Annotated in this window: 65 protein-coding genes and 1 riboswitch (2 of these 66 cut by a window edge); of the genes, 17 read left to right on the forward strand and 48 right to left on the reverse strand. The window is 48.6% G+C overall.

All coding sequences use genetic code 11. From position 1 onward, the window contains the following. On the forward strand, positions 1–340 hold the 3' portion of the coding sequence (gene uptA / locus KNP96_RS06310) for an undecaprenyl phosphate transporter UptA (protein WP_088836862.1). 254 nt of this gene lie to the left of the window's left edge; the window shows 340 of its 594 coding nt (coding positions 255–594); its start codon lies off the left edge, out of view; its stop codon occupies positions 338–340. Between the two features lie 55 nt (positions 341–395). Continuing rightward, positions 396–1,271: a hypothetical protein gene (locus tag KNP96_RS06315; protein ID WP_214769603.1), complete on the forward strand. Its 876-nt coding sequence runs from the start codon at positions 396–398 to the stop codon at positions 1,269–1,271. A gap of 51 nt (positions 1,272–1,322) precedes the next feature. Here the strand turns inward: KNP96_RS06315 and KNP96_RS06320 are convergent, their stop codons facing one another. From KNP96_RS06320 to KNP96_RS06330, 3 genes are all read right to left on the reverse strand, one after another. Then, entirely contained in the window at positions 1,323–2,090 is a 768-nt protein-coding gene (locus tag KNP96_RS06320; protein WP_214769606.1) for an ABC transporter permease, read from the reverse strand. A gap of 1 nt (position 2,091) precedes the next feature. Then, positions 2,092–3,039 carry an ATP-binding cassette domain-containing protein gene (locus KNP96_RS06325; protein ID WP_251135739.1) on the reverse strand — a complete coding sequence of 316 codons (948 nt, stop codon included), beginning with the start codon at positions 3,037–3,039 and terminating at the stop codon, positions 2,092–2,094. Positions 3,040–3,129: 90 nt separating this feature from the next. Next, on the reverse strand, positions 3,130–3,951 hold the full coding sequence (locus KNP96_RS06330) for a transporter substrate-binding domain-containing protein (RefSeq protein WP_214769609.1): 822 nt from the start codon (positions 3,949–3,951) through the stop codon (positions 3,130–3,132). A 207-nt stretch (positions 3,952–4,158) separates the two neighbouring features. Here KNP96_RS06330 and KNP96_RS06335 point away from each other — a divergent pair, with 207 nt between their 5' ends. Next, positions 4,159–4,800, forward strand: coding sequence for an SDR family oxidoreductase (locus KNP96_RS06335; protein ID WP_214769612.1), 642 nt, complete (start codon positions 4,159–4,161; stop codon positions 4,798–4,800). Positions 4,801–4,843: 43 nt separating this feature from the next. Here KNP96_RS06335 and KNP96_RS06340 read toward each other — a convergent pair whose 3' ends face one another. The 4 genes from KNP96_RS06340 to KNP96_RS06355 form a co-directional block, all read right to left on the reverse strand. Then, positions 4,844–5,872: an ABC transporter permease gene (locus KNP96_RS06340; protein WP_214769615.1), complete on the reverse strand. Its 1,029-nt coding sequence runs from the start codon at positions 5,870–5,872 to the stop codon at positions 4,844–4,846. A gap of 72 nt (positions 5,873–5,944) precedes the next feature. Beyond that, entirely contained in the window at positions 5,945–6,367 is a 423-nt protein-coding gene (locus KNP96_RS06345) for a MarR family winged helix-turn-helix transcriptional regulator (RefSeq protein ID WP_088836853.1), read from the reverse strand. A gap of 104 nt (positions 6,368–6,471) precedes the next feature. Then, positions 6,472–6,780: a hypothetical protein gene (locus KNP96_RS06350; protein ID WP_214767559.1), complete on the reverse strand. Its 309-nt coding sequence runs from the start codon at positions 6,778–6,780 to the stop codon at positions 6,472–6,474. Positions 6,781–6,820: 40 nt separating this feature from the next. Then, positions 6,821–7,555, reverse strand: coding sequence for a nuclease-related domain-containing protein (locus KNP96_RS06355; protein ID WP_214767556.1), 735 nt, complete (start codon positions 7,553–7,555; stop codon positions 6,821–6,823). A 132-nt stretch (positions 7,556–7,687) separates the two neighbouring features. Between KNP96_RS06355 and KNP96_RS06360 the strand changes: the two genes are divergently transcribed. Continuing rightward, positions 7,688–7,993: a hypothetical protein gene (locus KNP96_RS06360; RefSeq protein ID WP_088836850.1), complete on the forward strand. Its 306-nt coding sequence runs from the start codon at positions 7,688–7,690 to the stop codon at positions 7,991–7,993. A 103-nt stretch (positions 7,994–8,096) separates the two neighbouring features. On the opposite strand, the gene KNP96_RS06365 is transcribed toward KNP96_RS06360, so the two are convergent. From KNP96_RS06365 to KNP96_RS06450, 18 genes are all read right to left on the reverse strand, one after another. Next, positions 8,097–8,312 (reverse strand): hypothetical protein, encoded by a 216-nt coding sequence (locus KNP96_RS06365; RefSeq protein WP_214769617.1) that lies wholly within the window; start codon positions 8,310–8,312, stop codon positions 8,097–8,099. A 97-nt stretch (positions 8,313–8,409) separates the two neighbouring features. Beyond that, entirely contained in the window at positions 8,410–9,045 is a 636-nt protein-coding gene (locus KNP96_RS06370; RefSeq protein ID WP_251135740.1) for an ABC transporter ATP-binding protein, read from the reverse strand. Between the two features lie 12 nt (positions 9,046–9,057). Continuing rightward, entirely contained in the window at positions 9,058–10,476 is a 1,419-nt protein-coding gene (locus KNP96_RS06375) for a hypothetical protein (RefSeq protein WP_214769621.1), read from the reverse strand. Next, positions 10,473–11,231, reverse strand: coding sequence for an ABC transporter permease (locus KNP96_RS06380; protein ID WP_214769622.1), 759 nt, complete (start codon positions 11,229–11,231; stop codon positions 10,473–10,475). The genes KNP96_RS06375 and KNP96_RS06380 overlap by 4 nt, the downstream gene beginning before the upstream one ends. Positions 11,232–11,249: 18 nt before the next feature. Then, a complete protein-coding gene (locus KNP96_RS06385) occupies positions 11,250–11,999 on the reverse strand; it encodes a permease prefix domain 1-containing protein (protein ID WP_214769625.1) in 750 nt (249 codons plus the stop codon). After that, on the reverse strand, positions 11,989–12,333 hold the full coding sequence (locus KNP96_RS06390) for a PadR family transcriptional regulator (protein WP_214769628.1): 345 nt from the start codon (positions 12,331–12,333) through the stop codon (positions 11,989–11,991). The genes KNP96_RS06385 and KNP96_RS06390 overlap by 11 nt, the downstream gene beginning before the upstream one ends. Before the next feature lie 293 nt (positions 12,334–12,626). Beyond that, positions 12,627–13,364 (reverse strand): Bax inhibitor-1/YccA family protein, encoded by a 738-nt coding sequence (locus tag KNP96_RS06395; RefSeq protein ID WP_214769629.1) that lies wholly within the window; start codon positions 13,362–13,364, stop codon positions 12,627–12,629. A gap of 59 nt (positions 13,365–13,423) precedes the next feature. After that, positions 13,424–14,215, reverse strand: a complete 792-nt coding sequence (locus KNP96_RS06400; protein WP_214769631.1) for an AAC(3) family N-acetyltransferase — start codon at positions 14,213–14,215, stop codon at positions 13,424–13,426. Positions 14,216–14,227: 12 nt separating this feature from the next. Further along, entirely contained in the window at positions 14,228–17,239 is a 3,012-nt protein-coding gene (locus KNP96_RS06405) for an AAA family ATPase (protein WP_214769633.1), read from the reverse strand. Then, positions 17,221–18,342 (reverse strand): exonuclease SbcCD subunit D, encoded by a 1,122-nt coding sequence (locus KNP96_RS06410; protein WP_214769635.1) that lies wholly within the window; start codon positions 18,340–18,342, stop codon positions 17,221–17,223. The genes KNP96_RS06405 and KNP96_RS06410 overlap by 19 nt, the downstream gene beginning before the upstream one ends. Before the next feature lie 179 nt (positions 18,343–18,521). Next, positions 18,522–18,884: a hypothetical protein gene (locus tag KNP96_RS06415; RefSeq protein WP_214769637.1), complete on the reverse strand. Its 363-nt coding sequence runs from the start codon at positions 18,882–18,884 to the stop codon at positions 18,522–18,524. Between the two features lie 126 nt (positions 18,885–19,010). Then, entirely contained in the window at positions 19,011–20,021 is a 1,011-nt protein-coding gene (locus KNP96_RS06420; RefSeq protein WP_214769639.1) for a ThiF family adenylyltransferase, read from the reverse strand. Beyond that, a complete protein-coding gene (locus KNP96_RS06425) occupies positions 20,018–20,782 on the reverse strand; it encodes a thiazole synthase (protein WP_088836837.1) in 765 nt (254 codons plus the stop codon). Before KNP96_RS06425 ends, KNP96_RS06420 begins: the two co-directional genes overlap by 4 nt. A 2-nt stretch (positions 20,783–20,784) precedes the next feature. Further along, the gene (thiS, locus tag KNP96_RS06430) at positions 20,785–20,988 is read right to left on the reverse strand and encodes a sulfur carrier protein ThiS (protein ID WP_159172662.1); all 204 of its coding nucleotides are present in this window, start codon (positions 20,986–20,988) and stop codon (positions 20,785–20,787) included. After that, a complete protein-coding gene (locus KNP96_RS06435) occupies positions 20,972–21,976 on the reverse strand; it encodes an NAD(P)/FAD-dependent oxidoreductase (protein WP_214769641.1) in 1,005 nt (334 codons plus the stop codon). The genes thiS and KNP96_RS06435 overlap by 17 nt, the downstream gene beginning before the upstream one ends. Further along, the gene (locus KNP96_RS06440; protein ID WP_214769643.1) at positions 21,973–22,563 is read right to left on the reverse strand and encodes a thiamine phosphate synthase; all 591 of its coding nucleotides are present in this window, start codon (positions 22,561–22,563) and stop codon (positions 21,973–21,975) included. The genes KNP96_RS06435 and KNP96_RS06440 overlap by 4 nt, the downstream gene beginning before the upstream one ends. Positions 22,564–22,652: 89 nt before the next feature. Further along, a riboswitch (TPP riboswitch) is annotated at positions 22,653–22,755 on the reverse strand. A 66-nt stretch (positions 22,756–22,821) separates the two neighbouring features. Continuing rightward, the gene (nagZ, locus tag KNP96_RS06445) at positions 22,822–24,054 is read right to left on the reverse strand and encodes a beta-N-acetylhexosaminidase (RefSeq protein WP_214769645.1); all 1,233 of its coding nucleotides are present in this window, start codon (positions 24,052–24,054) and stop codon (positions 22,822–22,824) included. Next, positions 24,051–24,476: an OsmC family protein gene (locus KNP96_RS06450; RefSeq protein WP_088836833.1), complete on the reverse strand. Its 426-nt coding sequence runs from the start codon at positions 24,474–24,476 to the stop codon at positions 24,051–24,053. Before KNP96_RS06450 ends, nagZ begins: the two co-directional genes overlap by 4 nt. 205 nt (positions 24,477–24,681) lie before the next feature. Between KNP96_RS06450 and KNP96_RS06455 the strand changes: the two genes are divergently transcribed. After that, the gene (locus KNP96_RS06455) at positions 24,682–25,866 is read left to right on the forward strand and encodes an MFS transporter (protein ID WP_214769647.1); all 1,185 of its coding nucleotides are present in this window, start codon (positions 24,682–24,684) and stop codon (positions 25,864–25,866) included. 152 nt (positions 25,867–26,018) lie between these two features. On the opposite strand, the gene KNP96_RS06460 is transcribed toward KNP96_RS06455, so the two are convergent. From KNP96_RS06460 to KNP96_RS06480, 5 genes are all read right to left on the reverse strand, one after another. Continuing rightward, on the reverse strand, positions 26,019–26,309 hold the full coding sequence (locus KNP96_RS06460; RefSeq protein ID WP_029333417.1) for a hypothetical protein: 291 nt from the start codon (positions 26,307–26,309) through the stop codon (positions 26,019–26,021). Positions 26,310–26,532: 223 nt separating this feature from the next. Then, a complete protein-coding gene (locus KNP96_RS06465; RefSeq protein WP_214769649.1) occupies positions 26,533–28,542 on the reverse strand; it encodes a catalase in 2,010 nt (669 codons plus the stop codon). A gap of 63 nt (positions 28,543–28,605) precedes the next feature. Beyond that, complete coding sequence (locus KNP96_RS06470; RefSeq protein WP_029333410.1) at positions 28,606–28,794, reverse strand: hypothetical protein; 189 nt, start codon at positions 28,792–28,794, stop codon at positions 28,606–28,608. A 13-nt stretch (positions 28,795–28,807) separates the two neighbouring features. Next, positions 28,808–29,683 (reverse strand): SDR family oxidoreductase, encoded by an 876-nt coding sequence (locus KNP96_RS06475; RefSeq protein WP_214769651.1) that lies wholly within the window; start codon positions 29,681–29,683, stop codon positions 28,808–28,810. A 391-nt stretch (positions 29,684–30,074) separates the two neighbouring features. Beyond that, positions 30,075–30,539, reverse strand: a complete 465-nt coding sequence (locus KNP96_RS06480; RefSeq protein ID WP_088836828.1) for an NUDIX hydrolase — start codon at positions 30,537–30,539, stop codon at positions 30,075–30,077. 333 nt (positions 30,540–30,872) lie between these two features. On the opposite strand from KNP96_RS06480, the gene KNP96_RS06485 reads away from it, so the two are divergent. Together KNP96_RS06485 and KNP96_RS06490 are read left to right on the forward strand one after the other, a co-directional pair. Continuing rightward, complete coding sequence (locus KNP96_RS06485; RefSeq protein WP_088836827.1) at positions 30,873–31,607, forward strand: peptidoglycan DD-metalloendopeptidase family protein; 735 nt, start codon at positions 30,873–30,875, stop codon at positions 31,605–31,607. Between the two features lie 409 nt (positions 31,608–32,016). After that, positions 32,017–32,946, forward strand: a complete 930-nt coding sequence (locus KNP96_RS06490) for a peptidoglycan DD-metalloendopeptidase family protein (protein WP_214769653.1) — start codon at positions 32,017–32,019, stop codon at positions 32,944–32,946. Positions 32,947–32,992: 46 nt separating this feature from the next. On the opposite strand, the gene KNP96_RS06495 is transcribed toward KNP96_RS06490, so the two are convergent. The 9 genes from KNP96_RS06495 to KNP96_RS06535 all read right to left on the reverse strand — a co-directional run bounded on the left by KNP96_RS06495 (position 32,993) and on the right by KNP96_RS06535 (position 43,330). Beyond that, positions 32,993–34,099, reverse strand: coding sequence for a glycerol dehydrogenase (locus KNP96_RS06495; RefSeq protein ID WP_088836825.1), 1,107 nt, complete (start codon positions 34,097–34,099; stop codon positions 32,993–32,995). Positions 34,100–34,193: 94 nt separating this feature from the next. Then, positions 34,194–35,021, reverse strand: coding sequence for a sugar phosphate isomerase/epimerase family protein (locus KNP96_RS06500; RefSeq protein WP_214769654.1), 828 nt, complete (start codon positions 35,019–35,021; stop codon positions 34,194–34,196). Continuing rightward, positions 34,969–35,967: a DUF6005 family protein gene (locus KNP96_RS06505; protein ID WP_214769656.1), complete on the reverse strand. Its 999-nt coding sequence runs from the start codon at positions 35,965–35,967 to the stop codon at positions 34,969–34,971. Before KNP96_RS06505 ends, KNP96_RS06500 begins: the two co-directional genes overlap by 53 nt. Then, positions 35,967–36,221, reverse strand: a complete 255-nt coding sequence (locus KNP96_RS06510) for a hypothetical protein (protein WP_214769660.1) — start codon at positions 36,219–36,221, stop codon at positions 35,967–35,969. Before KNP96_RS06510 ends, KNP96_RS06505 begins: the two co-directional genes overlap by 1 nt. Then, entirely contained in the window at positions 36,218–37,426 is a 1,209-nt protein-coding gene (locus KNP96_RS06515; protein ID WP_214769665.1) for an AMP-binding protein, read from the reverse strand. The genes KNP96_RS06510 and KNP96_RS06515 overlap by 4 nt, the downstream gene beginning before the upstream one ends. After that, on the reverse strand, positions 37,413–39,062 hold the full coding sequence (locus KNP96_RS06520) for an IucA/IucC family protein (RefSeq protein ID WP_162288269.1): 1,650 nt from the start codon (positions 39,060–39,062) through the stop codon (positions 37,413–37,415). The genes KNP96_RS06515 and KNP96_RS06520 overlap by 14 nt, the downstream gene beginning before the upstream one ends. Continuing rightward, a complete protein-coding gene (locus KNP96_RS06525; RefSeq protein WP_214769669.1) occupies positions 39,019–40,746 on the reverse strand; it encodes an IucA/IucC family protein in 1,728 nt (575 codons plus the stop codon). The genes KNP96_RS06520 and KNP96_RS06525 overlap by 44 nt, the downstream gene beginning before the upstream one ends. A gap of 94 nt (positions 40,747–40,840) precedes the next feature. Further along, positions 40,841–41,758: an ABC transporter substrate-binding protein gene (locus tag KNP96_RS06530; RefSeq protein WP_214769671.1), complete on the reverse strand. Its 918-nt coding sequence runs from the start codon at positions 41,756–41,758 to the stop codon at positions 40,841–40,843. Between the two features lie 87 nt (positions 41,759–41,845). After that, the gene (locus KNP96_RS06535) at positions 41,846–43,330 is read right to left on the reverse strand and encodes a helix-turn-helix domain-containing protein (RefSeq protein WP_214769674.1); all 1,485 of its coding nucleotides are present in this window, start codon (positions 43,328–43,330) and stop codon (positions 41,846–41,848) included. 104 nt (positions 43,331–43,434) lie between these two features. Between KNP96_RS06535 and KNP96_RS06540 the strand changes: the two genes are divergently transcribed. Further along, entirely contained in the window at positions 43,435–44,442 is a 1,008-nt protein-coding gene (locus KNP96_RS06540; protein WP_214769677.1) for a FecCD family ABC transporter permease, read from the forward strand. After that, on the forward strand, positions 44,442–45,440 hold the full coding sequence (locus KNP96_RS06545) for a FecCD family ABC transporter permease (RefSeq protein ID WP_214767485.1): 999 nt from the start codon (positions 44,442–44,444) through the stop codon (positions 45,438–45,440). The genes KNP96_RS06540 and KNP96_RS06545 overlap by 1 nt, the downstream gene beginning before the upstream one ends. 42 nt (positions 45,441–45,482) lie before the next feature. On the opposite strand, the gene KNP96_RS06550 is transcribed toward KNP96_RS06545, so the two are convergent. From KNP96_RS06550 to KNP96_RS06560, 3 genes are all read right to left on the reverse strand, one after another. Continuing rightward, entirely contained in the window at positions 45,483–45,803 is a 321-nt protein-coding gene (locus tag KNP96_RS06550; RefSeq protein WP_214767482.1) for an antibiotic biosynthesis monooxygenase, read from the reverse strand. A gap of 174 nt (positions 45,804–45,977) precedes the next feature. Then, positions 45,978–46,685 (reverse strand): AAA family ATPase, encoded by a 708-nt coding sequence (locus KNP96_RS06555; RefSeq protein ID WP_214769680.1) that lies wholly within the window; start codon positions 46,683–46,685, stop codon positions 45,978–45,980. 17 nt (positions 46,686–46,702) lie between these two features. Then, complete coding sequence (locus tag KNP96_RS06560) at positions 46,703–47,443, reverse strand: hypothetical protein (RefSeq protein ID WP_214769683.1); 741 nt, start codon at positions 47,441–47,443, stop codon at positions 46,703–46,705. A gap of 149 nt (positions 47,444–47,592) precedes the next feature. Here KNP96_RS06560 and KNP96_RS06565 point away from each other — a divergent pair, with 149 nt between their 5' ends. Both KNP96_RS06565 and KNP96_RS06570 read left to right on the forward strand, forming a co-directional pair. Beyond that, on the forward strand, positions 47,593–47,811 hold the full coding sequence (locus tag KNP96_RS06565; RefSeq protein WP_214769686.1) for a hypothetical protein: 219 nt from the start codon (positions 47,593–47,595) through the stop codon (positions 47,809–47,811). A gap of 72 nt (positions 47,812–47,883) precedes the next feature. Further along, complete coding sequence (locus tag KNP96_RS06570; RefSeq protein WP_214769689.1) at positions 47,884–48,537, forward strand: DUF2268 domain-containing putative Zn-dependent protease; 654 nt, start codon at positions 47,884–47,886, stop codon at positions 48,535–48,537. Positions 48,538–48,696: 159 nt separating this feature from the next. Here KNP96_RS06570 and KNP96_RS06575 read toward each other — a convergent pair whose 3' ends face one another. The 3 genes from KNP96_RS06575 to KNP96_RS06585 are packed head-to-tail and all read right to left on the reverse strand — an operon-like array spanning position 48,697 to position 50,932. Further along, positions 48,697–49,512 carry a MetQ/NlpA family ABC transporter substrate-binding protein gene (locus tag KNP96_RS06575; protein ID WP_214767473.1) on the reverse strand — a complete coding sequence of 272 codons (816 nt, stop codon included), beginning with the start codon at positions 49,510–49,512 and terminating at the stop codon, positions 48,697–48,699. Positions 49,513–49,530: 18 nt separating this feature from the next. Next, complete coding sequence (locus tag KNP96_RS06580; protein ID WP_214769692.1) at positions 49,531–50,193, reverse strand: methionine ABC transporter permease; 663 nt, start codon at positions 50,191–50,193, stop codon at positions 49,531–49,533. Next, positions 50,186–50,932 carry a methionine ABC transporter ATP-binding protein gene (locus KNP96_RS06585; protein ID WP_214769695.1) on the reverse strand — a complete coding sequence of 249 codons (747 nt, stop codon included), beginning with the start codon at positions 50,930–50,932 and terminating at the stop codon, positions 50,186–50,188. The genes KNP96_RS06580 and KNP96_RS06585 overlap by 8 nt, the downstream gene beginning before the upstream one ends. Positions 50,933–51,220: 288 nt before the next feature. Between KNP96_RS06585 and KNP96_RS06590 the strand changes: the two genes are divergently transcribed. The 3 genes from KNP96_RS06590 (at position 51,221) to KNP96_RS06600 (ending at position 52,991) form a co-directional block, all read left to right on the forward strand. Further along, positions 51,221–52,333: a GGDEF domain-containing protein gene (locus tag KNP96_RS06590; RefSeq protein WP_214767468.1), complete on the forward strand. Its 1,113-nt coding sequence runs from the start codon at positions 51,221–51,223 to the stop codon at positions 52,331–52,333. 64 nt (positions 52,334–52,397) lie between these two features. Beyond that, positions 52,398–52,574 (forward strand): hypothetical protein, encoded by a 177-nt coding sequence (locus tag KNP96_RS06595; protein WP_167331096.1) that lies wholly within the window; start codon positions 52,398–52,400, stop codon positions 52,572–52,574. Positions 52,575–52,586: 12 nt separating this feature from the next. Further along, positions 52,587–52,991, forward strand: coding sequence for a DUF350 domain-containing protein (locus KNP96_RS06600; RefSeq protein ID WP_214767465.1), 405 nt, complete (start codon positions 52,587–52,589; stop codon positions 52,989–52,991). Between the two features lie 44 nt (positions 52,992–53,035). Here KNP96_RS06600 and KNP96_RS06605 read toward each other — a convergent pair whose 3' ends face one another. The 3 genes from KNP96_RS06605 to trhA form a co-directional block, all read right to left on the reverse strand. Next, entirely contained in the window at positions 53,036–53,293 is a 258-nt protein-coding gene (locus KNP96_RS06605) for a hypothetical protein (protein WP_214767463.1), read from the reverse strand. 68 nt (positions 53,294–53,361) lie between these two features. After that, entirely contained in the window at positions 53,362–54,060 is a 699-nt protein-coding gene (gene rpiA / locus KNP96_RS06610; RefSeq protein WP_214769698.1) for a ribose-5-phosphate isomerase RpiA, read from the reverse strand. A 109-nt stretch (positions 54,061–54,169) separates the two neighbouring features. Continuing rightward, entirely contained in the window at positions 54,170–54,817 is a 648-nt protein-coding gene (trhA, locus tag KNP96_RS06615; RefSeq protein ID WP_088836805.1) for a PAQR family membrane homeostasis protein TrhA, read from the reverse strand. Positions 54,818–54,932: 115 nt separating this feature from the next. On the opposite strand from trhA, the gene KNP96_RS06620 reads away from it, so the two are divergent. The 3 genes in view from KNP96_RS06620 to KNP96_RS06630 are tightly spaced (at most 55 nt apart) and all read left to right on the forward strand, a layout consistent with a single transcriptional unit that may run on beyond the window. Beyond that, entirely contained in the window at positions 54,933–55,454 is a 522-nt protein-coding gene (locus tag KNP96_RS06620; protein WP_088836804.1) for a DUF1836 domain-containing protein, read from the forward strand. Between the two features lie 55 nt (positions 55,455–55,509). After that, entirely contained in the window at positions 55,510–56,484 is a 975-nt protein-coding gene (locus KNP96_RS06625) for a DUF4003 family protein (protein ID WP_214769702.1), read from the forward strand. A gap of 24 nt (positions 56,485–56,508) precedes the next feature. Continuing rightward, positions 56,509–56,593: the 5' portion of a class I SAM-dependent methyltransferase gene (locus KNP96_RS06630; RefSeq protein ID WP_214769705.1), read on the forward strand. The gene runs 485 nt beyond the window's last position; 85 of the gene's 570 nt are visible here — the first part of the coding sequence; the start codon lies at positions 56,509–56,511; its stop codon lies off the right edge, out of view.

The following is a 56,593-nucleotide window of genomic DNA, read 5'->3' on the forward strand; positions in this document are numbered from 1 at the left end:
ATATGTATTGATCACGGAACACCATCTTGATCTCGCGGAACGTTGGTTCGTCAAATACGGACAAGGTGTCATTTTCGGGGCACGATTCATCCCCGTCGTCCGCCATGCGATCTCCATTCCGGCAGGTCTCGCCAAAATGGATCAAACAAAGTTCTCAATCTACACGATTCTCGCGATCATCCCGTGGTCGATTTTATTTCTCTATCTCGGTGAGACACTCGGAACGAACTGGCGCTCGATTAAAGACGTCGCCGCTCCCTATACGAACGGCATCTTAATCGCAGCGGTCGTCATGATCGTCTTGTACGTCGCCCTCAAGAAACGCCAACGTACGACGTAATCCGTTTACAGCCTGTCCTACTGCGACAGGCTTTTTTTAAAAGGAGTGATTTCTATTGGAGACATCAAAAACCGTAACCATGCATCTGGATCGTGTCACTGCCTCACATATCCGTGGAACGCATATCGCGACGGGACTGACGATTGCCGGTCATATTCTACTCGTCGAACAAATCTACGATGAAAAACGGCACCGTCCTTTCTTGCATGTCCATCGGATTCATGACCAGTGGCGCAATACGATCATCATCGCCCAGGAAGACGTTGAATTCAGTTATGTCGAATCGTTTTCCGACGGACGGATCCTGCTCGTCGCCTCGCGTTGTGATGACGATGTCGACGGATCATGGTTACCGAATGCTTTTATTTACGATCAAGTCGGTCATCTGATTGACAGTTATTGTCTAGATGACGGAATTCAAAATGTCCAAGTCGATGAGCGTGACCACATTTGGGTCAGTTATTTCGATGAAGGCGTCTTTGCTGACGCCGCGACCAATTCAGTTGGGTCGTTCGGCCTCGTCGCTTTTAACGACCAGGGGAAAGTCGTCTTTAAAAATCGCGACTATCCCATCGATGACTGTTATGCAATGAACGTCTCGTCTGCGAATGATGTCTGGTTCTTTTATTACTCCGACTACCGGATCGTTCAACTGCAAGGAGGAACGAGTCAGGCGTTCCACGCACCGAAACGGCCGTTCACAGATTTTGCTATTTATAAGGACTATCTCGTCTCGACGGATAATACGCAGACCCACGTCTTACAGCAACAAGGAAAACGGTATGTCGAGCAAGGACGTATGTCCTTCATGTCGGAGCAGGATGAACGCTTGTCCGGAACCATCAAGATGCGAAAGAATCAAATTGTGTTGACGACAGATACACGTCTTTATACAGGAAAATTAAATGATTTAAGTTTCAGAACAGTATAAAACACCTCGAATTCGAACAGTTTTTTTTGTTCGAATTCGAGGTGTTTTTCATTATTTTTTGAGTGCTCCCCGCGCGTTGAGTGCCGCAAACACAACCATCGCAAGACTGAGAACAGCCGCGACAAGCACCCCTTGCGTATAGACACTCCAGTCAATCGTCTCACGTAGCAAAACGGCCCGCATCCCTTCCATGATGTAGGTCGTCGGGTTGACCGTCGCAGCAATCTTTAACCATTCCGCCTCAATCAATTCTTTCGGGACGAATGTCGTCGATAGGAAAATCAACGGGAAGAACAACAATGTTCCGGCTTGCGCCGCCTGTGCATTGCGTGTTTTCAAGGCGACTCCGACCGAATAGCCGGCAAAGGCGAGTCCGAAGCCGAGCGCAAGGATGATCGTCAAGAAAAATCCGGCGGCTCCGGCTGGAATCGATAATCCGAGTAAAAAGCCCATGCTGAAGATTAACAACGTCTGGACGAACAACTGTAACATCCCGGCAAGCATCGGTCCAAGGACGATGGCTGTCCGCGAAACCGGCGTCAACAGCAAACGTGCGAAGTAACCGCTCTCGATATCTTTGACGAGCGCCTGCCCGGCACCCCCTGCCCCGCCGACTGCACCAGAGACGATTGAGACCGGCAAGATGAAGTTCAAGTAATCAACGCCGCCGAACTGGGGCAGACTCGAGATGCCGGATAATCCGCTCGTATAGACGAGCAGGAAAAAGACGCTGATGATTAAATTCGGGATGAATGAGAACGGATTCCGTAACGTCACGAGTAAACTGCGTTTTGTCAAAATCAAGGTTTCCCGCCACATGTCACTTGTCCTCCTTATACGCTTGACCGGTCAACTGAATGAAAACATCATCGAGTGACGGCTGTTTGACGGCAAGCGATCGTGCTGTCAGCTGATGGTCATCCAAATAGCGGACGACTTGTTTGAGCGTCTCTGTTCCATCCGACGGCAGGAGAACGGTCTCTTTTTCAATCCGTCCCGAAAATGCCGCTCGAAACGCTTCACTGGCGGATTCGTCTTCAAGGACAACTTCAATTCGTTCAGCTCCGTTCATCGCTTTCAGTTCTGCCGCTGTTCCTTCGGCGATCAACTTACCGTCATTGATGATCGCGATCCGGTCCGCCAGCTGATCCGCTTCTTCCAAGTATTGTGTCGTCAAGAAAATCGTCGTCCCGTATTCTTCATTCAAGCGCCGGACTTCCGTCCAAATCTGTAACCGGCTTGCCGGATCAAGACCCGTCGTCGGTTCATCGAGAAACAGGACGGTCGGTTGGTGAACGAGCGTCAGTGCCAAGTCGAGCCGCCGCTTCATCCCGCCGGAATACGTACCGGACCGGCGTTTGCCATCTGCTGCTAAACCAACAAGCTCCAATAATTCATGGGCTCGTTCGACTGCTTTCTCTTCGGAAAAACCAAACAATTTACCTTGCAGTACGAGCAACTCCTGCCCCGTCAAATCATTATCGATACCAGTTTCCTGCAGAGCGACGCCGATCTGGAGCCGGACGTTTTTTTGATCGCGTTCGATGTCGTATTGATTAATCGTCGCGTGACCGGACGAGACGGCAATCAACGTCGTCAGCATTTGAACCGTCGTCGACTTGCCGGCACCGTTCGGTCCAAGAAAAGCAAAAATCTCTCCTTTTTTTACGTGAAACGATATCTGGTCGACTACTTTTTTCCCGTTGTACTCCTTCGTCAACTGCTCTACTTCAATCACGGTCATCCGTCCTTTCTGCACTAAGACCATCTTTACGTTGCTTCATTACCTTTACCCCCTTTTCCTTGTTTGCACAACAACGGGCAAACCCCAAATGGATTTGCCCGTTGCTTTGATTCGTTATACCACGTCGTGTGCGACCGAAGCGACACACCACTTGTCTTTTAATTGCGCAATCCGTTGTTTTCCTTCATAGGAATTCATCCAAAGATTCATGACATCCAGGACTTCCGTTTGCCGATCTTGAATGAGATAACTTTTTTCGGCCGGAATCCATTTTTCCTTAATTTTCGGGGCACCTAACCGGACATCAAGCGATGCGTAATAAATCGCTTCGACGGTATCCGTGATCATGACATCCACTTCTCCCGTCGCGACTGCCGCCGGAATCGCCAAATTATCCGCATACATAACGATATGCGCCTGATCGAACGTCTGCCGGACAAACTGTTCATTTGTGCCGCCCGGATTCAGGCCGATTGTCACATCGGGACGATTGATTGTTTCGATTGACGTCAATACATCGAGATCGGAAGCGCGGACAAGAGGTGTCTTTTGAAACGATAGATAGCTTTTCGTGAAGTCGCCGACGATCTCCCGTTCGATGTTCTTCGTGACGCCGCCAACGACCATATGGAATTTCCCGGCACGTAAGTCACGTGTCAGCGTCCCCCATGTCGTCGGGACGAATTCGACTTCCAGTCCGGCTTTCTCGGCAAACGAGCGGATGACGTCGATATCGAACCCTTCATATTGATTCGTCTGACGGTTCAAGTACGTAAACGGTTTATAATCTCCGGTCGTTCCGACGACGATCTTTTTCGTCGTGAAGACGTTTTGTTTCCCGACACTGAACGAACCGGTGACATCTTTTAATCGTGTTGCTGCCAATAGACCAGAAAGCAACAGACTTCCTCCAAGTGCTAATCCTCTTTTATTCACTCTGCTCGCTTCCTCTCTCTGTCTGACGCTTTTTTCTGTGTAATACTCAAAACAGTATCATATTGCGTTATGTTATCCAAGATTTTTTTGATTATTTCGTCAAATCGGTTCCATTCGATGCGTTGTGCCAAGCCCTCTCGATTGCATTCCGGCTTACCGTTCTTCCATAATAAAAAAGAATCAATTAGCGAAATGGAGGAATGTAAGATGAGTAAAGTATTCATTATCGGAGCGAACGGGAAAGTAGGACGGCACGTCGCCAAACAATTGAGTGACTCAACTCATGAAGTCCGCGTCGGTCTGCGGTCACCTGACCAGTTTTCAGACTTTGAAGCACTCGGACTGACTCCTGTCCTGCTTGATCTCGAGCAGAACATGGCATCGATCCAGGACGCACTCGGAGATAGCGACGTCGTCATCTTCACAGCGGGATCCGGCGGACACACCGGTGCCGATAAGACGATGTTGATTGACTTAGACGGTGCCGCTAAATCAATTGCGGCAGCCGAGCAACAAAACGCAAAACAATTCATCATGGTCAGTGCCTTGAACGCCGATTCGCCGGAGACTTGGTCTGACAGCATGAAACCGTATTATGTCGCAAAACACTATGCCGACCGGTTGTTACGTGACAGCAAACTCAACTATACGATTTTGCGTCCCGGCGGTTTATCGGACGATGCCGGAACAGGTGCCGTCACGACTGATCCGTCTGATGCGGATACAAAATCAATTGCCCGCGAAGATGTCGCAGCCGTCATCGTTGCTTCAATCGGACAAGAAACGGCATCCCGTCAAACGATCACACTCCTCGAAGGCGAAACACCAATCGCTGACGTATTTGCATAAAACGAAAAGCGAGCGACCCCGATTCCGGAGGTCGCTCGTTTTTTCATGACGCTTGTTTCACTTCAACGATGTGTGCTTGTTCGCGACGGATTGCCGTTACGATCAACGTAATGCCTAACGTCACAATTAAAATGATTACCAGGTTAAAGGCATACTTCGAGATATCTCCATCAAAGTAAATTAATCGTGTCAGTCCTGCGACTGCATTCGGGACGGGAAGAAACTGACCGAGCGACTGATAGAACGGTGCGAGCATCGATGGTGGCACGATATTTCCTGCCGTCATCAACTGGAACGGAATCAACGCGACGTTGACGAGCGGTGCGATTGGTCCGAATATCGCAAAGTTCATTTGCGTGACACTGATACAGGCTGCTGTTAATAAGACTTGGAATCCCCAGACTTTTAAAAAGGATGCTGCACTATCCGAGAACAAGAAGGCAATCGTCACCATGACGAGTGGAACGACGACAAGAACGATGCCATGCAACAATTGTTTACTCCAAAAGAGCGACCACTTTTGATGTTGCTTCTGAAGAATTTGTGTCACGAGATTAAACTGAATTCCCATCGTCATGACAGCGATGTAAATGACGAAGCCAAGGATGATCGGTAACATCGACGTCGAGAATTCTGACACGTGATGTTCGATGATGATATCGGATGTGAACGGGACGTCTCCATTCAGTTGATTGACGATTTGTCCCGCTCCCTGTTTCAAGATTCCATTAGCGAACTCTGCATTGGCCTGATTGACATGGAACGTCAAGCGCTGTTCATTCGTCAAATCCGCGACGAGGACCATTTCGACATCACCCTGGTCGAGTTGCTTCAGTCCGGTTTCTGTTGAATTGACTTGCGAGACGGTAAATGGACTTTCAGCTTTGAACTGTTGATAGAAATCTGCCGAGCCTTGATCCGCCACGACCGCGACGCGTAATTGATCCAGTCGTTCCGTCGCACCCTGGTACCCTGTCATCCAGACGACGAGGAAGAGAACCGGTACGACGAGGGCGAACATCAGCCCGACTTTTGTTTGTGTGATTGCAAATACGTCTTTCATTGTCTTCATTTTTTGTATCCCCTTTTTATATGCATCGCTTATAATAGCATGTGCAACTATTTAATCAAAAAAGAAAACCACTCACGTCACATTTTTGTGAATGGTTTCAAGCGTCCGAATGAACTGTTCAATCTCCGCTTTCGTCAGCCCTTGAAACGCTTGCTCTTGCAACGCATCAAGCGTCGGTTCAAGCAATTCAAGCACGTGGACACCCTCTTTTGTTGTCAAAAGAATGAACGCACGGCGATCTCTCGGATCAGACGTTCGCATGACGAACCCTTTTTTGACAAGCTTATCAAGAATCTTCCCAACTGTCGTTTGATCCCGTTCCGTCACGAGCGCTAACTGTTTTTGGGAAACACCTTCTTGCTTATGCAATTCACTTAAGACAGAGAGTTGTTCCGGTGTCAGACCGTGCACGTCCATCCGCTTCGTCGCCGCCCGTTTAAATGAATGATAGCTGCGCGACAGCTGCATGCCAAGCGACCAATCGACTTCCTTCACATGCTTCCCCTTCTTCCCGATAAATAGTTGCACTACTTATTATTTCGACTTACTCACTATACCGGTCAGGAAGAGGAGTTGTCAATGAAATTAAAATTAAACAATCATTCCGGTTTGTCTGCAGTTTTTGCTTTATCATTGTATGTTGAATTTCGATTTTTCAACCGTTCCATTGCAGTTAACACTTTTTCTAAGTCCGAAAGATCGTGTGGTGTATTTGGCGTCGTCAAAATGTGAGCAACTCTCCGATAAGCTAATTTTTTACCATATCCCATCAAAACATAAATGGCCCGTTTAAAATCCCCGTTTTCTTCCCAGTCGACATCACCATAAATTATCCGATAGTACGCATCTCGACTATGTTGAGGTGCATCGATGTCAATATAATCGATAGGTTCTTGATGAATAGCCATGCTCTCACTTCCTTTTCATTAACGTGTCTCACTTGATTTTTTACGACGTAAACGATTTTATCGATTCGATATGCGCGTCTTTAATCATTTGATCGACTTGCGACCGTTGCTTGAGCTCCTCGTAAACGTTATCGACTTGTGCTCGTGTCAAACGATTAACCGTCGCCAGTTTATTGATGGTCCGGCGTAACTCATTCCGCTTGATGACATGGACATGGCTCGAATCGACCGTGATTTTCTTCAGTTCGCACCGTTCACTGAAGACGATCAGTGATTTAAAAACATCTGCCTCAACCATTTCAGACAAAAACTTTTGAAGACTCTTCAAGTGCTGTTCATTTTGTTTGATCGGGTTGTAGAATTTTTGCTTGAACCGATTCTTGAACATCTGTGTCCACTGGCGGTCCGCTTCTTTCCCGAAAATCCAGCCGCTGTAGTTTTTCGATTCGAGGACGTAAATCCCGCTCTCATGAATGAACGTGACGTCGATTTCCGTCAGGCCTTTCCCCCGTGCTTTTGGTACATATGTATTGATGACAAACTTTCCGTATCCGTCGATCTTTTCTAGTTGGCGTGTCGTCAAATACTCGCCCCACAGCCCTTTGTCACGGACCGCTTTGAGGAATCGTTCTTGTGTTACTTGCTTATATGTACTTCGTTCAAATGAGCGGCGCCGTAAGTAATACAGACTTGAGAGCGTCACGACGAAACCACCGAACATGACACCACCTATGAGGACTAACAACGGAATTAACGATACAATGATTTTTTCCACTTTTTTCATTCCTTTCACCTAAAAAACCTTTATTTACCACTTATTAAGAATAAACGTATTCTCATGACTTTTCCACTATTTGTTACATGGTACAATCTATGCTACGGTGAACAAAAGGAGGTGGATGCATTGATGGATGCTTTATTCACATGGTTGCCCGTCTTGTTTCTTGCCATCATCTGGCAATCGATTTCACAACAACTAGCCAAGCAGCGGATCCAGCAACAGCAATTAACGAAGGAAATTAAACGTATTCAAATTCACCTTGGAATGCCGGGAGTAGATGCGGATGAGGTTAAACTCCAACATCAAGTTAAACACCTTCTTCAAGAGGATCAGATGGTGGAAGCTGTTAAACTAGTCCGAAATCAACTTGGTTATTCATTACTCGAAGCTAAGCAGTATGTCGATTCTCTTCATTTTGATTCATCAAACTAAAAAGACAGGCAAACCTTCCCTAAGTGAGTGGAAAGTTTGCCTGTTTAATTCGGTGGATAAATTATTTGCTTTCCTTCAATTATTGTCATAATTTAAAACATCATTATGAATTATATCCAAATGATAACGTGCTGACGATGAAACCAATCGTCGCAAAGATGAAAAACGTACAACACATCGTCAACAAGACCAACAACGGTTTTGGCAGCTGAACTTTCACTTTCCAAATTGCCACGAGGAGCATGGCGTTCAGGAGTAGGAATCCGAATAAAAATGCAAACAGACCGAGCCGTTCCTTCATCATGAAGATTAAATCCATGTCATTCTTCCCTTCTTCGATCTGTCAGTCAAACACATCTGTGATTATTTTCTCGATTTATTAATCATTACAAAAATATCCAAAAAAGATAATCAGATTATTGATTCACTTTTTTTAACTGTGCATTTTGAATCTTATAGACTTCGTCACATAACAAATCGATGTCCTGTTGATGATGGCTCGTCAGGAAAATCGTCCGTCCTTCTTCTTTATACTGCACGAGCAGTGTTCGAATCCGCTCGACACTTTCTGCATCGAGTGCATTAAACGGCTCATCGAGTAACAAGACTTGTTGATTTTCCATGATGGCTTGCGCGATTCCAAGTTTTTGCTTCATTCCGAGCGAATAATGTTTGACCTTTTGGGTCAAATTCGGTGCCAGTCCGACTTGTTCCATCGCCCGGCGAATCGTCACATCATCGACTTTATTTTGAATCCGGGCGAGTTCCTTTAAATTCCTGAATCCATCCAGTTGACCGATATAGCCCGGTCGTTCAATTAAGATGCCGAAGTCTTTCGGAAAGCGGTGTTTCCCCGTCAAGATTTGTCCATCGACTTCAATCGTGCCCGCGTCCGGAAAGACAAACCCGCATAACATCTTAAATAACACGGACTTACCGGACCCGTTGACACCCGTTATCCCGTAAATCTTTCCTAGTTCGAACGAGGCGTTCAGGTCGTGAAATAATTCATGTCCTTTATATTGTTTGCTGACGTTTGTTAATGTAATCATCATATTTCCCCCTTAATGATTTGTCCGGACGTGTTTTTTGAACACGAACTGGATGACGATATAAACGAAGAGGCTTGCTCCAACTAGTTGGATGCTGATCGTGTAAGCGGAATTGTCGAGCAATTGAACTGTTCCGTTTCGTCCAATCGGAATCCAGTCGTTTTGAACGAGTGGTAACAGTGCGACCATCCCTCCTCCGATCCAGTAAATCCCTTGAACGGCTTCGCGCGTCCAGTACAAGACCAAAAACAGAATCAATCCGTACACGATGAGTTGGAGTGTCCCGTTGATGATCGTCTGGTAAAGAATCGTCGCGAGATCAACTGACAAACCGTTCACCTTTGTCGTCCACTCGACGCCCCGTAAAAATGCAAAAAGTGTCGCTAAACTGACGAGACCGATGACTGTCCCCGTTGCCGTCACAAGAAGCCAAGCCACTTGTTTGGAAAACCATCGATTCAATGACCGATGCCGGATGATATGATAGAGTCCTTGATCGATGACATCTCGCTCAAAACGCTGCGTCAATAGGTATGTGTAACCAAAAAATAAGACGGCATGGTTCAAATATGCCTGCAGTGAGAAACTGTCGGAACGGACACCGCTGAACACCGTCAGCAGGTAATCACCATACGTTTGTCCTGTTGGCTGAACGAGAAAAATCAACAGGCAACATGCGATGTACATACTACTTGCAGTAAACTGCCGCGGGAATTGTAACGGACGATCAAGCAGCAGCAAAACGACCGTCAGGAGAACAATCAATCCTAACCAATCTTGGAATGCCTGATGCGCAATCATTGCCGGTAGCGACAACAACAAAAACAAATTGGCAGAAATACCTGACTGAAACGCCATAGTGGTCCAGACAAAGCCAATCACACCCGCCAGATACAGGACTTGAGTTCGTTTCGACAGCACATAGACTAGACCGAGCAGCAAATGAATCAGCAGACCGCCGACAAATAAAAAGCCGAGTTGTAAAAAATGAGCGAGTAGTGGCGACATGTTAAGAAACACCGAGTCTTTCGGGATGTAAAACACTTGTCCTGCCCGTGCGGCAAGACTCCAATTCGTTTCAGACGGTGCCTGAAGTGCGAACAGATATCCGACAATTACATACAACAACAGTCCGGTCGCCCACGATTTGCCGAACCGTTTAGTGCTCTCGAATATGGCGGTCCGCGTATTTCGGAAGCGAATCAAACGGAAGTCCCTTAAATCCGTTCGTACCCGAACAACTGACAATACGATTACGAGCAATAAGATGTCGTACATCAATAAGTATGTATTCATCGTCACCGCCGTCAGCAAATCCCATTGATTAAACACGATCCCTTTATCAAGTGCCTCCCGTTGATCCTGATACATCCAGAAACAGGAGAAGAATGTTACTTGAAGCCAACAAACCGCGTAAGTAATCCGACTCACAGTTCCCACTCCGTTCGCTTCATCCCCGTGATCATCAGACCGAGCAACATCAACCCGAGAACACTAAACGGAACAAAAATTGTCCACAGCGGCATCGCGGTAATGTTAAATGGAAAAATCGTACTGATTGGTGAAAACCGGGCAACGCTGAGTAACCCTGTCGCAAAGTTCAACAGATGATAAAACAAAAACGGAATGCCGATCGCCATAAACAAATTTCCGAACAGAATCAATACCAAATAAGCAATCGTCGCATATACTACTGCGTTCAGTCCGACCCATCCCGCGTATGCAAGCATATAGATGCCATCGGTCGTGAAGACTTGCGTGAACGTCGTCAACGATTCGATATCCTGCTCATACGTCATCCAATGTAACAGAGGCTCGACGTAACGTAGAAACACCATCCAGCCGAGAATCGTCACAAAAAAGACGGTAAACGTGATTAAGGCGTTGACGACTCCTTTGGCAATGAGATAGTCCCTTAGCGAAACACGGGTCCGAGCGTACCGGATGAACTGATGGTCGATTTCACGGGCGACCGTCGGCAAGTACAGCACACAACAGAGTAACGGAAACGTAATTGCGACTATCGTTCCGGCTGATTCTTCAAACACGCCGTGCCACGACTCGAACATGTATCCGGCCCGGACTTGGTTAAACTGCAATAGGATTATCAGCGGAAGCAGCAATGCCATAAACAGCGTCCGCCGCGTCCCACTTCGTTTTAGTTCTGTCCAAATGATGTGTTGCAACTGCGTCCCCTCCTTCGATTATAGTCGTTTTTTCGTTACGTAATACAACAAGATGCTGAGCGCTGGAATCACGACCGACAAGACGGTCGTCATTCGTGACAACCGGTCCGTCCGGTGCCGCTGAATGATAATCCAGATTGCAAACAAGACATGTGCCGCTGATAACCCAATTAATGCAAGCGCCAGTCCGATGACGACCGTGTCAATTACATCAAGTTCCACCTGCCAGCCCTCGTCCGGTGCTGCTGTCATTTTTGTCGTGAGAAACGGTGCCAACAAGGGTGGGAAGTATTGTTGATAACTTTGTTCTAGCGTAATACGCGTTTCAGACAGACTGGAGATACGAGCGCTTGTCACCATCTTGTTTTGTTGCACGATGTTCTTGAGTGTTGCTGTATCCGCGGTTCGCCATTCGTCCTCTAATTGATACAGAATGTTTTGCTGATTCATATCCGTCATGCTTCGCACGACAAACCCACTAATCCCGCACATCAGACTCAACACCAACATGATCATCCCGGCACGCAAAATCCGTTTTGCGAATAGCTTTTGCACCAGTTGCAATTCTTGAATCAACGCCTGCGACTGTTCTTCGCCACCAAAGCGCTCGATCGCTATCTTCATCGCTAATTGTTGCGCATACCCATCTGATATCAACTCAGAAACGGTTTCTTCCAGATGTTGCCGCGTTTCGTCTTTTAGCTCCTTCGTTTCCGGCAACTCCGGATCAGCTGTACGATAAAGCCGATCGACATACTCATTTATCATCGTTGTCCCCCCCTAAAAATTGATCCATCAATCGTTTGACGACTTGCCATTCCTGCCGTTTCGTCCGTAGTAACGCTTGCCCTTCGTCCGTCAGGTGGTAATACTTACGGCGTGCCCCACCGGCCGCTTCGTCACTCCAGTACGAGATGACGGCTGTTTTCTTTTCCAGTCGCTTCAGTGAAAGATAAAGTGTTCCTTCTTTTAATTCGAATGCATCGGCGCTTTTTTCACGAACTTCTTTTGCAATTTCATAGCCGTAACGGTCCTTGTCGACTAATAACGCTAAAATCAAGGTGTCGATATGCCCTTTTAACAGCTCTTTATCAATTTCCATCTTCTCCCACCACCTCTTATATACAATGTAAAACAATGTACTCTATAATGCAAGGTACTATTTAAAAACGAAGCATGATACCCTAAATGCTTTGCTTCTCGTGACTCCTACGGGAAGTTTCTTGCGCTATCAGAGGCTGGCGAGACCCTGCTCATTGTCCATTAGGATCAAGGAGCAACGGCTTGCGCCTCGCCCGAGGAAAGCACGGGAAGAAAAAAGCATTTGCCCAGCAACGCTTTATCAAAAAAAAAACACCGTCTCCGCCAAAACGGAAACGATGTGTTAAACAGGTTTTAGTCACGCGCGGCTAAACGATACAATAAATCGAGTAACTCGATGTACAGCCAGATGATCGTCACGATCAAACCGAACGCGGCGACCCATTCCATCGACTTCGGTGCCCGTGCCTCGACTTGACGCGAGATGAAGTCGAAGTCCATCACGAGTGACAGCGAGGCGACGATGACGATGACAAACTGAATCCCGATCGCGAGCGGCGAGCTGCCTGTCATAAACGGGAGGTCGACACCGAACAAGGCGAGCAGGAAATTGACACCGTACAAGACGAGAATCGAGAGGATCGCTGCCGTGACAGCGGAACGGAACCGTTGTGTCACTTTAATCATCCCGGTCGTATAGACGAACCACATCGCGAACGAGACGACGAACGTCGCGACGACGGCTTTTCCGACGATGCCTGGGTACATGCTTTCGAACATTAAGGAAATCGCACCGACTGCGACCCCTTCGACCAGCGCATAGACCGGTGAAAGAACAGGTGCCGTAGCCGGTTTAAAGGTGATGACGAGAGCAAGGATCAGTCCGAGGACGATCCCGCCAATCAAGGCCGGGAATAAAAATTGCGGATTCGCGGCTAAAAAGAACCATGTTCCTCCGGCTGCTGCCGTGACGAGGGCGAGCATTAAGAAAATCTTACTCATCGTCCCTGTTTTCGTCATCGGTCGTTCCCCAGCCCGTGCCGTCTCAAAACCGCGGCGCAGCGCTGGGTTAACTTTAAATCGTGATGCCATCTTGCGTTCACTCCTTTTAATTTCTCTGTGTCTTATTACGAATCGTTCCCGAAAAAGTTTCAGCTTAACCAGCTATTTAAAGCACTCAGCTGGAACATGACGACGGGAATCGATTCTTTGGCAGAGACGAGGTGCGACGTCGCACGACCGATTTTTCCGCTCGTCACGAACGGTTCGTCCGTGAACCCTTCACCAATTGGACCGAATGGGTCGCTATCAATCAAGCGGTGCCAGTAGTGAACGAACTCTTCGTCATCGCCTCGCTTGATTTTACACCCGCTCTCGATGTCCGGACGCTCAATCCCATACTCGGCATAATGCCAGACCGTCGTCGCATCCCACGGTGAGCCGATATGCAGAATGTGACCGTCCGCCTCGATGAACCGTTCAATCGGTGATCCGGGACCGAATCCGTTCTCGAGCGTATGGTCAGCAACGAACTCTGCTGCTCCTTTGCCCCAGGCTGCGACCGACCACATCGGGTGGTCGCTGCGCTCGACATCCGGAAATGTCCGGAACAATTCCGGCACTTTGCCGACGCTCCGCGTCGGCGTCTTCCGTTTATCATACGCCGGCATTTCTTGACGGACCGTCTCCCACCATTCCTCCGGTACGGCAGGACGACTCCAGTTTTTCGGGTCCGAGTTATCGGTACTTTGTGTCGCCATCATGATCAAGCCCGTCTCGGTGACGACTTCCTGGACAGCTTCGATGACCGCTTGCGCCCCGCCCGGAACCCAGCCGATCTGTTTCATCGCACTGTGCACGAACACTTTCATCCCTGGTTCGACCCCGAGCTGTTTCAGGTCGCGGATTAAATCCGACTTCGTTACCATTTGATTGACTTCCATCCGTCTCACTCCTTATTCAACGACAAGCTGTATCGTCGAGCCTGTTTTTCCTTGCGTGACTTCAATTTTAGCATCGACCCGTGACTTCAGCTCCTGGACGTGGCTGATGATCCCGACCATCCGTCCGCTCGCTTGAATCGACAGTAACGTCTCGATCGCTTGTTCGAGCGACTCAGGGTCGAGTGTTCCGAATCCTTCATCGATGAACATCGTCTCAAGGGAAACGCCGCCACTCGCTTCTTGGACGACTTCCGAGAGACCAAGCGCCAGCGCCAGCGACGCTTTAAAGCTTTCGCCCCCGGACAATGTTTTGACATGCCGTGTCTGTGACGTATAAGCATCAAAAACATTCAGGTCGAGGCCATACTTCTTCAAGCCTTTACCGGCTTCCGTCTTCCGCTCAAGCTGGAAGCGACCTGACGTCATCTCCGTCAAGTGGCGGTTCGCCGCCTGGAGAATCTCATCGAAGTACGCCGTCTGGACGTAGGTTTCGAACGTCATCCGTTGCGCATTTTCACCGACTCCAACCCGTGCCAGCTCCCCGATGATCCCGTACCGGGCGTCCTCGGCTTCAATCGTTTGTTGGAGCGTCGCCCAGGCATCGATCAGCTGTTTGACATGGATGTGTTCCTTCTCGGCACCGACACGTTGGTCTGTCGCTTCCGCCAAGCGTCCTTCCGCTGTTTCGACAAGCGTCCGTAAATGCGCGAGATCCGGACGTGCCGCGGCATTGATTTGTTGTTTCAAGCGTTCGAGTCCTGTCGCGACTTCCTGGCGCTTGACACGATCCGCTTCAAGCATCGCTGCGAGTTGTTGCATCTCCTGCCGGGACAATCGCGCCTGTTCGAATTGTTCTAACGTCTCAAAATGCTCTTCCGACAGGGCCTGTTCCAAGTCAGCCTTCGCTTGCGTCCGCGCTGCAACATGTGTCGTCGCCTCTTCGGTAATGTGTTGAAGGCGTCCCTGTCGTTCTGCGACTTCCCGATTGAGTTGATTTTTTTGTTGATCGACCATCGCCCGGTCGGTTTCATATTGTGTCTGTTTCGCCTGCAATGTCTGTTGTTCCTGTTCGAGAACCCCTTTCGACGCTGACGGCTCGCCTGCTTTCGTCAGCAATGCATCAAGTCGGGCAAGCTCAAGTTCGAGTTTCCCTTGTGCCGCGAGCTGCTGATCGATTTGACTCGTCAGTGTCTCAAGTTCTGTTTCGAGCGTCCGCAAGCGTTGTTCGAGCTGACGTTTTTTATCTTGTTGCTGTTTTTGTTCTGCTTCTGCTGCGACGAGGCGGTTGATTTCCGTCCGAATCAGATCGAGTTCCGTCGGCAGCGTCTGTTCTTGCCCGAGTGTTGCGATATCGTGCTCGAGTTGTCGTTTCCGTTCGACGATTGTCCGGTACGTCGCCTGTAATTCCTGGTGGGCCGTCTGCGCTTTTAAATACAGCTGATGCAACGCTTCGACGTCATCCAGCTGTGTCTTCACCGCTGGTTCCGGGTGCTCACGGCTCCCGCAAACGGGACACGCTTCCCCGTCGTGCAGATGTTCAGCAAGCTCGGACGCGAGTTGCATCCGTTCTTTTCGCCGCCCTTCCGCATAGGCCGCTTCCGCTTCATCCTTTTCTTTCCGGACACGGGTCCCGCGTTCAATCAATTGTTGCCGTTCCGTTTCACTCCGTTGCCACTCGAGCCGCTTTTGTTCGAGAGTCTGAAGGCTGAAGCGCCGTTCCTGCAACGTCAGTTGCGTGTCCGAGACGTCAGCCAGTGCCGCGAGTTCTGCTTGGATGCGGGTCCGTTCCGCACGTTTGGTCTCACGCTCTGTCAGTAATGCTTGCGGGTTCAGGCGTGCGACGTCCTCCGCTAAACTTTTTTGTTTTTGTTGCAGGTGTTCCTGTTCGCGCAGTTGCTTCAATTCCGTCTCGATTTGGTCGATCCGTCGGGCCCCGTCACGAATTTCTTGTTCGCGACTCGCTAACTGTTCCGCTTGACCGGTGATTTGGTCAAGACGTCCTTGCAACGTCGTCAGTTCTGACGTCAATTGCGTTTGCGCCGTCTCCAGGCGGACGACCGTCTGCTGCTCTGACAAGAAGGCATCGTATCGTCCCGTGATGGCCGCGGCACGTGTCGCAATCTCATACCGGTTCGCTTGTCGCGTGATGTCGGGTAACGTCACGGCGAGTTCTTGCTCGAGTCGCGACAGCCGTTCATGTTCGACGAAGGCATGTTCGAGTTGTTCCGCCTGGCGGAAGCGTTCGCTAACCTGATTGACGTCTTGACGCACCTGCTGTTCGACTGTTTTGGCGGCAGTGATCGTTTCATCGAGCGACGCTAACAATTCATCCGTCACGCTCCGAATCGTCGTCTCATTTTGATTGACCCAATCAACTTCTAACGGCAATTCCTCCAGTTTTGCGAGCTGTTTCGTTTTTGTCTCTTTGATCGCGGCAGCAAGATCGAGTGCTTTCCGGTGCAAGCGTTGCTGGAACTCACCGTACTGCTCCGTCTTGAACAGTTGCTTCAGGATTTGCAGTTTGTCTTTTGACTCCGCCATCAACAGCTCCCGGAATTTATTTTGCGGCAACAGCAAAATTTGCGAAAACTGTTTATGGTCGAGCTGCAAGAGACTTTGAACCCGTTGCTTGACTTCGGGGATTTTGACGGCGAGCGGTTGCCACGCCGTCCCGTCGAACCGTGCCAGTTCTGCCTCATGCGCATAGTCCGTTTTGTTGACGGGATGCGGTTGGCTCGGTTGGCGAATCACACGATAGCGTTCACCTTTCAGTAAAAATTCCAGTTCGACTTCCGTTTTGACATCAGGGCGCGCGAAATGACTCCGTAAATCCGTCATCTCCCGTTCGCCGCCTGACGTCTCCCCGTAAAGGGCAAACGTCAAGGCATCAAAAATCGTCGTTTTGCCGGCTCCCGTATTACCGGAAATGACGAACATCGTCCGTCCGGCGAGTGCCGTGAAATCAATCGTCTGTTCTTCTGCGAACGGGCCGAACGCCCGTAAGGTCAATCGTTCTGGCCGCATGTCGCTTCCTCCTCTAGGACGGTCTGCATCGCATCCGTCGGTCGTTTTTCCCGGACTGCTTCATAAAATTCACTGAATAAATCGGTTAGCGTCGCCGTCTTGACCTGGTCGCGCGATGCTTGGACGGATCGTGCGCTTTCCCTAGTAAAACCGGTCCGTTCGAGATGCAGGATGTTCGGATAAACTTTTTTCAGCTTACCCATCGGATCTATCAACGCTTCCGCGTCCGTCAAGTTGATTTTGATGTAGTCGTCCGTCGATTGTGTCGCGACGAACGTCGGATCCATCAATTCGGCGAGCGTTCCCGTCAACTCCCGTAAATCTCGTTTCGCGGCAATCGGTTCAAAGCGACGATCAAACGTTCCTGCATCATTGAGCGTCAAGATATCGACGCCTTTGACGTGACTCGCTTCCGAAAAGGAATACTTTAAAAGTGATCCACTGTACCGAATCGTCTCGGAACGGATTGCGAGCGGGTTATGTAGGTGACCGAGCGCCGTGTAAGTGAACGGCGCAAACGTACTGGCACTGATTTGCCCTGCCGTCCCGACCGACAGTTGACGCTCCGAGTCGGTCTCAAGTCCACCGATGACGAAGGCATGACCGACGAGGACGCTTGGTCCTGTAATCGTTAAGGGTTCGATGATTTTTCGCATCGCTTCGTCATGATTCCGAATCGTGTCGTCCTGATAGACGTAACGGACGATGGCCGGATCTGCGAACGGGACCGGATAAAACTTGACGCCTTTAATCTCGATCGGCTCAATCACCGGTGTTAATTTACCGGCGAGATGCAGACCTGACCGTTCGAGCAGGGTCGTCGCGAAACTGAGCCGTTCCGCCGAATCGTGGTTACCGCTGATCGCGATGACCGGAATCCCGCGATCGAGGACGATGTCCGCGAGTGTCGCGTCGAGCAGTTCGACCGCCTCGGTCGGTGGGACGGCGCGATCATATAAGTCGCCCGCAATGACCACCGCGTCCGGGCGTTCCCGGTCGAGTAACGCTAAAAATGCTTCGAGCGCGGCGCGTTGATTTTCAATCATCGATTCGCCGTGGACGATTTTTCCTAAATGCCAATCCGCTGTATGAATCCATTTCATGTTTCCTCACCCTCACTTTACTAATATATTAAGTCCAGTTTAACACGTCTGAAACGATCAAGACGACTCTCGTCCGCACATACGTTTCGAACCGGCATGCGTCTATAATCAAAAAAAAGACAGTAAAGACCGGACGCGACCGGACCTTACTATCCTTTACATTCCATGCATTCATTTCCTTAATGTTTGTGCCGCAACCGCTTGACAGAAGTGATGATGGAGACGGATCCTCCGATGATAGCACCGACTACAATTCCTGTCGTGAATTTTGAGCTCTGATGTTTGTTCGGTATATGGGCTGTGTGTTGTTGTTCGAAAATTTGGGCAAGAGGGGACGCGTCTGGTTCAACTTCGATCAGATGATTGGCATGTGCTTCAATATCTTCCCGTCGTTCGACGCTACAAGGTGACAGATAGAACGGATTTAAGTTCGTCCGGTACCGATCTGGATTCCAATTCGCCTGCTGAACCGGTTCAGCTGTCTGTTCTGTCCGCTTCGTCTGGTCCGATGATTGGACCACTTTATCGAATTCTTGTTTCATCCTAATCACTCCTCTTCGCTTTCAGTCTACCTAAAACGCCATTTTGTGTCTTGAAGTCTTATTTACCTCTTTTCAAAACATCTAAAACATATATTTTGAATGTTAGTTTGATTTTTTTATGACTTTTTAACCGAAAAAGGCGTGATAGAGCTGTTTTGCACGGACGAGTTCCTGTTCCCCGTGAATCAGGACGCGTCCGTCACGAAAGGCGACGAATCGATGCGTCTCCGTCTTAAAACTGAGCAAGTACGGATTTTTCGCGACGATACTGACGACCGGGCTCAGATTCTGTTCAAGACGTTCTAAGTCACGCGCCTCATCTCCACGGACCTGGATGGCGTCACGTCCACACAATGTTGTAAACTGCACCGGCATGTGCGTCAAATACGGATAGGTCCGGTTCTCGCCGCAGGACGGGCATGATGCCTTCTTCAAAGACGCGACATTGATGCGGCTCTGTTCATTCGTCCAGACGTCGAACGCGAGCAATTCCTGCCGTAGCGCGTCCGTCGCACCGACGAGGAGCTTCAAGGCTTCCGCGACTTGATACGCGGCGACGAGTTGAATCGCCGGACCAATCACCCCCGCCGTTTCGCACGTCGCTTGCCCGCGCGGTAAATGTTCGAGCAAACAATGCAAGCACGGGGTCTCGTTCGGGAGGACCGTATAGGTCATGCCGTAACTCCCGACGCACCCGCCGTAAATCCACGGAATTTTGTGTTGCGCCGCCACATCATTGATCAGCATCCGGATATCGAAGTGATCGGTTGCGTCAAGAATCAAATCGACACCTGAGATCAATTGCGGTAATTCGTAACGCGTGACATCGGTGACATGGGCTATAATCTCGACTTCCTGATTGATGGCATTTAAGCGGCGCTCCGCCGCGATCGCTTTCGGGACATGCTGCGCGGCATCGTCCTCCGTGTAAAGGTGCTGCCGCTGGAGATTACTCCACTCGACGTAATCGCGGTCGACGATCGTCAGCTTGCCGATTCCGGCCCGGACGAGTTGTTCGGCACTTGCCGTTCCGAGTGCGCCCATGCCGATGAGGAGGACATGTTTTTTTGTCAGCTCATCTTGTCCCGCCTGACCGATCGGCCGAAACCGGGTTTGCCGTGAATAACGATCCGTCATCGACTCATCCCTGTCTCGGGACTGCTCGCCGTCGCGTACCGTTTCTTTTCGATCCGTCCCGCTTCAAAGCCAAGTCGTCCCGCTTCGACGGCAAGCTTCATCGCTCGCGCCATCTTGACCGGGTCTTTCGCATGGGCGACGGCCGAATTAAGTAAGACGGCGTCTGCGCCGAGTTCCATTGCGTAGGCGACATCGGTCGGTGAACCGATTCCTGCGTCGACGATGACCGGGACCGTCATCTGTTCGATGATGAAGCTTAAGGCCAGTGGATTAAGGATTCCTTGTCCGGATCCGATTGGGGACGCGGCAGGCATGATGGCGTGACACCCGAGTTCTTCCAGTCTTCGTGCCAACAACAGATCGTCTGACGTATACGGTAAGACGGTGAATCCTTCTTTTAATAATTCTTCCGATGCCCGCAACGTTTCGATCGGGTCCGGTAACAGCGTTTTATCACAGCCGATGACTTCAACTTTGACCATGTCGCACAGTCCGGACGCGCGGGCAAGTTTTGCCAGCCGAACCGCTTCTTCCGCTGTCTTCGCCCCCGCCGTGTTCGGTAATAAATGATACTGACTCAAATCAAGCGCCTCTAAAAAGTTCGGTTGACTCGCTTCAAAGATATCCATCCGGCGAACGGAAAAGGTCAGGATGTCTGCTCCTGATGCCTCGACTGCTTGCTGCTGTGTCGTCACGTCGGGGTATTTGCCCGTTCCGAGTAATAACCGCGACTGAAATGTCGTTTGACCAATCGTTAACATGATTAACCGCCTCCTACGAAGTGAACGATTTCAAAAGAATCGCCTGTTTGAATGGGTGTGTTTTGGTATGCTGTCCGCTCGACAATCTGTCGATTCTGTTCGATGATGACCATTTTTTCCGTCAAATTGAGATGATGAATCAATCCGTCGATTGTCGAAATCGTTCCGTCAAGCGTATACGGTTGACCATTAATGGTGAGTTGCATTCGTGTTCCTCCTCGATTCATGTAATGAAAACGGGCGAAGCTCATATTTCGGCGTGATTCCCGTTACCTCGTCTGCCAGGACGGACGCCGTGATCGGGGCGAGTAATATCCCGTGCCGATGATGCCCGGTCGCGACGAATAGGTGCCCGACTCCCGGGACCTGCCCGAGATAAGGCAATCCGTCCGCTGTTTGTGGACGAATCCCGGACCAGATGTCCACGATTTCCGCTTCTCTGATTGCTGGGAACAGTCGCGCCGCCGCCTGCAGGAGATGTTCAATCCCGCTGACGCTGACCCCTGTCGTCTCGTCACCGATCCGTTCCGTCGCCCCGATGATGATCCGTCCGTCAAACTTCGGAACGAGGTACACGTCGTCGCTAAACAACGTCTCGGTCAAGACATGTCCCGGAAGCCGGACGGCGAGGCATTCGCCTTTGACCGGTACCGTCGCGATCTCGACACCACTCGTCGCGAGTAACGCTTCTGATCCCCGACCGCTTGCGACCACGACGTTCCCGGCTTCGCGCTTACCGTTACTTGTCGCAACGCCGACGACGGTCGCCCCTGCCCGGTGCAGTCCCGTGACCATTGTCTGTTCTTCAATCACACCTCCGCGGGCTTTAATCGCGTGACGGAGCGAACGCGTCAACTGGACGGGATCGATTTGACCGACTGAAGCGAACCGGATGTCCCCGTCTGCACGGATCAGTCGAAACGGGTTTTCTTTATAGCCACTATCAATGCCGGTCTCATTAAACAGCTCACGGACGAGGTCGGGATAAAGCTGTCGACTCGCTGCCGCCAGTTGATGTAAGGCAGGGATCAGTTCATGATCCGTCGCAAGCATGCCGGCTGCCGCTCGCGTCGCTCCTTCACTGGAACGATTTTGCTCAAGCACGCGTACCGGTTGTCCTCGTTTGAGCAATTCGTAGGCGAGTGTCAAACCGATTACGCCTGCGCCGACGATTAACGTCTCTGTTGCTTTCATTGATCAAGCACCTCGCGATACGACCGGACTGCTTCGACCGGATTTGCCTGACCGAGAATCCCTGACATCACAGCGATGCCAGCAACTCCGGTCGCGAGGACACCCGCGACATTCTCCGGCTGAATCCCGCCAATCGCGATGACGGGGACTTTTGAAAACGTGACGATTTGCGCGAGTGCCGCTAGTCCGCGCGGGGCGACGTCCTGTTTTGACGCCGTCGCAAAGACATGACCATACATGACGAAGTCGCTGCCCGTCTCAAGCGCTTCCGTCAAGGAGTGGATTGATCGGCCGATTTGTAGCTCGCTGAATTGACGCCGCACGACAGCGACGGGAATACTGCGCGATGTCAACTGGACACTTGACTTCGTCACGAGGGCGACATCGAGCCGGTCATGGACGATTAGTTTTTCACGTGGAACACCGGCGCATACTAGCTCCTCGATCAATTGGACGAGTCGGTCCGCCGACCAACCCGGTTCCCGGATATGAATCATGTCGACATAAGGCACAACAGCCGGCAAGACTTCTAGAAGATGTGTCAGCTCTTTTGTCCCGGTCGTCACAATATGTAACTTCGGACGCATACCTTCTCCTCCTTGCTACACAAAAAGGACCACCCCATGAACATGATGGAGTGGTCCGAAAAATGTCCAGGTAAGACCTGAGACAGGATGATAATCAGAAGCCACTTCCCTCCGCTAGTACGAACTAGATCAGGTTCAAAGGGTCCGGATATTTCCGTCTCAGTCTGCTGCGAGACTCCCCTAGTGTAGAACTATTTAGTGTTGGTTGGTTCATTCGTAGTCTACCATGACCGCTCGCTTGATTTCTAGTCTGACTTGTCAGTTCAGCCAATCCGTGACCGTTTTGACCTGTTCCGTCAATTGTTCACGCGTTGGAATCAGCTTCGTGTCTGCTAAATCATACGTTTGTTTCAGACGTAAGACACGTGTCACTTTCGCGTCGAGGTCAGCCCGTGATAACGACTTGTCTTTGATCCCCTGCATAATTGCCGCATGGACATCCGCATAAGCACCGGCTTGCGAGAACATCGCCATGTCGGCACCACGCTCGAGGGCGAGACGCGAAGCTTGGGCGAGACCATATTGTTTCGTGATCGCACCCATTACGAGGTCGTCCGTCACGATGACGCCATCGAACTTCAACTCTTCACGCAACAGCTGTTGCATGACCGGCTCTGATAACGACGACGGATTGTCTGGGTCGAGCGCCGGGAATAAAATGTGTGCGACCATCACCATTTCCGCTCCGGCATCGATTGCCGCTTTGAACGGGACGAGTTCCAGTTGCTCGAGTTGCGCTTTCGTCTTCGTCACGGTCGGTAAGCCGACATGCGAATCGACGGTCGTATCGCCGTGTCCGGGAAAATGTTTGACGACCGGCACGACATCTTCCGACTTGATTCCCTGCATTAACGGGACACCGAGCCAGGCGACGTCATCCGGCTCAGCACTGAGTGCCCGGTCACCGATGATCGGGTTCGCCGGGTTACTGTTGACATCAAGAACCGGGGCGAAATCCATATTAAATCCATAAAACCGTGACATCGCACCAAGCGCCTGTCCGGTCTTTTGCATCAATGCCGGATCGTTTTTCTGACCGAGCGTCAGACTCGGAGGTAAATGAAACGTTTGATCCGGGACACGACTGACACGTCCTCCTTCTTCATCGAAGCCGAGGAACGCGAGCGCTTCGTCGTCTTGTGCGTTCTTGATTGCTGCCGTCAAGGTTTTCAGCTGGGCGTCTGACGTGATATTGCCTCCGAGTAACAGGACACCGCCTATCGCGTGATCGTTTAACAGACTTCGGTCCGCGTCCGATAACGTCGTCCCGCTGATCCCGATATACAGCAATTGATCGACCTTTTCAGCAGTCGAGAGTTTGGCGAGCTGACGTTTGATGTCTTGCTCCGCCTGGTCGGCAGCCGTCGGTTCGTCAGCGACCGGCTGTTGCTGACTCGTCTTCGGTTCCGGTTTCGTCTTCGGTTCTGTTGCTGGTTCACTCGCGCATGCCGTCAAAAAGCAAGCCGTTAAAAGCAGGTAAATCGGTTTCAAAGCGGTTCCTCGTTTCTTACGCCATTGATTGAATAATAGACTTCAATTTCAGCATTCAGTGATTTCGAGACAGAACAGTATTTATCTTTTGATAACGAGACGGCCCGGCGGACTTTATCATCCGGCAAGTCGCCTTCGAGACGATAATGAATCGAAATCGTCGTAAAGCGGCGCGGGTGTTCCGTCGCCCGTTCTCCCTCAATGTCCATCTCAAACGAGGTTAACGGTAAACGCATTTTTTCTAAAATGGAGACGATGTCCATTCCCGTACAGCCGGCGACTGCGTGTAACAACAATTCAGTTGGTCGTGGTGCTCCGTTCTCCCCGTTATTTTCAGGTGCTGCATCCATTGCCAGTTGGTGTCCGGACTCCGTCACTCCACTAAAGCCCATCTTGTGATTCCATGTAATTGTCGCTTGCATTTTTCTCACTACCTTTCGATTTTTAGTTCGGTTCGCTTCGCTCTCCTTCATTATAGCGTAGTCTCACCTGAAGAAAATTGACATGCTATTCAAAATAATTCTTCTTTTCCGTTTCCATCCGATTCCCGTTCACCTGACACACGAATCATGCTATTCTGAAAAACGATAGTTTCGCGCTGCTTAGCGCTAGAATTGAGGAATTGATATGTCATCTACTACCCGTTTAAGTAAAACGGACTGGCTTTTAATCGCCACCCTCTCCTTACTGACGTTCGTCTTAGGCACAAGCGAATTCGTCATTGTCGGGATTTTATCAGAAATCGCTTCGGCCCTCGGAATTACGATTGCGAAAGCCGGCACACTCGTCTCCGCCTTTGCGATTGCCTTCGCGATCGGGACACCGTTCACGATGTCGATCACGGGACGCTTCGAACGTCGCAAATTGATGCTCAGCCTGATCTTTGTTTGGGTCGTCTTGAACTTTTGCAGCAGCATCGCCGACACCTACTCGCTACTGCTCGCAACACGGATCGTCACGGCCGTCCTGACCGGTGTCTTGATTTCGCTTGCGATGGTCGTCGCGAGTGACAGTGTCCCGGTCGCGAAACGCGGTGTCGCCGTGTCGTTCATCTTCGGCGGCTTCACGCTCGCGAACGTCTTCGGCGTCCCGATCGGCACGTTCATCGGGCAACATGCCGGTTTTGAAGCGACGTTTTGGCTGACGACAGCCCTCGGACTGATTGCTTTTTTCGCCGTTTTCAAAGTCGTCCCGCGGCAACAGGCGACGGCGTCAAGTTCCGTTAAGGATCAACTGCGCCTGCTCGCGAACCCACGTATCATGATTGCCTTCTTCATCCCGTCGTTCGGATTTGGTGCGACCTATGTCGTCTACACGTACCTCGTGCCGATCCTCGAACTTGAACTCGAGCTGCCGCGGGCCTGGATCAGTCCAATCCTCCTCGCGTACGGCGTCGTCTCGATTTTCAGTAACATTCTGGCCGGGAAAATCGCCAGTCATAATCCGATCGGTCGGTTACGGTTTGTGTTCGTCGTGCAAGCGTTCGTCTTGGCGGCCTTATATGTCACGACATCATCCGTCACGCTCGGACTGGTCAATATCGCTTTGATGTCACTGATGTCGATTTTATTGACGACATCGACACAAATCTATCTGATTGACTTGGCGGAAAAGTTCAACCCGGAAGCAAAAGGACTCGCTGCGTCCTTGATGCCGGTCGCAAGTAACGTCGGGATCGCTTTCGGCTCCGCGCTCGGTGGACTCGTTTACGCGAGCGGACCGATGATGAATACGGCGCTCGTCGGCGGACTTGTCGCTTTGCTTGCCGCGTTGTTGACTGCAATCAGCTTCCGACTCGACCGACGCTCATAATCAAGTAACTTGAACATAATGATCCAATGAACCCGCATCCTATAAACTGGTAACTGGTAGTACGAAAGGGAAATTAACGTTTGAGCTTCTATTCATACCCATAATAAAAGCACGATGCCCCTTTCTTCCAGGTCGGCATCGTGCTTTTTCGATTATTTTTCAAACTCTAAAATCGTTTGTTGCATCGGAACACCAGACATCGAAACCGTCCGTTCAACGAAAAGATAACGTTTCCCGCTTACTAAAAAGCGGCGGTTTCCTAAGTACTCGACCTGTTTTCCGTCCTGCTTTAATTTCTGCTCAATTGCTTTGACATGCTCATCGAGCGTATAAAAACGATCGTCAAACGTCATCGTGATATTTTTCTTTTTGAAGCCAAGTAAGTAACTGAAGAAAAACCAAAATGCTGCCCCGACTGCAATAATCCCCAAAATAATTTCCATCTGAACTTCCCCCTTTGTTTAACCTATTCTACGGATATATGCCTAAAAAGTTCCTATTTTTTTGATTATTTTGTCATTTACTAAAGGCTTATACGATTCTTTTATAAAGGGGTGAAGCGTCTGCATCAAAAAAAGAGCCTTATCTACATAATGATTGAAGGCATACGTTTTTTTGACGACGTCAAAAGGACCTCCCGTCAACGCTGGAGGTCCTTGACTATTCTTATTTCCGGTCCCAAAAACGTGCTTGGGCGATGCCTTCGATGAACGAATCAAAATGATCCAAGTTATGTTCTTTGAATAAGAAGACACCCGGTTGATCCGTTTCAACACGGCACTTATCGAGTACTGAGTCATCATGGAGATGTAACGCCAGCGGTTTAGCATGTTTATACGTGTTCTCGATAAATTCGAGCACGTCGTCCGCTACTTTTGAAGATGCGCTGATTAAGAATGCGGCGTCAAACAAACTTGAATCGACCGTATCATACGTTTCTTTTACTTTCATTTCACCTAGTGTATAGGCTTTTTTACCAACGAGGCTGTAATTGATGTTATGCTCCGCCAGTTTTTCGACCCACGCCTTCACCTGATTTGCATCCACGTCCCCTGCAAGCAACAGAGCAACACTGCGCGTATCCGTTTTTCGAATCGTATGTTCCATACTGAGGGCATCTGAGCGTTTCTCTGATTGAACCCCTTCATCCGTCGTCGGTACCGCAACGTCAATGTTCTCCGCAACCTCTTTCGCGAGGGCATGGTCGATATGATTCAGCAAATCCACGGCATTCGTTTTGACAACATCAGATTCACACTTTCCGAGCTCGAAGCTGTAGGCATCACGAATGTGTTGTTGTTCAACAGCAGTCATGCTGTTGTAAAAGAGCTTCGCCTGTGAATAAAAGTCGAGGAAACTTTCACTCCGGCCACGCACTTTATGGCCGTCGACTTTTTCCTGGTAATGTTCAAAACCGCCTTCTTCGACCGGGACAGGCTCAGGCTGATTTTCATTCAAACCATTTTTGTGATAGCTCGTCTGTCCTTTATGGACCGCCATCTGATGCATGCCGTCCCGCTGATTGTTATGGTACGGACAAACCGGCTGATTGATCGGGATTTGATGGAAGTTCGGTCCTCCGAGTCGGGACAACTGTGTGTCCGTATATGAGAACAACCGCCCTTGCAACAACGGATCATTTGAAAAATCAATTCCCGGAACGATGTGTCCTGGGTGGAACGCTACTTGTTCTGTTTCCGCAAAGAAATTGTCGACATTGCGGTTCAATGTCATTTTACCGACGAGTCGGACCGGTACTTCTTCCTCCGGCCATAGTTTCGTCGGATCGAGAATGTCAAAATCGAACTTGAACTCATCCTCTTCCGCAATCAATTGCAGTCCGAGCTCCCATTCCGGGAAATCCCCCTTATCGATTGCTTCATATAAATCAACGCGGTGGAAATCAGGATTTTTACCAAGTGCTTTTTGTGCTTCATCCCAGACTTGCGAATGAACACCAAGTTTTGGTTTCCAGTGGAACTTAACAAAGTGCGCCTTCCCTTGTGCGTTGACGAGTCGGAATGTATGGACGCCGAACCCTTCCATCATCCGAAGGCTCCGTGGAATTCCACGGTCACTCATCGCCCACATGACCGTATGTGCAGTCTCATGATTTTGACCGATGAAATCCCAAAACGTATCATGCGCGCTTGCGCCTTGCGGAACTTCCGTATGTGGCTCCGGTTTGACGGCATGGACGAAATCAGGAAACTTGATGGCATCTTGAATGAAGAATACCGGAATGTTATTCCCGACTAAATCGTAGTTGCCTTCATCCGTATAAAACTTCGTCGAGAAACCACGGACATCACGGACCGTATCTCCTGAACCGCGTGACCCTTGGACCGTCGAAAAACGGACGAAGACCGGTGTCGTTTTCGAGGGATCGTTCAAAAAGCCCGCTTTCGTAATCTCAGCTAGCGGTTCGTATACCTTAAATTCACCATGTGCCCCGACACCTCTAGCATGGACGATTCGTTCCGGAATCCGTTCATGGTCAAAGTGTGTCATCTTCTCTCTAAAGTGGAAGTCTTCAATCAATGTCGGTCCCCGTAGTCCTGCCTTTAGCGAAAATTCATCTTCCGCCATTTTCAACCCTTGATTCGTCGTCAGTCCCGCTTTTTTCGTGTTATCGATTTGGTGCGCCTTCATTTGTTCTTCTTTTTTATTCGTCATACTGTTACCTCCCCATAAGTAAAAGCAATCGGTGTCAATCAGCTAGTTAGGTCATCGCTACCATCAATACGGTGTCGGATCTTCTTGTGGTGCATCCGGTATTTCTGTCGGTTCCGGAAAAGTATCCGGCTCCGGCTGACGGATTGGATCTTCTTGCGGCGTGTCCGGAATTTCCGACGGTGGTGTTCCCGGCACTTCATTCGGTTCGTGATTCGGTTCGTGCTCCGGTACTTCGTTCGGATTCTTCTTCATAAAAAAGACCTCCTTATGATGTAATATAATCGCCGCCATTGATATGGATGGTTTGTCCCGTGACGTAACTCGAGTCGCGTGACGCGAGGTAAACATAAGCTGGAGCATTTTCTGAAGGTTGTCCCCGACGCTTCAGTAACGTGTCTTCCCCATGTGCTTCGACCTTCTCTTTCGAGAACGTCGCCGGAATTAACGGTGTCCAAATCGGACCCGGTGCGACGGCATTGACACGAATGCCTTTTTCGACGAGGCTCGATGCAAGCGAACGTGTTAACGTCGTAATCGCCCCTTTTGTCGCCGAATAATCGATCAACGTCGGTGCCCCGCGATAAGCCGTCACGGACGACGTATTGATGATTGTATCTTCTTCTTTAAGATGCGGTACGGCAGCCTGCGTCAAATAAAACATCGAGAAGATGTTCGTTTCGAACGTCTCCTGCAACTGTTCCGGTGTGATGTCTAAAAAATCATCTTGCGGAAATTGTTTTCCTGCGTTGTTGACGAGAATATTCAGTTGACCGAATTCCTGAAGCACCTGATCAATGATTGGTTTTGCATTTTCCGGACGGCTGACGTCTTTCGCAAATGCAAGGGCCTTAACTCCGTACCCTTCAATTAACTGCTTCGTTTTTTCCGCGTCCTGTCCTTCATTTAAGTAAACGATCGCGACATTTGCGCCTTCTTTTGCGTAAGCGACCGCGACGGCGCGACCAATCCCGCTGTCACCGCCAGTGATAAGCGCGACTTTCCCTTTCAGCTTCCCGGAGCCGACATACTCGGGATCGTCATAAATCGGTTCAGGATTCATTTCGGACTCGATTCCTGGTTGATGATCTTGTGTTTGCCCTTTTGCTTCTTCATGCATATCCCTCAGTTGCTTTTCGCGCATCTCACTCATCCCCTCTACTGTGATAATTGACTTCCTTAGTTAACATTCCCTTGCCATGTATGAATAAACGTCATTCCATAAAAAAATTCCCCTTCAAAAAGGGGATACAGACTACAGACAAACTCTTATGAAACATGAACAGGCTATAAAAAGAGGCAATCCGTTCGCGCTGCTTTGTCTCGCCTCGTCTTCAAAGCGGCAATCTTCCGCACCACTACAGCAAAGCTGCAGAGTCGCGACCGATTGCTTTTCGCGGTTCTAAGCGATTCGAGACGACTTGCGCCTCACCCGGGGAAAGCAACGAAAAAAGACGCTTGATCTCCCAATCGCACGTTGTCTACAGCCAGAATCCCCTTCAAAAAAGGGTGCATACAAGTCTTACTCCAGGAATTCATTCTTTTATTAGACGGTCCCACTCACCTGTCTTCAGCATCGTTTTTAACTGTAGGGGATAGAATTCGATGGATGGCAATTCGTCGATCGGGACGAACCGGTAAATCAGTTCCTCGCCCTCGACACCGTAAAAATCTTCCGTCGTCACATTGATCTCATTTAACAACTCGACTTCGTAATAAAAACCGACTTCATGAAAAGCGACGTCTTCATATGTAAAGAAATTTTCGTGAACGCACAAAAAACGTTTAACTTGTGCTTCTAATCCTAATTCTTCTTTGATTTCACGGACAACCGCTGTCTCCCCACTCTCCATCAGTTGAATCCGTCCCCCTGGTAATGCCCAAAAAGCATCTCGAATATTCCGATGAATTAAGAGACACCCTTCCTTGACGATCACGGCAGCCGCCCGGTGATTGAATCGTTGCTTCTCAAACTTAAAGTTAATATCCAACTGTTCCACACTCCTTTGTTATGTTTCGATACAATATCATAATTTCCCATAATTGACTTTGTAATAAAAAAGTCAAACAGATGACATGGACAAACCCTCGTCTCAAGGGATTGCGTAATTATCTCAAAACGAAGATTACAATATATATTATCTAAAGATATTTTAGAAATAAAATTGAAATATCGATTTGTAAATTCCGAATGCTATACTCAGTTTGTTCGAAAGCACCACTCACTCTACTAACTCAATCTACTCTATATACAACACATCCTATTTAATGACTCAGTCATTTCATTTTTCATTAACCCGTCACTTTGTTTTCACATCAGGAGGATTTACAACATGAAACGTATTTTGACAACTATGACGATGAGCGCGCTTGTCGTTTCAGGATTTGCAGCTACGGGTACAGGTAAGGTTGAAGCGGCTGGTACTTCTTATAAAGTAAAAGTCATGGCAGACGGACTTCGCGTTCGGACCGGCCCTTCAACAAAATACCGGATCATCGGAGGCGTCAACTCGGGCCAAACGTTTAAGTACCTTGGACGTAAAGGAAACTGGACGAAAATCATCTACGGTGGAGAAAAACGCTACGTATACTCAGGATACGTTAAAAAGTACAGCCTCAAGTCTAAAACAAGCACTGCAAAAAAAGCATCCGTCTCGTCTAGCTTTATTCGCCCGACAAGCGGGACTCTGACGCAACGCTATGGCAATGCAAGCGGCCGCTACGGATATACGTTCCATAACGGTGTCGACTTCGGAGCGAAGACAGGAACTCCTGTTTATGCGACAGCCACTGGGAAAGTCATCTCCTCAAAATATCAAGGCGCGTACGGAAACTACATCATGATGTCACATAAGGTGAACGGTTTAACCTACACAAGTGTTTATGCCCACCTCAATTCACGTAAAGTTTATGCGGGTCAAACGATTGCAAAAGGAACGAAGATCGGAACAGTCGGTAGCACAGGTAATGCATTCGGTGCTCACCTTCACTTCGAACTTCATCGTGGCAGCTACGTCTACAGCAGCTCTTCAGCCGCAAGTAGTGTCAACCCACTCAACTTACTTTAAACCAAAGAAAGGCACCTCTAATCAGGTGTCTTTTTTGTTAGGATTCCTATTTTGAAAACTTAAAAAATTTTTTAAACATCAAAATTACAAAAATTCAAATTTTAAAAAATACTATTATTTCCATTTCAACTTTATCTTAAACGACTTCAACTTGTCACACTTTTTATCAATTCCCCAGTGTATGAACATTTTTTAAACATCTAAAATGTGTTGATATATATAGAAAAACCAATAAATGTCATATGTTATTTTTGGATAGCTTAAATATATTCTATTGAAACATTTCCGAAATGTTAATGTAATATTTAAACATTTTAAGTAATGTTATACTCATTTATGAAATTTAGTAGAACATATTTTCAACAAACAACTGACCTATCGTGTTGAGTTTCAAGGAGGACATACATAGATGAACAAATTATTAACGAATTTAACAGTATCTGCCATTGCAGTAGCTGGATTGACAACATTTGCAGTCCCGAAAGTCGATGCTGCGACAACTTACTATAAAGTTAAAGTCATGGATGACGGTTTACGCGTCCGGACCGGCCCCTCTACTTCATCAAGCGTCATTACGGGTGTTGCTAAGGGAGAAACCTACAAGTATCTCGGGCGTACCGGCAACTGGACAAAAATTTTATACGGGTCAAGTAAAGTTTATGTTTCTTCGTCTTATGTCAAAAAATATTCAGTCACACGTTATTATAAAATCAAGGTAATGGCGGATAACCTTCGTGTCCGGACAAGTTCTTCGACAAACAGCCAGCAGGTCGGTTCGGTCGATAGTGGAGAAACGTACCGCTACCTCGGCAAAAAAGGCGACTGGATTAAGTTCCTTTATAATGGCGATAAGCGTTATGTGCACGCCGACTATGTAAAAAAATACGCGGTCTTAAAATTAACGAATTCAGGTGCTAGTAAAGCCTCAAAAGATTTCGTCACACCGACAAGCGGACCGATTACACAAGGTTACGGGGCAGCGAGCGGCGTTTACGGTTATACGTTCCATAACGGCATCGATTATGGTGCAGCAAAAGGAACGCCCGTCTATGCGACAGCTGCCGGTAAAGTCACGACGTCTAAAAACTATGGCGCGTACGGGAACTACATCATGATGACTCATACAATTGACGGATCTTCCTTCACAAGCCTCTATGCTCACTTAAATAGCCGGAGCGTCTCCGTCGGTCAAACGGTCTCGCAAGGACAACTGATCGGAACGGTCGGCGAAACAGGAAATGCTTTCGGAGCACACCTTCATTTCGAGCTTCATCGTGGTACATATGTCTACAGCGCAACCTCCGCTGCAAGCAGTGTCAATCCGCTCGATTACTTATAAGACAACACCCCCGACCACATCCGGTCGGGGGTGTTTGTTTTCTGACTCATTTTAATTTTGCTTGATAGGCTTTCGAGTAACGGTCCGCGGCGATGATCGCATCAGCCACTTCTTCCGCCGTCACATCGAATCCATCATGGATTGTCTCACCATCTGCCGTCGCCGCTTCCCCGACTTTCAAGATGTCGTCGCGCGAGGCATCTTTGAGTTTGACGTCTTCGAGCGTGACCGGTAACCCGAGGTCCATATAAAATGCGATATACCGCTCGATTTCTTCTTGACTGTGTTGCTCAAGTGCGAGCTGGACGAGCGTCCCGAACGCAACTTTTTCACCGTGCGTCAAGTGGTGGATGTCCCCGTCAAGTGCTGTAAAGCCGTTATGAATCGCGTGTGCCGCGGCTAGTCCCCCACTTTCGAAACCAAGTCCACTCAGTAACGTATTCGCTTCGACGACTGCTTCAAGAGCCGGCGTAACGACTTTTGCTTGAACCGACTCATACGCGAGTCGACCATGTTCGAACAACACTTCCTCACAGCGTTTCGCGATCGCTTCCGCCGCAATCGTCGGCCGACCACCGGCCATTGTCTTCCCGCCGAATGCGATGACACTTCTGACCTCGACCCAGGTCGCGAGCGCGTCGGCAATCCCGGACGCGAAGAATCGCGCCGGTGCTTCCGAGATCAGCTTCGTATCGACGAGGACAAGATCGGGATTCTTTTTATAGAAGCGATAGCTCTCAAAAATCCCGGCGTCTGAATAAATGACTGATAACGCGCTCGTCGGTGCATCGGTCGAAGCAATCGTCGGCACGATGACGACAGGCACCGTTAGTTCGTCCGAGACGGCTTTCGCCGTATCCAGCGTCTTCCCGCCGCCGACCCCGACGACAAAGCGGACGTCCGCTTCTTTCGCCTGCTTCGTGATCCGTTCGACTTCATGGCGCGATGCTTCGCCGCTAAAGTCGACTTGTTCGATACCAATTTTTTCTGTTTCAAAGGAGTCATGAATCCGTTGCCCGACGATTTTAAAGACGACATCGTCTGCGATCAACAGAGCTTTGTCACCGAACGGGCTCACGTATGTACCGAGCCGGTCGATGACGTTTTTTCCTTGGACGTACTTGCTTGGGCTGATGAAGACACGTTCTGACATAATCAACATCCTTTCCGAGAAAACACGAAACAATGACGTACACAATAGTGTTTCCCTGTTCGCGCCGCTTCTTAAACGCTGATCTGTATGACCATTACATGAACTGCAGTTGTGATTTTTCTAATACATCGCGTACTTTACGACAATCTGTTTTTAATTGTTCATCCGGACTATCACCGAACCATTCAAGACTGGCCGTTTTCAATGTTAACGCTTGCTTCAGTTCTTCGAAAAATCTTTCGTAATCAATGATTCCATCAAACAGCGGTACCATACCGTCACGTGTTCCACCTACCGCATATACGTTTGCCGGATTAAAGACTTCGAATTGATCCGTCCGGGCAATCGACTTCAAGTGAAGATGTTCGATGACTGGTTCAAGACGACGGTAAGCAGTGACCGGATCAGCACCTGATTCGACGACATGCAACACATCAAAGTTCAGCCGGCAAGCCGGATGGTTCACTTCGCGTACTAACCGTTCCGTCGATTCAATCGTGTCCGCTGCCGTATTTGGATGAATTTCAATTAACAGCAGTTGCTTGCTTTGATCTAGAACCTTACAAACGCCCTGCAACTGATAGACGAGCCGGACCCGTTCCGGTTCGGTCAACTGCTGACTTGACTTGTTGCCCGCAAAAATCCGAATACGCCTTGTTCCGATTCGTTGTCCTAAACGGGATAACGCTTTCGTCTGTTCAAGCAACACCGATAATGGTGCGTCAAACGATAGATAATGACTCAGCATACTGACCTCTATAGCATGCTCGCGTAAACGCAATATTTCATCGTCCTGTAAATGCTTCGCATGAACCCCCCAAACATCTAACGCATCAAACTGCTCCGCCAATGCGTAGGATAATAAGTCGTCAAACGAGCGGAGATGATGGCGATAGCTGATGGTACACAGTGCAATTTTCATCTGTTTCCCCTTCTTTCCGGCAGTATTCGTTAAATAATCCGATGAGCTGTTGTTTGATCGTATCTTCTAAGATCGTCTGATCTGCGAGCAACGCTTGAATCTCAGTCAAAACAGCTGGATCGCACGTCATACTGTATTTAATTGTTCGGTGCTGGATGACAGTATATTGATTGACGAGTCGTTCGATTCGATCACACCACCCGTCGAAATCGGAAGAGCCTAAATCGAGACCTAACTGTTCATAAAAATAAGCAAAAGCATGTTCATAGGCATATTTACGGATCGCGATGACCGGAAGTTGTTTTAGCGCAGAAGGTAAGCGATTTGGTGTTTTCTTATGATGCGAGACAATTTTTCCGACTGCTTCCGTCAACGGGTGGTGCCGCTTGAGACCACTCATGAAGTAAGCTGCGACCGTTTCCCGATCCGGAAGTTTGACGTGACTCCCGTCAAACCAGAACCCTCCGGCGACAGTCGGCTGATCGATTGCCTGGATGATCCGTACGCGATCCATTTCACCTTCATATCTAAAATCCGGGTCCATCATCCGCCATGTCTCTTCGTCATCCGTTGGTTCAAGCATCACATAATGTGGAAATACGTCATGGTGAAACTTGTTTTCCCGCTCCGGTAACTGCGCGAGATCCAGCATGACGATAATCGATTGTTCCGGTCGTTTCGTTTTCATGAGTCGTTCGAGGTTCATGATATTCGTAGCCCGTGACAGGGTCCGGTCATACCACTGATGGACTGTGATCCCGTACAGTAACCGGTACCACTCGAGCATCGCTTCATGATTAATCTCCGGGGCATGATGCGATAAAACAAAATCGGACGTCAAGCCAAAGTCGGCGTCCCAAATCCCGAAATAATACGGACGATGATCTGCTTGCGACCGCTTGATTGTTTCACAGACACAACTGACGAGACAGTGAACTTTTATCATCAAAGCACCTCCTTTTTTGTTAGCGCAGCTAAGAACATTTCAACCGTCATCTGTGGAAGCTGTCCGAGTTGCTCGTCGGCTAGAACGAGACCGTATTCAAGCTCCAGATGAACGAGCAACTGCAACAATCGCATCGAATCCAGTTGCAGTTCATCGCGAAGCCGCTCCTGTCCCGTCACTACGATCGGTAAGATGACATCGAGTTGCGCCTCGACGATTTGATGAAATGTCTGCTGGTCGAGGAAGGAACTCATGACGTCACCCCCAGTCGGATTCGACTGATTTTTCCGTTCGGCAGTTTTTTTATTTCCGTAACAAACGTCCAGTCAGTCGGACATTGATGTGGAGCAAGATGCGCATGGCAAAACGAGCGTAATGTCTCCTCGGTCGCCGAACTGACGATCTGGACACAGACTCGTTCGCCTTGCAGACGATCACTTTTCTTGAAGACGACGGCTTCGTTGACGTCGGCGCGACGTAGTAATACATCTTCAACATCTGCTGGATAAACGGATAGACCAGATACATTTATCATTTCGTCCAACCGGCTGAAGAAGAACAATTCGCCGTTTTCCGACGCTCCGACCAAATCCTTCGTACCCGTCCAGGTTCCATCTGATTCGACTAGCAATTCAGCCGGTTGATTTATAGTTCCAGCCTCCGTTTGAAGATGTGGTAACGGATAGCCAATCGCCTGCGCTGTTTTCGGATCAGGGTGTAATGCGATGCAACCGGTTTCTGAGCATCCGTATTGCTGTAAAAGATGATCGGTCACGTCCTGAATCGCTTCAAACCAACTATTCGGCAACGTCATACCGGAAATCATCACTGCAAATAGCCGCTGCTTAAATTGACTGAGCAGATAGACAAGCCCCGGTCCCGCATACAAAATCGCATCCGGATGTGCCCGACAGACACGCAAGACATGTCGCGGTGCCGTATGTTCGAGAATGACGGGTACTGCCCCCCGATATAGCGTCGCCATGACACCGCAAATCAAGCCGAATGAATGTGATGTCGGACAGGCGACAATCGTTCCTGTTCCATGCGGTAACGGAAAACATTGATTGTATGCTGTCACTTCTTGTTCAATCGACAACCATGTCCGGTGAATCACTTTCGCCTCTCCGGTCGTACCGGAGCTGAATTGAATCAGACCTCCCGGACGAGGTTTTGCCTGCGTCAATCGAACCGGTTGTTGAAAATCACCATAAATTAAAAAGTCACACCCTGCTCGTTCCGCCATATCGCGTGCACCGGCTTCCGGTAAGTCCGGATGAAGTGGTACGACCGTTCCTTGTGTTCTTTTCATAAGTAAACAAAAGGCAATCCAGGCTGCCGTGTCTTTAGTACAAACTGCAACAACTGTAGTCCCGGGGTCAGCGAGCCAACTTAACTGGCAAACGGGATGATCTGTCAGCATTTGTTCAGTATAAAGCGTCTCTTCAATGTATAACATGCGTTTCGCTTCCCTTCTGCGTCCTTGTATATAATGTATTGCAAACAAGATGCCGGCACTGCCCTGTCTCGAATTTACGCGCGAAGAGGGACTCCGTGTACATGGTCGCTTCGCCGAATCCTAAGGCGGCAAAGCGATCCGGCGACAGCTCGAGTCGGTCGAGTACCGCGGCAGCCCATTTGAAAAATGTTGTTTCTTTCAAGCCGTACTTGTCCTCCAACTGATGCGATAATTCCGTCAAATGAAATACAAATACCGTATCGCTGACGAGCTCGCGTAATGCCTCGACGTCTTTCATTTCGTAATATGTCCCGACCGGCGAATTAAAAGCGGGATGGATGGTCTTAAAATCAGGTATCTCCTCCGGATGCCGGACAAATTTCCCGACATATTCGACGCTATCATGAAAATCCCGCAAAATTAGTCGCGTTGGCCAGCCGTCTTTTAACACGAGTAAACTATTTTGGGCATGTGCTTCGAGAGCAAGCCCTTCTTCGGCGACGAGACGGAAGACCGGTTGTAAATAAACGGTCAGAAACTGTTTTACCCACTGTTCCATCCCGTATTTCTTGAACCACGGGTCAAGAAACAGTCCCCCGTTCGCTTCGTTGAGGGCAAGCGCCGTAAAAGGGATGACTGTTTCCTCAGCTGTGACATTCGTCAGGACATTGTCGCGATAGAGACAGCCGATGCGGCCTGATAATTTTCCGTCCTTCGTCTCGACGACCTGACTGGCGAATTCGCGGAGCAACGTTACGGGAAGCTTTTCCGCTCTTCTGATCAGCCAATCGGATAACACCGGTGCCGCAACAATGCTCGGGACGTCAAACGTCCGTCTCGCCGACGTCTGGATGAGATCAAGCGGGAGCTTAATATGCGGAGCATCCGGTACGCCTGGTTGGAAAACAGTCCGGATTGATTGAGTCGCTTGAAACAGGGGACCGCTTTCTCCAAGGTCAATGCCGCCCGACTCGAGGACATCCATCCCGACGCATCTCCATTGCCACGGGTGGACCGGAACAATTTGATAATCGGCGGAATCATTTGTTGCGCGGATTAGAAGTGCATTTAAGCACTCAAGGGTCGCTTGACCGAATGCCTGTTCCATCACGCCATTCATTTGTGTCATGTGGACAGTAGTAGCCGGAAGTGCGACGAACCGTAAACGAAACCGCTGTCCCGACTCCGGTCCATATCGCCAATGATCGGCGCGCGAAAATCCGATGCGGGACTTGAAGCATGGATGATACGGATGTCCTTCGATTAACGCCTGCTCTAAAGCACTGTATGTCATTTGCGTTCGTGCAACGATGGGGACGGGACAGCTCTCATCAAGCGCGACCGTTTGCTCGAGCTCTTGCCGGAGCGAATCCTTAATTTGAAAACACGCGATGATTTGCGCCAGTGTCATCGGTTGAACTTGATTGTTTTTGGTCAGCACACCTGTAGAAAGTTCGAGCCAAATCCGGTCAAATGCCCCACGCCTCCCGTTAATCGTCAGTTCATACGGGGGACGGATGAATCGAAACGTCGCATTGCCGTCTTGTCGCGGATGTTCACTGAACGGCTCGATCCGTTCGAATAAAAGTGCTTCAAGAAGTTGTTTGCAGACACGTTGTTCGCTCGTTTGCCTCATGAGGGACCTCCCGTTGTAATGGATTAGCGATTTCAATAAAGATGACCCGCTCCCCGCTGACTTCCAGCTCGTCGAGTGCATGCAGACGTGTCAGCAAGTTCGCCTTGTACGGTAGCGTCTGACGTGAGCGGACATAGTGAATCCAGTCTTGAGCCGGACCGGACAATGTTTGCTGTCGTTGATCAAGCCAAGTTCCGAGCCAATCGAGCATGTCCTGTTCCCGTAAGAGTCCGTCTCGGTCAAAACGGTGAAGCAGTCCGCCCAAATGGTTCCAGACCATGTAATACGTTAACCGTTCCTCAATCGTCGACTCGTCATAAAACAGTTCTCGTGCCTGATCCAATGATGGTTCCAAAGACAATAATTTCTCTTCGCAGGACAGGGCGAGATAATACCCTTGGTTATCGCGGAACTGATAACGGATAGGCCGTCCCTGTTCAACAGTAATCAGGCTGTTTTGTTGGTGTGCCTCAAGCGCGATGCCGTAGTTGTCGTACAACTCGAGCAACGCCCCGAGTGTCAGTTCGATATACGTTGCAAACCAGTCCCATGCAGCTTCTTCCAATGACTGATCCGCTTGTTTCGCTTCGAGGACGAGCGACATCAAAACGGAAGGTTCATTTTCCAGCGGTTCCTGGACGAGTGCAGCGACATTGACCGCGTCGGCTTGTGCTTCCCGGTAAATTACTTCAAAACCGGATTCTTCCGTATCCGTCCAAAGTGTGGCGTATGCCGGATCATGCGTAATTGAAAATCCTCGGGGCAACGTCAAATGCCCGGCGAGACGTTTCATGACTATCCCTGCCGTTAGTTCATGTCGTTTGTTGACTCGTCGTGAATTCGTTACCTGGACGGGAATCGAAAACTTCAACATGTGCAGGCCGTCGGTATGTAAAACCGTCCGGATTGAAGATGTCGCATAATACAGTGGACCGAGCTGCCCGAGGTGGCGAATCCGTCCCTGTGCCACTAATGCTTTAACAGTCGTTTGCGTCAACAAAAACTGAGTTTGCATAGGGTGTGCCGGCAGAAGCGCTTCCCCAGCTGAAAGTTTTACCGTTGATTCGAGTTGCTTGCACATCTGCTCACTGATCAGCCGATCCGTCGCACTTTCCTCAATCAGTAAAGTCCGATCGACGGCAAAATAATCGAGTTGGAAACCGTTTTTAAATTCCGGAGCATATGCAATTTGTTCCCAGTCATGCATTCCCACCCGACTTTTCGGCGTCGGGTGAAACCAATGTCCGAACCGAACTGTCTGTTCATGTTCAAGGAATGTATGAGCTCGCGTCGTCTCGTCCAACTGATGTGTGATGACTTGACACATCACCCGATGGCTATCGAGGACCCGGTATAGTAAATCCGTTAATCCCGGTACAAGCCGTTGAAGATGTTGGCAACACGCTATGATGAAGACAAGAGGTGCTTCTTCCACCCATCCGCTCGAAGTCTGGCGATAAATCCGCCCGATTTCATGTCGTCCAATGCGTGAACGATGACGGATTTCGAGGATATAGACTGTTGTCACATCAATTCGGCAACCACTCTTACCGCACTTCTCTCTCTCCTCCTCTTTCGGAATGAACCAATCAACTGTTTTGACTTCACGGAGATAACTATTCGCAAATGCCTGGAGCGTTGCCCGGGTTGCAATCTCATCGATACGTTCTTGTCGTGTTGTCATGACTGCCACTATCCTTCCATCAATTGATAACGATTCTCATTGTAAGAAAAGAGAAAAACGGGTTTCCCCGTTCCTCTTCCTGCTCTGTAATTGATTATTTCAGTAAGACGTCTTCCAGTTCTTTTAACCCTTTTTCACGTTCAATCGGATCCCAGAAGCCCCATGTCGTTGATAGCTGATGAACTTGATCTTTTTTAAATGCCGTTAATCCTTTCCAGACCTTTCCGTTTGTTACTTCATCGTAGTAAGGACCGCTGCTGAAGTAGGACAGATCGATGATATGGTCCGGATTGTATTTCGCCAATCCTTCGATGGAAATGTTCTCCCCGAAATCTTTTGGTAAACCTTTCGTCGGTGTTAATCCGATATCGTCAAACAACAATGAGTTTGTCGCATGATTTGTCAGACCGTAAACGCGAATATCTTTTTTATTGACCGATACGGCCATAAACGTTTCGTCTTTGACACTATCCTTGATGCGTTGTCCGATACTCTTCGCTTCTTCCGACAAGTCATCGATGACTGCCTGCCCTTCCGCTTTTTTGTTGACAGCTTCCGCAACTTTCAAATGATCTTCTTTCCAGTCCCCGCCGACTTCGACTGCGACAGTCGGAATCGTTTTTGCCAGTTTATCGTAAAGTGGTTTGTAACGGTCGCTGATGATCAGTAAATCCGGATTGAGCTTAACGATTTCTTCCGGATTAATTTCGTCGGCATATGGTAAGGCTTTCGTTCCTTGCAGTTCTTCCGTCAAGTGGGGTGGAAACTCATTGTCATACGCCATGACCGCATACGGTTTAACGCCGACTGAAACAAGTGAGCCTTCCCATGAGACGTGCGATAAGACGACGACCTTCTTCGGATTATCCGGAACTTCTGTTTTCCCGAAAATATGTTCGACCGTATGGACGGCTGTTGTCTGCTTAGCTGGCTGTTCGCTTGCTTCCCCTCCACATGCAGCTAAAATTGCACATGTCGCAAGGACTGATGTTACCCCTATGATTTTTTTCATTATTATCTTTTCTCCTCTCAAACTCGTTCTTCATTAGTAATGATAATCATTATCACTTAAAAACGACATGGACGAACCCGTCAACTTTCATGGACAAATCAATCGTTTGTCCTGTTCGATGTAAATCAGGAATTGGCGTAACATATGAATCCGTCCGAGCGGTCCCCATGGATCCCAGTCAACACTGTCCGGACAAAAGACGCGATGCGTGCTGACTGCTTTGAGCGTTTGCCAGGCGGCATCATGTTGAATCCGTTCGATATCCGTCTGTTGGCTCCATAAAATCAATAGATTGTCCGGTTCAATTATTTTCAGTTCTGATAATGTGACAGATTGGTAAACCGTCTTCGGTAAACCGGTCGCACTTGTCATCCCTACATCGTGAAACAAAAAATCAAGCATCGTATGCTGACCCGTTCCATAAAGCCGCACCTCGTCCGGGCGAACCCAAACTACCGCCCACGTCCCCGTCCGGTGCCACGCTATCCGTTCCCGAACGGTTTGTTCCAACCGGTCGACCTCTTCCATAATCGGTTCCAGGCGCTCTTCCCGATCTGTTGCGATTGCCAGCAGACGCAGATACTCGCTCCAACACGTCTGGCGGGGCAATTCGAGGACGTGTTCTGGCGGCGACCAGCTGACATCATGCTGTTTATCGAGATCTGGTGTCTTGATGATCAAATCCAGTTGCATCGATTCAAACACTTCCCGCGGTGCGGGGCGATTGGCGTCATAAAACTGGGTACCTTCCAAATCGGTTAAAAATACAGGTAGGCCACTCGCACCGTATTCCGTCGGATAACTTGGTGCAAGAATCGGTTGCAGACCAAGCGCCAGCAAGTGGTCCTGCAATAAAAGACGGCTGGCGATACCGATGCGGGGTGAAGCACGCTTCAAAAAATGGGTGGGAGACGAACCTGTCCGCTTTTTGAATAAACGGCTAAAATAAAATTCATCTTGCAAACCAACCTTTTGAGCGATTTGTGCCAACGTCATGTCCGGCGACGTCAGCATCCACTCTTTCGCCGTTCGAATGCGGAGTTGATTTAAGTACGCTTTAGGTGTTTCGGCATATCGCTCCTTAAACAGCCGATTAAATGTCGGCACAGACATCCCGAGCTCCACTGCCAGTTCGTTGACGGGGCGGTTATCGCCTAGTTGTTCTAGCCATTCTTTCGTCACTTGTTCGAATACATGTTTTTCCTGTTCGTGACTTAATGTCTCAAGCAACTCATAAACGAGACGCTGTTGGCGTAGCATCCCCTTGACGGTCGTCGGAATCGTACTCATTCTTCGCAACTGTGCGTGAAGTTGTTCCGGATTTTGCCGGTAAAGTGGGCAACGGTCTCCGGTTACGGCAAGATGATAAACAAGACTGCTCTCTTTCGTAGCTGCCAGTACCTCCTGCGTTTGATCGACCCAGGCGCTTTCACCCGGTTGTAGCCGTTGGCGGCCGTCATATAAAAACACCTTGCCGACAACAACAATGATGATGCCCGAACTGACCGGTTGCCGGTCCCCTTCCAGCAACCAGTATTTTTGGATGATTAATGGCTTTAAATTCACTTCCATAGTGTTTGCTCCCTAAAAAAACATTTGACAAAAATTTGCTATTCGATGTAAGTTTAATCGCGTTGATAATGAATATAATTCTCATTTAAAAAGGAGAGACGATTATGGATGCATCTGTACGCCCTCACCCTACAGCTATCGTTCTTTTGATTACGCTTTTTCTGTTTTTCTTATGTAGCGGATTATCACTCTTTTACGGAGCTTTTCCGGTTTCTTCGGATACAGTCCTCGCATCGTTCCATTCGTTTGATGCCAATAACCTGCAGCACCAATTGATTCAAGAAGTCCGCCTGCCGCGTTTAATCTGCGCAGGACTTGTCGGAATTGCCCTGGCTTTGTCAGGAACGATGATGCAGGGATTGACCCGTAACGCATTGGCCGACCCATCCCTGCTCGGCATTACCCACGGGGCTGGTCTTGGGGTCGCGATTTCCCTCGCTTTTGTTTCTGCCCATTCCTTCTTCAGTTCGCTGATGTTCTCTTTTGGCGGTGCAGCCCTTGGTACAGGGCTCATCGTTCTAATTACGGTTTTTGCACGTGGCCGTTTTTCACCTGTCACGTTGACCGTCGCCGGAGCCGCACTCAGTGCATTGTTCGGTGCGCTTTCAACAGGCATCACTTTGTTTCATCAAGTTGCCCAAGATTTAAGTTTCTGGTATGCCGGCGGGTTATCCGGCTCTAAGTGGGAACATGTCCATGTTCTTCTTCCCATCGTCTTAATCGGTATGGCGATTTCCTTACATATCGCGAGAAGCATGACCGTTCTCTCGCTTGGAGAAGAGGTCGCGGCAGGTCTTGGATCGTCGTTAACGAAAGTCCGGGTTCTCGGATTTTGCAGTATCGTCCTGCTTGCCGGGAGTGCTGTATCCATCGCTGGTGTCATAGGTTTCGTCGGTCTTGTCATTCCACATATCAGTCGTTTTCTTGTCGGAACGAATTATTATCTTCTCCTGCCGGTCAGTGCATTATTCGGAATGACACTTCTCATTGTCTCCGATTTACTCGCACGAATGGTCAATCCCCCGTTTGAAACACCTCTTGGAGCCATTACGGCCGTAATCGGGGTTCCTTATTTTCTTTACCTTGCACGACGGAAGGAGTTGGCGATCTGATGGATATGTGGAGCGCTCTTCAAAAATCACGTTTTACGTTTCTTAGCTTATGTGTTCTTCTTATCGTTACATTTTTATACAGCCTCTCAACCGGCATTCTTCCCGTTTCGTTCAGTTCAATCAGCCGGACCATAATCGGGCAAGGAACGGATGCAGAACGGTTAGTCCTGATTGACCTGCGACTGCCCCGGATGCTGCTGGCTCTCTTGATCGGATCAGGTCTTGCTGTTTCCGGGACACTGCTTCAGGGCATGTCACGCAATGCTTTGGCCGACCCGGGTATTCTCGGGATTAATGCAGGTGCCGGGCTGTTTGTCGTCATGACCCTGTTTTATTTTCGCTCCGCTTTACATCAGCTCCCGCTTTTGCCATTCGTCGCTTTTTTCGGTGCAATACTCGTCGCCTGGACGATTTATCGGCTGGCAGGAGCGACTTCACTACAGCCTGCCCGCCTGTTGTTGGTCGGCGTCGGAATCAATGCTTTATGCGGTGCCCTTTTAATCATTTTTCAGTTGAAGATGGATCCAAGAGATTTCCAGCAAGCAACCGTCTGGCTGACCGGAAGCATCTGGCAGGCAGATTGGTCGTCCGTCTTCATGCTTACGCCCTGGATCGTCCTTTTCATCCCACTCGCATTTATGCAAAGCCGTTCGTTGAACTTATTGCAATTGAGCGGTTCACTGCCACAAACCTTAGGACTTCAGGTTGAACGTACCCGTAAACGTATTCTATTCGTTGCTGCGGCTCTTGCTGGAGCCTGCGTGGCGGCTGGCGGAGGGATTTCATTTATCGGTCTGCTCGCCCCTCATATCGCGAGACGACTCGTCGGTCCGAACCATTACAGTCTGATTCCGGTTGCCGCGCTTGTCGGTAGTCTACTCGTATTGTTAGCTGATTTAATCGGAAAAAATCTGTTGGCCCCGGCCGATATTCCGGTCGGGATCGTCATCGCCGTTCTCGGTGCACCGTACTTTATCGTATTGCTTTTTCGTAAATGAAGTGTGACCGATTCGTCAAGGCTTTAACGAATCGGTCACATGTTACACACTTTTCGTTTTTTGACCGAGCATCTCATAATATACTTGACTGCTATCGAGTATATAGGACGGTGCCGGCTGACCACGGCGCTCCCGATGACCTGCGAGATGGACATCGCTTGTTTCCCAGGCTTTCCAGTCCTTTTCGGATTCCCAGCGGATTAAAATCACGACTTCCTCATCGCCGCGTGTCCGCTTTTTTTTCAAAACGCTCAGATCAACGAATCCTGGCTGCTGTTCGATGATGCCTTCTCCTGCAAATCGTTCAATCATTGTCTCCGCGTAGCCGTGCTCAACACGAATGGTTTTCAGTTGGATAAACATATGTCTCACTCTCCTCAATTGATAATGAATCTCATTTTCATTATCAATATAGCATTATACTCCTTAAAATTGTCAATCCCGTACTAAATTTTATTTCATTTTTTTTTGAAATTCGAGTAATTCAACGCAAAAAAAAGATACACTCGCGTTCGAATGCATCTTGAACAGGTTAGTTTAGGCGGTTGGTTGCTCCGCCAAGAAACGCTCAAACGCGATATCCGGATTATCGGTTTCATAACGCGCGACGAAGGCATGATAGGAGCCGCTGTAGACGATTTTTCCATGATGGAGAAAATGCATCTTGCACGGCAGGTGGGCGACTTCATGCAATATGTGCGTCGACAATAATACGATTTTTTGACGGTCGAGTAACGCACCGATCGCTTCGACGACGAAACGCCGTGACTCCGGGTCGAGCCCGACCGTCGGCTCGTCAAAGATGTAGAGTGTACGATCGAGATGACAGACCGTCCGGATGACCAGCCAGCGTTTTTCACCGGCTGACATCTGACCGAGCCGTAAGTCTTGCAGCCGCTCTAACCGGCTTCGCTCCTGTTCGCGTAACGAGGCGACATATGTATCCCATAACGAACGGAACGGCTCCGTCCGGTCACTTTTCAAAATCAACCGGACCAAATCTTTTCCTTTCAGCATCGGCGGAAGCGGTGCCTGCTGCAACTGATAAAGAATCTCCGCCCGTTCAAACGGCGGATGAAACCCGTCCGCCGGGAGCGCCCCGGCGACGACGTCAAACAACGTCGATTTCCCTGATCCGTTTAAACCAATCACGACGTTCAACCGTTCCGGATCGAGATCAAGATCCGCTTTATCTAAAATCATCCGTTTTTCATCATAGCTGTAATCGATTGTCCCGAGTTGCATTTGTCCGTCCCCTTCCGTTAACGATTTGTTTTTGACGTGATCGACAACCGCTGATAGGCAACGTAGCCGACTACTAAATAAACCATGATACCTGTCAGAATCGACAAGCCCATCATCCCGTCACTGACACTGCCTGTCAGGAAGCGGGCTTCATTCAAGATTAAATTCGCCGGATTCAGGAATGAAAAATACGCAAGCAATCGATTATCCGTCAGTTCAAATACATCGATGAAAATGAAGACGGCAAAAATTAAAATCGTCCCGAGCGGTGTCATCGTCTCCGGCTTCAATGGGAGTGCTGCAATCAGCAGGCTACAGGCAAAGACCGGTAACGGGATGATGAGCGCAAGCAATCCGGTCATCAGCACGGTCTTCAGCAACGGTTGATGAAACAAAACCGCCATCATCAGGCTGGCAGCGAACATGTTCAACGTGAGGAAAAACCATTGCGACATGAGACGTCCGAAGATGACCGGGAATTTTTGCCCGGACAAAAACGTATACATCTTCAAAAAGCCGCTCTCCCGTTGGTTGAGTAATGATATGCCAATTCCATTGATTGCAGTCAACACAATCATGATCGCAAAGAATTGAATCATCGCCGACTGAAAGACCGTCCACGTCGGGGAATCCTTGAACCAGTCGAAGTGATTGAGGAGAATGATGACGAGTGGTACGGCGAGCGTATAGAAATAAGCAAACTTATTGAAGAACATTTCTTTGTTGTAAAGCAAAAAGAATTCATAACTTTTCCGCACGCGGTTCCCTCCTAGTGTGTAATCCAATAAAATCCATAATCAAATTGATTCTTACATTATCTTACTATACGCTAACAAAAGAAGAAATGTTTCAAAAAATGGTTTCTTCGAACGTTCTCCCACAGACCAAAAGAAAGGATGTGATCGGAATGAAACGATTGATCGTGAGTGCCGTCTTGACCAGCTTACTCGCCGGGTGCTCCGAGGAATCGCAAGCACAAAAAACCAAGCCGACGGGTATTACCTTCACGCAAGATGATAAAACAATTAAGATCCTCCCACTGTATGATGCCTATCAGTCATATGTCGATGCAGCACTGAAAGTCCCGACTGAAAATGGAGCGCTGTTCGAAAAATACGTTTTATAAGAAAACGATCGTATCCGTGAGCAGGAGCAGGTTTCGGAACAGCTTGGCGTCTATAATCCGCTCGACCGACCGATGAACAATCTCAAACACTTAAAAGAAAATGTCACCTACTTACAGCAGCATCAAACCGAGATACAGCAACAAATTAAACAATCGTTACAACAAGCATTGAAACAGTTACCCCGCCAAAACGATTTAGTCATACTAGTCGCTCCAATTAATTCAGATAATCCCGTGAATAACAAACGGATGGGTGGTGTGACAGGAATTGCACTCGCCAAAAACCTGTTAGTGCTTTACATCGATTGTGATGTCGATCAATCGATGCTTGCCTATACAGTTGCCCATGAATACCATCACACCGTTTTACTCGAAAAGCTTGGAATTTCATCGATTGCCGATAATATCATTTCGGAAGGAAAAGCGGACTTATTTGCGAAAGCTCTCTATCCAGATGTCAATCCACCTTGGACAGAACCGCTGCTCGACGATTCCTTTAAGCATGTTCTGCATGAAGTAAACACGTATCACGCCAAATTTTCAGACTTACAGAACGGCAATTCTGATTTGCAGATCCCCGGTTGGTCGAATTATGCAATCGGAAATACGATTATGACCGACTTCATTCAGAAAAATCCCGACACTTCCGTTGAAAAATGGACGCATCTACCGACAGGCGATATTTTAGAGCAAAGCGGTTATGCAAAACAATTGACGGCACATTAAAGCGGTTTTGAATTGATCAGGCAGACCGTCTATTGTGCTTTAATCAACAATCGTTTTAAAAAAATCACCTGCTTTACACGACGCCGAGCGGACGTGTGAAGCGGGTGATTTTTAAACTGAGTTCTAGCGATTGTCCGACAAGTCACTTTTATTTGAGTATCAGTTAAAAGCCGGTATCGCCGTTTCATCATAATTTTCTTCTAAGAACTTTTTGACTTCCGGACTCGTCATCGCTTTCGCAAGCTTCTGAATCGCTTCCGCATCCTGATTGTCCTTCCGGGCAACGAGGGTAATCGCAAAGTCATTCTCGATGCCTTCCGTGACGAGTGCATCCTGTTTCGGCGTCAGACCGAGCGGTGCTGCATAAGCCGGTGTCATGACGACCGCGTCAGCATCATCATAAAGACGCGCGAGCATCAATAAGTCCACTTCCTTGAATTTGTAATCTTGTTTATTCTCAACGATGTCCTTCATCGTATAGTAAGATCCTGTCTTCTTTTTCAATTTAATCGCGTCATGCTGGGCGAGTAACGACAGCGAACGGTCGATGTTCGAGACGTCGTTCGCCATCGCGATGACGGCCCCCTTCGGTAGTTGATCGATTGATTTATATTCTTTCGAGTAGACACCGTAATTGGCAAAATAGATTGGTTCGATCGGAACGAGGTTCGCATCGTTATTCCGATTGAATTCCTCCATATACGGAACGTGTTGGAAGAAGTTTGCATCGACCTCTTTCGCTGCCAGCGCACTGTTTGGCTGAACGTTATCGCTCAGAACGACGACTTCCAGGTTAATCCCGTCTTCCTTTAACTGTGGTTTCACGAGATCAAGAATTTCCGTCATCGGTTTAATCAGTGACGCGACCTTCAAGGTTTTTGTCTCTTCCGTAGAACCGGTATCGCTGTCATCACTATTTCCGCAACCTGCTAAGGCCAGGACAACTATTGTCAACATCATCATCAGTTTTTTCATTTCATTTCCTACTTTCTTTTAACGTTTGTCAATCAATCGTGCTACTCTCGTACCTATGAATTGAATCAATTGAACGAGGATGACCATAATCAGGATCATGTACATCATCAACTCAGTCTGGAATTGCTGATACCCGTACCGTACGGCAAAATCTCCGATGCCCCCTCCACCGACCACTCCCATGATCGTCGAGTAGGAGATAAAACTGACGATCGATGTCGTCAGACCGAGAACGAGTCCGGACCGGGCCTCAACGAATAAAAATTTCACGACAACTTCTCGTGTCGACGCGCCCATTGAGATCGCTGCTTCGATGACGCCTTTTGGTACATCAAGTAACGATTGTTCGACGAGCCGGGAATAATGGGCGATCGCGATAATCGCAAGTGGAACGGTCGCTGCTGCCGTCCCGATGGCTGTACCGATAATCAACCGTGTAAACGGAATCAAAAAGACGACAAGTAACAAAAACGGAAAGGAGCGGACCGTGTTGACTAGCAGATTCAAACCGGAGAACAGGAAACGATTTTCGAGCAACTGATTTTTCCGCGATACAAACAGCAGCGTTCCGACCGGCAGTCCGATCAGCACTGCAGCAAAAATCGAGACCCCTACCATCACGAACGTTTGTCCGATGGCAAGTCTGATTTCCCCTGCGTACTCGATTAATATGTCAGGCATCCGCGTTCCCCCGTTCGGTCAACTGCGTTAAGAACCAACCCGCATCACTCGTGATTTCGGCAACACCTGCAGGTTCAGTCGCGACCGTATCGCGAATCTGACCGTTCTCCATAATCGTGACGCGATTGCAAATACTCTGAATCACGTTCATTTCGTGGCTGACGAGCACGATGGTGACACCAAGCGTCCGATTAATGTTTTGAAGAACCCGTAAGATCTCCGACGTCGTACTTGGATCGAGGGAAGACGTTGGTTCGTCACATAAAAGTACACGTGGCCGATTGGCAAGCGCACGGGCAATTGCAACACGTTGCATCTGACCGCCGCTCAATTCGGCTGGGTACTTGTCAGAAAAGGATTCCAATCCGACGAACCGGAGGCAGTCCTGAACCCGCGCGGAACGCTCCTGCTTCTGCACGCACGCGAGTTCGAGGGATACCAAAATATTCTGTTCGACCGTCTTATTCGCGACCAGATTAAAGTTTTGAAAAATCATCCCGATGTCTTGGCGAACACCCCGCAATTTATGGTGCGGTAAAGCAAGCAAATCGATGCCATCAAACTCAATGTCGCCTTCATCCGGTCGTTCGAGCAGGTTCATCAGCCGAAGCAGTGTCGATTTACCTGCTCCGCTCGCACCGATGATGCCATGTATCTCACCCTGTTCAATCATTAAGGATACTGATTGAATAACGGGTTGTTTGGAAAATGCTTTACTGACCGTATGTAATGTAATCATGTGCCCTCCCCCTTTTGCCATTTTCCATTCTATCGTAAGCTCCCATTCCTTGTCATGCTGAATGCTTTTTTTCTTTCCCGCATTATCTCACTAATTAAATAAACCATTTAGTCAAATAAACACATACATCTCATGTTCACCGTTGAGGTCACCTGTATTTTTTTGAAGTCATGAGAGAATATGCCCACTTCTTAACGATCAGACGAAGCACTAATGATATTTTTTTGAAAATCGATGTCGGCATTATAGTACAATAGACATAATTGGTTTAAAAGGAGTCCGCGACATATGAAAACAATCATCTATGATGTTCTTCACAATATCACTTTTTTAATGAGTGGTTTTTACTTACTCGGAAAATTATCTTCTCAACCGATTACACAGGATTCTAAACAGTCACTGCGTATTTTATATGGTCTATGTTTGAGTGTCCTCGCGATTGTGTTGATGCAGATGACGATTGAACCGGCCCCTGGAATTTTAGTCGACTTACGGCATATCCCGGTCATTGTCGCCGCCTATTTCGCTGGCCCATTGCCGACGTTCATCGTGACTGTCGCCATCATCGTTTACCGCTTTACCATCAGTACGAATTTTGCAGCTTATGCGGCATGTTTTTTCATCATCAGTCTCGCTGTCGGTATCTCCCTGATTGTCAAACTGATGCCTTTGTATTCAAAAAAGACCTTCATGACGGTGACGCTTTATGCGACACTTCTGCACGCTGTCATTTTAGGCATCGTCTTACGCGATACCGGTCAAATCGTCGAAATCCTGTCAGTCATCACCCCTGCGTCTTTCGTCAGTAGCTGGTTGACTTTACTCATCATCCAAGACATCCGGATGACGAAGCTTGCGTTACGGACGTTCCAACATAAAGCGCAAATCGACTTTTTGACGGGTCTTCACAATTCGCGTGCTTTTTCAGATTACTTAACGGACATTAAACGGCAAAGTATCTTCAATGAGCAGCAGGTCGCCCTCGTCATGATTGACATCGATCACTTTAAGTCGGTCAATGATACGTACGGGCATGAGGCTGGTGACGACGTGTTACGTCAATTCTCAAAACGGTTACGTGACGGAGTCGGAGATACTGGCTACCTGTCACGTAACGGCGGTGAAGAATTTTCACTCATCATCACAAATCTTGCGTTAACGCGCGTCTTGACCCTCGCTGAAGAATTGCGTGAGCGCATTGAAACTGCTCCTTTCACGACACAGACCGGTCAAACCCTCCATGTGACGGCATCCTTTGGTGTCGCAAGCTTTGAAGAGACGACTGCAAATATTGATCATTTAGTCCGCCATGCCGATCAAGCACTGTATGCTTCTAAACAATCCGGTCGAAACCAAGTCACGCTCCATTCCGTAAAAGAAGAGATCGCGACGACGACGTGATTCAATTAAGGATGGACGTAATCAAAAAAATCAGCTACGTTTGATAGTAAGGCAGGTGAAGAATATGAAGTTAACAAAAGGACCGTACATTTTCATTGGTCTTCTCCTCGGTTTATTGTTTGGATTTATCGGAGATAATTTTTATCTGTATGTATCCGCTGGGATTTTAGTAGGTGCCTTACTTGAGCTTTATGTCGCGATTCAGCAAAAAAAAGACCGCAACAACAAGAAACGTTCTTAAGGGGGAAATGGTATGGCATTCAGTGACTTGTTTTTATCAACACTCGCCTATATCGGTGTAGCGACGGTCTTGCTCGCAATCGGTGTTGTCCTGTTTGAAGTGACGACGAAATCAAAGGAAATGGAATTGATTCGTCAAGGTAAAAAAGCAGCCGTCTATGCATTCGGCGGACGGATCCTCGGACTTGCGATCGTGCTTTATTCAAGTATCGCAAACTCTGTCAGCATCCTCGACATGGTTTTGTGGGGGGCTCTCGCGATTGTTTTCCAAATCGTCCTGTTTTATCTTGCCGATCTGCTCATTCCGCGTCTCAGTATGACGAAGGAAATCGATGCCAACAACGAAGCCGTTGGTTTATTGTTATTGTTCCTCTCGTTATCAATCGGCTTAATCATCGCCGGGTCTCTTACATACTAAAAAAAAAATGACAGAAATCCGGGAAGCGGACTTCTGTCATTTTTTTATTTATCTAATTCATCGAGTTCTTGTTGCGAACGCGGGAATCCGTTCGCTTGCCACTCTGACCGGTACATCGAATCAAGCTTCGTCAATCCTACTTCATCCTCGTCTTTATCCGCATCTTGACTCTCATCTTGATCGAGGTGGTCCAAATACTCCTTCAAATGACTCGGCGGGCGGCGTGATTTTATTTTTTTCATGACAAGTCCTGTACCTGCCAATACACCGGCTCCAAATAAAAATCGCTTCCGTAGCTTCATGACTGTTCCTCCTTAAAAAAACGAGTAATGATGCACTACTTATCTATCCCGACTACGTTGAGTCAAGTTCAAACGATTCCGCCACCGCTCCGCAGCGTTGGGTGGGCAAGCAGTTTGATATTTCCGTGTTCTAGAGTCAACACATGATCCGGTTGCCGCTCAAAATAACCGGTTTCGATGACACCACTCCATGACTTCAATTCCCGGACGAAATGGGCGACGTCCGGGACACGATCCAGGGCGACATCCAAAATCAAATGGCCTCCATCCGTCACGAATGCTTCTCCCGCCGTTTCGCGGTGTGTATAGGAAATTCCTTTGTCCGCAAGAAGTCGTTCGACGTGTGTCCGTCCGAACGGTTCGACTTCGACCGGTAAAGGTCCCGTCAACTGGCGGACGAACTTCGAGCTGTCTGCGAGATACAACACTTCGCGTGCTTGCAGCGCGACGAGCTTTTCCCGGAACAATGCGCCGCCGCCACCTTTGATGACTTGGAACTGTTCATCAATCTGGTCAATTCCGTCGATGACGAGATCAAGCTGTTCGACATCACGTAACTGACGCATCGGTATTCCGAGCCGCTTGCCCTGTTCTTCCGTCTCAATCGACGTCGCGATCGCTTCGATTTTTAATCCTTCGTCCACTGCTTTTCCTACAGCATCAATAAAATAGCGTGTCGTCGAACCCGTACCGAGCCCGAGTGTCATACCGGGTTTTACATATGCGAGTGCAGCTTGCGCAATCAATGCTTTATCCTGTTCTTGCATCGTTCACCCTCCATTCTCTAATTCCAGTTCACTGATAGTTTTCCCGAATCCTGCGCCTTTTAATCAAAAAACCAGGTGCGACGTCTCCGTCGTACCCGGTTCATGAACGTTAAATGACGAAGAAATAGACGCAACAGAAGTGTGCGAGACTTCCAAGTAAGACAAAGACGTGGAAAATTTCGTGGAAACCAAGGTGCTTGAACGATAATGCGCTTGGTTTCAATCCGTAAATAACTCCACCGACAGTATAAAAGATTCCGCCGAGGAACAGTAAGCCGATTCCGACTGGCGACAGAACTGCGGCAAGCGGCGTGATCGCGAAGACCATGATCCAGCCCATTCCGATATAAAGCGTCGTCGATAACCAACGCGGACTGTTGAACCAGACTAACTTAAATGTGATTCCGAAGACGGCAATCAACATGACGATCGAGAACAATACCCAACCGGTCGGTCCGTTCAAACTGATGAGACAAAACGGTGCGTAGGATCCGGCAATCAATAAATAAATCATCGAGTGATCAAGGCGGCGCCAAATCGCGATCGCCCGGTCACTTGCAAGTACCATATGATAAGTTGCCGAGACGGAATACAGGGCGATCATACTGACTCCGAAAATGATGGCTGCGACGATGGCGATGGCCGCGCCCCGCTCAAGTGAGGCCTTGATGACTAGAGCAAGAAGTCCGACAAAGGCAAAGACGGCTCCCCCGAGATGAGTCAATCCATTAATCGGTTCGCGCATATACGTTTTCATAAGTTACCCTCCAAAAGTTATGTAGTTTTCAATACTACATGGCGTTATATAGATATCTTATCATATAGTAGAGAAATAGAAAGCATTACCTGTAAATTTCATGGAGGTTTTTTTAATGACACACGATGACGACAAATCGCGACCGCTCGATCGCCAACTCCAGTTAGACGATATTCCGAACATCGACTTATATATGGATCAAGTCATTCAATTGTTCGAACGGACATTTGAAGCAACGACGCGGACAGAAGGCGAAACGATTTTGACGAAGACGATGATTAACAATTACGCGAAAAAGAAACTCTTTTTCCCCGTCACGAATAAAAAGTATACGAAGAATCATCTCATTCTAATCAGCTTGATTTATCAACTGAAAGGAACCGTCTCAATCAATGACATCAAAGCAACATTGACTGAATTGAATCAAGGTGTCGCAAACGAGACGCTCAATCTGGAAGCCTTTTATGCAAGCTACCTGGAAAACACGGTACAAAATCTCGAGACATTCGAAGCTGAGCAAGCGTCGGCTGATGAAAACGAACCAATCGATCAGCTGCAACAAATCCTTTCACTTGCACATATGAGCAATCTCTATCGACGTGCCGCCGAACGGATGATTGATCAACTCGACGGTTAACTTCTACCGGGTGCTCATGGTAAAATAGGGAAAATGAAGATGGGGGTGGGCTGTGATGGAGGAAAGCACACGCTTTTTGCATCAGCTCGAAGACGTAGGACAGTATTTTGTTAGCTACCAAGACACTATCTTGATCGAACTCGCTTTTGATCAAACGATTGGTCATTATGCGACAGAATTTTCGACGCTCGAACAGACTGCTGATTACATCGAACTTCACTTACATTCGCACCAGACCCAGGCACTGCTTCTCGCGTCGAAAATCCACGCTTTTGATGCGTCTCCGTTTGAGCGCATCACGGAAATGATGTCGATTCAAAGTTTTTTTGCGACGCATCGCATGACGCATCCTGCAAATGCCTTCTCGACCGCTCTGCTGATCAGCCGGCTTAATCCATCGGATGCTCACTTACATCGGACGTTATCCCTTTACCGACTCGCCAAACAACAACACCGTTTCATCGTCTCCCCTTTACTCGGCTCATTCTTCTTTTTCCAATGTTACAAGCGCGGTGAGGTCGAGCATCTTCTTGCACGCGTGGAAGATGCTTACGATCTGTTGAAGAAACGGTTTGGTCGCGCCCAACAGACCTATATCGTCGCTCTCCTATTTTCACTTTTACCTGAAGACGATTTCGAGGCGTATGTCGACCAATTACGGGCGTCGCGCGCACGTTATCGTAAATCTCACATCCCACTTGCATTCCACGGTCTGCTCGCCTTACTCGGTGATCCTGCCGAACATGCTTCAAAACTCGACCAAATCGTCGAGCAACTCCGCTCGGATGCCCAATTCAAGCATCGAAAGGACTTACTTTTTTTAACGGCTGTCCGGCTCTATCTTGCGAATCATCCGACACTGCAACAACTGTTTGCTCAACTCGCTCCGACGATCGACGACATGGCGACGGAAACAGTCCCCTTTTTACTGTTTCCAATCGATATTACTGACACGTCGCATGCGACAGATGGCGGAATGGTCGACGGCGGATTTGACGGCGATGCGGGGAGTAGCAGTAGCGATGCTTGACGATGATCCTACAGGAGGTTTCCCATGAAAAAAGTTGCGTACGATACGTATTATTTAGATGAAAATTATTTCGGACAGCCTTATCCGGGACTCGTCTCTTTTTTCAGTG

Source organism: Exiguobacterium sp. s133 (assembly GCF_018618595.1).
Lineage (GTDB): Bacteria > Bacillota > Bacilli > Exiguobacteriales > Exiguobacteriaceae > Exiguobacterium_A > Exiguobacterium_A oxidotolerans.

Coding starts and splice junctions, on each gene's coding strand:
- KNP96_RS06550 (WP_214767482.1), bottom strand. CDS start 45,803: ATGTTTATCCAACTGAAAACCATTCGTGTTGAGCACGGCTACGCGGAG.
- KNP96_RS06365 (WP_214769617.1), bottom strand. CDS start 8,312: ATGGATTTAATCTTCATGATGAAGGAACGGCTCGGTCTGTTTGCATTT.
- KNP96_RS06625 (WP_214769702.1), top strand. CDS start 55,510: ATGGAGGAAAGCACACGCTTTTTGCATCAGCTCGAAGACGTAGGACAG.
- KNP96_RS06575 (WP_214767473.1), bottom strand. CDS start 49,512: ATGAAAAAACTGATGATGATGTTGACAATAGTTGTCCTGGCCTTAGCA.
- KNP96_RS06335 (WP_214769612.1), top strand. CDS start 4,159: ATGAGTAAAGTATTCATTATCGGAGCGAACGGGAAAGTAGGACGGCAC.
- KNP96_RS06350 (WP_214767559.1), bottom strand. CDS start 6,780: ATGGCTATTCATCAAGAACCTATCGATTATATTGACATCGATGCACCT.
- KNP96_RS06500 (WP_214769654.1), bottom strand. CDS start 35,021: ATGAAAATTGCACTGTGTACCATCAGCTATCGCCATCATCTCCGCTCG.
- KNP96_RS06400 (WP_214769631.1), bottom strand. CDS start 14,215: ATGGAAGTCAATCAAATGGTAACGAAGTCGGATTTAATCCGCGACCTG.
- KNP96_RS06320 (WP_214769606.1), bottom strand. CDS start 2,090: ATGTGGCGGGAAACCTTGATTTTGACAAAACGCAGTTTACTCGTGACG.
- KNP96_RS06520 (WP_162288269.1), bottom strand. CDS start 39,062: ATGAGGCAAACGAGCGAACAACGTGTCTGCAAACAACTTCTTGAAGCA.
- KNP96_RS06450 (WP_088836833.1), bottom strand. CDS start 24,476: ATGCAAGCGACAATTACATGGAATCACAAGATGGGCTTTAGTGGAGTG.
- KNP96_RS06410 (WP_214769635.1), bottom strand. CDS start 18,342: ATGAAATGGATTCATACAGCGGATTGGCATTTAGGAAAAATCGTCCAC.
- KNP96_RS06565 (WP_214769686.1), top strand. CDS start 47,593: ATGAAACGATTGATCGTGAGTGCCGTCTTGACCAGCTTACTCGCCGGG.
- KNP96_RS06530 (WP_214769671.1), bottom strand. CDS start 41,758: ATGAAAAAAATCATAGGGGTAACATCAGTCCTTGCGACATGTGCAATT.
- KNP96_RS06385 (WP_214769625.1), bottom strand. CDS start 11,999: ATGATAAATGAGTATGTCGATCGGCTTTATCGTACAGCTGATCCGGAG.
- KNP96_RS06360 (WP_088836850.1), top strand. CDS start 7,688: ATGGATGCTTTATTCACATGGTTGCCCGTCTTGTTTCTTGCCATCATC.
- KNP96_RS06570 (WP_214769689.1), top strand. CDS start 47,884: ATGAACAATCTCAAACACTTAAAAGAAAATGTCACCTACTTACAGCAG.
- KNP96_RS06425 (WP_088836837.1), bottom strand. CDS start 20,782: ATGTTAACGATTGGTCAAACGACATTTCAGTCGCGGTTATTACTCGGA.
- KNP96_RS06405 (WP_214769633.1), bottom strand. CDS start 17,239: ATGCGGCCAGAACGATTGACCTTACGGGCGTTCGGCCCGTTCGCAGAA.
- KNP96_RS06440 (WP_214769643.1), bottom strand. CDS start 22,563: ATGCGTCCGAAGTTACATATTGTGACGACCGGGACAAAAGAGCTGACA.
- rpiA (WP_214769698.1), bottom strand. CDS start 54,060: ATGCAAGAACAGGATAAAGCATTGATTGCGCAAGCTGCACTCGCATAT.
- KNP96_RS06600 (WP_214767465.1), top strand. CDS start 52,587: ATGGCATTCAGTGACTTGTTTTTATCAACACTCGCCTATATCGGTGTA.
- KNP96_RS06420 (WP_214769639.1), bottom strand. CDS start 20,021: ATGACGGATCGTTATTCACGGCAAACCCGGTTTCGGCCGATCGGTCAG.
- trhA (WP_088836805.1), bottom strand. CDS start 54,817: ATGAAAACGTATATGCGCGAACCGATTAATGGATTGACTCATCTCGGG.
- KNP96_RS06370 (WP_251135740.1), bottom strand. CDS start 9,045: ATGATTACATTAACAAACGTCAGCAAACAATATAAAGGACATGAATTA.
- KNP96_RS06580 (WP_214769692.1), bottom strand. CDS start 50,193: ATGCCTGACATATTAATCGAGTACGCAGGGGAAATCAGACTTGCCATC.
- KNP96_RS06595 (WP_167331096.1), top strand. CDS start 52,398: ATGAAGTTAACAAAAGGACCGTACATTTTCATTGGTCTTCTCCTCGGT.
- KNP96_RS06505 (WP_214769656.1), bottom strand. CDS start 35,967: ATGATAAAAGTTCACTGTCTCGTCAGTTGTGTCTGTGAAACAATCAAG.
- KNP96_RS06340 (WP_214769615.1), bottom strand. CDS start 5,872: ATGAAGACAATGAAAGACGTATTTGCAATCACACAAACAAAAGTCGGG.
- KNP96_RS06435 (WP_214769641.1), bottom strand. CDS start 21,976: ATGAAAGCAACAGAGACGTTAATCGTCGGCGCAGGCGTAATCGGTTTG.
- KNP96_RS06465 (WP_214769649.1), bottom strand. CDS start 28,542: ATGACGAATAAAAAAGAAGAACAAATGAAGGCGCACCAAATCGATAAC.
- KNP96_RS06415 (WP_214769637.1), bottom strand. CDS start 18,884: ATGAAACAAGAATTCGATAAAGTGGTCCAATCATCGGACCAGACGAAG.
- KNP96_RS06545 (WP_214767485.1), top strand. CDS start 44,442: ATGGATATGTGGAGCGCTCTTCAAAAATCACGTTTTACGTTTCTTAGC.
- KNP96_RS06485 (WP_088836827.1), top strand. CDS start 30,873: ATGAAACGTATTTTGACAACTATGACGATGAGCGCGCTTGTCGTTTCA.
- KNP96_RS06470 (WP_029333410.1), bottom strand. CDS start 28,794: ATGAAGAAGAATCCGAACGAAGTACCGGAGCACGAACCGAATCACGAA.
- KNP96_RS06460 (WP_029333417.1), bottom strand. CDS start 26,309: ATGGAAATTATTTTGGGGATTATTGCAGTCGGGGCAGCATTTTGGTTT.
- KNP96_RS06325 (WP_251135739.1), bottom strand. CDS start 3,039: ATGGTCTTAGTGCAGAAAGGACGGATGACCGTGATTGAAGTAGAGCAG.
- KNP96_RS06495 (WP_088836825.1), bottom strand. CDS start 34,099: ATGTCAGAACGTGTCTTCATCAGCCCAAGCAAGTACGTCCAAGGAAAA.
- KNP96_RS06535 (WP_214769674.1), bottom strand. CDS start 43,330: ATGGAAGTGAATTTAAAGCCATTAATCATCCAAAAATACTGGTTGCTG.
- KNP96_RS06605 (WP_214767463.1), bottom strand. CDS start 53,293: ATGAAGCTACGGAAGCGATTTTTATTTGGAGCCGGTGTATTGGCAGGT.
- thiS (WP_159172662.1), bottom strand. CDS start 20,988: ATGCAACTCACCATTAATGGTCAACCGTATACGCTTGACGGAACGATT.
- KNP96_RS06620 (WP_088836804.1), top strand. CDS start 54,933: ATGACACACGATGACGACAAATCGCGACCGCTCGATCGCCAACTCCAG.
- KNP96_RS06390 (WP_214769628.1), bottom strand. CDS start 12,333: ATGGAAATTGATAAAGAGCTGTTAAAAGGGCATATCGACACCTTGATT.
- KNP96_RS06590 (WP_214767468.1), top strand. CDS start 51,221: ATGAAAACAATCATCTATGATGTTCTTCACAATATCACTTTTTTAATG.
- KNP96_RS06515 (WP_214769665.1), bottom strand. CDS start 37,426: ATGTTATACATTGAAGAGACGCTTTATACTGAACAAATGCTGACAGAT.
- KNP96_RS06455 (WP_214769647.1), top strand. CDS start 24,682: ATGTCATCTACTACCCGTTTAAGTAAAACGGACTGGCTTTTAATCGCC.
- KNP96_RS06525 (WP_214769669.1), bottom strand. CDS start 40,746: ATGACAACACGACAAGAACGTATCGATGAGATTGCAACCCGGGCAACG.
- KNP96_RS06395 (WP_214769629.1), bottom strand. CDS start 13,364: ATGGCATCACGATTTAAAGTTAACCCAGCGCTGCGCCGCGGTTTTGAG.
- KNP96_RS06540 (WP_214769677.1), top strand. CDS start 43,435: ATGGATGCATCTGTACGCCCTCACCCTACAGCTATCGTTCTTTTGATT.
- KNP96_RS06490 (WP_214769653.1), top strand. CDS start 32,017: ATGAACAAATTATTAACGAATTTAACAGTATCTGCCATTGCAGTAGCT.
- KNP96_RS06475 (WP_214769651.1), bottom strand. CDS start 29,683: ATGCGCGAAAAGCAACTGAGGGATATGCATGAAGAAGCAAAAGGGCAA.
- KNP96_RS06585 (WP_214769695.1), bottom strand. CDS start 50,932: ATGATTACATTACATACGGTCAGTAAAGCATTTTCCAAACAACCCGTT.
- KNP96_RS06510 (WP_214769660.1), bottom strand. CDS start 36,221: ATGAGTTCCTTCCTCGACCAGCAGACATTTCATCAAATCGTCGAGGCG.
- KNP96_RS06555 (WP_214769680.1), bottom strand. CDS start 46,685: ATGCAACTCGGGACAATCGATTACAGCTATGATGAAAAACGGATGATT.